This is a genomic window from Actinacidiphila alni (assembly GCF_900112845.1).
In the GTDB taxonomy this organism is placed as follows: domain Bacteria; phylum Actinomycetota; class Actinomycetes; order Streptomycetales; family Streptomycetaceae; genus Actinacidiphila; species Actinacidiphila alni.
In genome coordinates this window covers 114,682-172,352 of sequence record NZ_FONG01000018.1, presented here as the reverse complement: position 1 = coordinate 172,352, position 57,671 = coordinate 114,682, and the positions used below count along the sequence as shown (strand labels likewise).

Sequence of the window (57,671 nt, the reverse complement as noted above, 5' to 3'; positions counted from 1 at the left end):
CCAACTGACCGTCCGGATGGCGACGACCGCGGGCTCCGGCTCGCTGATCATCGGCGTCCTGCTGTTCGTGCTCGGCCTCACCATGTGGTTCCAGAGCGCGGTACGGATCTTCGCCGGTGTCGCGTCGATCCTGCTCGCGCTGGTCTCGCTGGTGGTGTCCAACTTCGGCGGCTTCCTGATCGGCTTCCTGCTGGCGCTGCTGGGCGGCGCCCTCGCGGTCTCCTGGGCGCCCGGCGTCCCGGCGACCGACGAACCGGGCGAGAAGGCGGAGCTGCCCGACGGCGCCCCTGAGGGCGGCGGCGACGAGAACGCTCCTCCTGCCCCGCCCACCCTGCCCGAGCAGTCCCAGGGGCCCCACGAGCCCGTGGAGGGCTACGGACAGCCCGAGCCGGTCCACGCGGGAGCGCGGCCCGACGAAGAGACCACCGAGGAGAACGGGAGGCACCGTGCTGGGTGACGACGCTCAGCCGGCCGAGAGCGACGGGTCCCGTAACAGGGCCACCTCGGGACCGCGGCACGCGGCCCCCCGGAAGCCCCTGTTGACCAAGCTGCACATTCCCGCGGGCAAGGCGGTGGCTCTCGCGGCCATGCCCACGGCGGTGCTGATGGGCATGGGCTTCACGCCGCACTTCGCGCAGGCCGACGAGATGCCCAAGGGCCCGTACAAGGCCGGCCCCTGTGTGACCCAGTCCGACACCCCGAGCCCGTCGGCGTCCAAGAGCGCCGCGGACAGCAAGGCCAAGGACGACAGCACGTCGACGTCGAAGACCGGCCAGGGCGACAAGAGCGGCCAGGAGTCGCCGAAGCCGTCGACCGGCCCGAGCCCGGACCCGACGACGAGCCCGCAGGCGCCCAAGCCCACCGAGTCCGCCAAGGCGCCCACGACCCAGGACAAGTCCGCGGGCAAGGCCACCCCGTCGAGCACGCCCAGTGCCACGCCGAGCCCGACCAAGTCGTTCAACCCGTGGGACCCGTTGGGTCTGGGCGACCTGGTGACCGGGCTGCTCGGCGGCGGCAAGACGCCGACGACCGCGCCCACCACCCAGGCCCCGACGCCCGCGCCGACCACCGCGAAGCCGACGCCCAGTTCCTCGCCGTCGGCGTCCGCGCCGGCCAAGGGCGACGACCCGGTGGGGACGGTCGGCAAGACCGTCAAGGACACCGTCGACGGTGCGACCAGCGGCGCCGACAAGGCGGCCAAGGACACCAAGGACGCGCTCGACGCCGCCAAGGACAAGGCGACGCCGTCCCCGACGGACACCGCCGGCACCAAGAGCGGCAGCGACGACGCGCAGGGCTACCCGTGCCCCACGTACGACGCGAAGGCGCTCGCCGACGCCGACGTCGAGCAGGGCATCCCGCTGCTGCCGGACGACCCGTGGGTGCTCAAGACCACCAAGCTGACCCTGCACGGCCTGTCGTACCACGGCATCGTCAAGGTCAAGACGCACAGCGGCGCGGTCAAGGACGTCCTGAAGTTCACCGTCTCCGGCATCGACATCGACAATCTGCACCAGATAGTCGACGGTCCCAAGGGCACCAAGACCAACGTCGAGGCGGCCAAGGGCTCCACGTCGAAGTTCACCGGCGGCACGGTGACCCTCTACACCGAGTCCCTCAGCGGCAATCTGCTGGGCCTGATCCCCATCACCTTCACCCCGAAGGCGCCCCCGCCGCTGACCCTCCCCGAGCTTTTCTTCACCAACGCCACGGTCATCCAGGCGGCCCAGTTCGGCGGCAATCTCCACGTCCCGGGCATGCACATCTACGGCACTCCCAACTAAGCCGTACACCGACCCCCACGCCGCGCGGCCCGCGCCCCCCTCGAAGGGGCGCGGGCCGCGCGGCGTGGGGGTCGGCTCGGCCTCAGTGGGCGGAGACGAGCCCACTGACGAGTCTGGACACCGCGGCTTTCGCCGTTGAGCCGTCCGTCGCCGCTACTGTCGTGACGCCGGTCCGTGTGCTGGTCGATCCGACAATGGCAAAGCGCTGACGGGGATTGGCGGCGGCTGCAGATTCTGTCGCAGCCAGTATGGACGGGCCCACGGTGATGATCACCTTGCATTTTTGCTGAACCGCCCCGTTGATGTACGGGAGTGCCACGTCGGGTTTGACGTCCGGGACGGAGAAGCGCTGTGCATTGACTTTGCTATGACTTGCAGCTTCCTGCAGGCCGTCCCAACTGCCCTGTACGAGAGGCGCGTCCTGGGCTCCCGTCGGGCCTGTCACCAAGCAAGCGCGCAGGTTCTGTGACACATTTTCGGCGGTGACCGTCGTCTTCGGCCGGCTCGTGCCCAGGAAAATCCATGTCGCGGAGACGGCAACGACGACTCCGGCGGCAGCGACCCCTTTGCGGTGGTGGACAAGCGCTTTCCTCATGGTCCGCCCCGATGTGGCCGCGCGACGGTTCATCGGGGCGGGTCCGTTCGCGGGCGGGCGGACCGGCGGCGTACGACGACGAACGTCGCCGCAGCAGCGGCAGCCGCGCCGCCGCCGACGACGCCTGCAATAGGGAAGGCGGACGAGGAGCTGCCGACCGCACGAGCCGTTCCGGAGGCTTTGGCCGGGGGAACCTTGAGAGGGTCGGAGGCGGCGGAGGGTGTCGGCGCCTCCAGGGCTTTGACCGGGTCGACGATGCCGAATCCGAAGCGGTCGTCGCGGCCGGCGCTGTGACGGGGACGGTCCGCGGAGCCCACCAACCTGGAAATGATCTGACTCGCTGTCTCTCGTGGGTACTTCGCTCGCAGCAAGGCAGCAGTTGCCGCGACATAGGGAGCGGCGTAGCTGGTCCCGTCAGCCGTCAGATAGCCGCCGCCGCTCTTGACGGACCAGATCCCTGTCGCCGGTGCACTGAGTGAGACGAAGGGACCGGATTCGCTGTGGACCCAGGGGGCGCCACTTCGGTCGCTGCCCGCGACGGCCACGACTCCGCGGAACGCAGCCGGATACTGAGGAACATTGCCGGTGGCGCCCGCATTGCCTGCCGCGGCGACAACGACGACGTCGTGGGATTCGGCGAAGTCGACGGCCTCGCGCACTTGCGGGTCGGCCGAGGCCATCCCCATCGACACGTTGATGACTGCCGCTCCGTGGCGCGCTGCCCACACGATGCCCTGAGCCAGCGGTAGGGCGTTTACGCCCTCGCCGTTGCTCACGCGGACGGGCAGTATCCGCGCTTCCGGAGCCAATCCGGACATCCCCCGACCCGACGGACCACCGTTTCCGGCGATCACACCGGCGACGGACGTCCCATGTGAGTCCGGCGAGACGTCCACCTGACCGTCCGCCGCCCCCAGCGTGAGGTCGACACCGGGAAGCACACGCCCTGTCAGATCAGGATGGTGGGAATTGACGCCGGTGTCGACCACGGCAACGACGATGCCGGCGCCCTTGCTGAGCTCCCATGCCTTGGTGGCATCGAAGTGTTGAGCGTCGAGCGGCCATTCACGCGGGTCGGGAGCCTGTTCCGCGGCTGACGCAGTACCTGTGAGGACGACGCTGATCGCCGCCGCGGCGCCCGCGAGCACCTTGTATCGCGATCCCACCTTGATGCCGCTCCCCCCGAGCTGTGAACCTTTGTCGCCGTGCGTGGAACGGAACGATCGTGCCCCAACGGGCGCGTCAGCATCGTCATAGGTTCCCCATGAATCCTTCAATATTGTGTACAAGGTGTGCGCGAAGTGTCCAAATTTGCGCGTGGGTGACCTCGTTCGGATGGATGTACGACGGCTTCTCATCGCTGTTATAAGACGACTGCCACGAATCCTGAGGGGGGTTCGTCATTCTGGGGGCGGGGACAGCGGTGTCATCAGCGCGCACATCGTGGGTAAGACTACGTTCAGCAGTTGTTTCCATTGTCGTCATCGCGCTCATGGCGGCGCAGGGCACGCAAGTCGCTGAAGCGTCTGTGCATACGAGTGCCAAAATTCCGGTTACGCCGCGGCAACAGGTGGGAACGGCCGCCGGACACGAGCATCAGGTTTCGGCCGCTGCCGACGGAAGTCGGGCCGCCTCCCGACTCGGCGCTTCCGCCGCGGGGCGTGCCAAAGGCAGCGTCGAACCGTACAGTCCGCACATCCGGCAGAACCGTCCTACCGACTCGGGAAGCCGTGTGCACAAGGCGCCGGCTCCCACGGCCGTACCCGGTCACACTCGAGGCTTCGACTCACGGACCAGCGTGGAGGTGCCGTCGCTCGACTCACCGGACTCCATCGTCTTCAAGAACGCCGATGGTACGTACACGGCCAGGATGTACACCCATCAGGTCAACCATCAGGTCGGCGGAGTGTGGCGAAGGATCAACCGGGCATCGTCGGCAGGGGTGGTGGCGGGGAGTCATCCGGGCACGTACGTCGCTGACGCCTCGTATCGGACGGTGCCCGCATCCAACCCGACAGGGCAGGGCAACAGTTCTGCGGCCACCTACGTGGAGTCCGGAGTCACCCAGAACTTCGACGGCAACGGGCAGTTGTACGTCGGTCAGTACCAGGGTCACAACTACAACAGCTTCCTGCAGTTCGGTGGTTTCGGCACTCAGTTCGCCAACGACTACGTCGTCAACGCGACGTTGTGGCTCGACACGGAGTTCTCAGGGTTGCAGGAGGGGCTGACCGACTGTTCCGTCCAGCCGGTCAACGTGGCTACCGTGAAATCCGCTTGGGACGCCTCGAAGATCAATAGTTTCCCGGGGCCGGCAGCGGCGACTCAGATCGGCACCGCCAGTTTCGCCGCCGGCACGGACTGTGCGAACGGCCGCCAGTGGGAAGGCATCAATCTGGGTAGTAAGACGGCGATGAACTGGGCCCATGGCTGGGCGCCAAATTACGGCCTCGTTCTGACTGCGCCGAACACGGCGCAGGGCGCCAAGGAGTTCTACGCCAACGATCCGTACATTGCCGTGGAGTTCACCCCGAACGGTGCCGGAGCCACGTACTCGGAGGTCAGCTACGCATCGCCGTGGAACAACAAGCCCGGTTGGGGGCAAGTTACCGTCCAGAACGAGGGTACCGCCACTTGGACGCCCACGAACGGATACAAGCTCTCGTACCAGCTGTACACGATTTCCGGTACCACGCGTACTTTGCTCACCAGCCCTGCCGCTACGCCGGCGGTCATGCCTTCAACGGTGGCGCCCAATCATCCGGTTACGGTTACCGCGGCCATCCCAGCTCTTGCGGTCGGCAAGACGTACCAGATTTGCTGGGACATGTCCTATAACGGGACGCTCTTTTCCACATACGGCGTCGCCCAGACCTGTTACAACCTTCCCGTTGTCAACAACCCCCCCCACTGTTGACAGCTTTAGTCCCGGCAACAACGGCGCGGTGTACAGCCTGGCGCCGACGCTCAGCATCACTGCGCACGATGCGGACAACTACCCTGGGACTGCTCTCAGCTATTCCTTCAACCTGTATGCCAACGGTTCGACAACGGCACTGGCCAGCTCCGGCGCTCTGGCCACCCCCAGTTGGACCGTTCCGGCTGGGAAAATCGCGTACGGCAAGACGTTCTACTGGACTGCCCAGGTCACCGATGGGCAGGCTGCCTCCCTCTGGTCGGCGCCCGACTACTTCAATGTGCCGGCCGCTCCTCAGCCGCTCGTGACCGCACACCTCGGTGTGTCGCCTTACGACAGTACGGTCAAGGGCGTTGACCCCCAGATGGGCGACTACTCGACCCAGGCCACCGACGCTTCACTGCCGGGTCCTGCAGACGGCGCCCAGTCTCAGATCGTGCGCACGTACAACAGCCTCGACCCCGGCGTGTTCAAGGCTTTCGGCGCCGGGTGGTCCTCACTGCTCGACATGCGTGCGACGCCGGACTCCGATGGAACAGGAAACGTTCTGATCACCCTTGCCGATGGCCGGCAGGAGCGTTTCGGTGCCAACGGAGACGGCACCTTCAGTCCTCCCCCGGGTGACTCGGCAATCCTTTCGAACCCGATTCCGGGCTATGGGGATTCGGGCTACACGCTTATCGACAAGTCCGGTATGCGTTACGTGTTCACGCGGCAGGCCACCGACCCGGTGACTGGGCAGTCGTATTTCGGCATCACCCAGTTCGGTGACCGCAACGGACATGGAATGGGCTTCTACTGGAGTGACATCGACCTCACTCTTCCCGACGGCAGCACTGTCCAGGCGTGGGAGCCGATCACCATCGGCTACGCCGTCGATCAGGACAACGGTTTCAATGACGGGGTGACCAATGGAAGCCCCGAGGCGGGTTACCTGGAACTCTCCTGGGGCGTCCAGGAAGTGACTGTCGGCGGCGTACAGAAGAACGTACCGCACGTCAAGACCGTTGAAGCGTTCTCGCCGTCCACACCTTCGAGGATTGCCCCGTGGACATATACCTATGACGGCACCGGCCATCTGAAGGCAGTGTGCCCGCCGGATTCGGAAACCACCTCGTCCACCGCGTGCACGAACTACAGTTACACGTCGGGAGCGCAGTCGGGTTCGCACTTCTCCTCGATGATTCAGGATTCCAATCCGACTGACTACTGGCGCTTGAACGACGCAGCCGGGGCCACTGCCGCAGCCGACAACGTGGTGATCAACGAGGGGCTGACCAACGCCACACCGACGAACCTCACCTTCGGGCAGTCGGGCGCACTTGCCGGCACCTCTGCCACCTCGGCCCATTTCAACGGCACGAGCTCATACTTGGCCCTTCCGGACAACCTGCTTGCCAGCAGCAGCAATCTCGCCGTGGGTCTGTGGTTCAACACCACCCAGGCCGGTGGAACCCTCTTCTCCCAGCAGAGCGGCAAACCGGGCACCACCATCACCACCCACTACACGCCGTCGATCTATATCGGCAGTGACGGCAAGGTCCACGCTGAGTTCTGGGACGGCCAGGTGACGCCCATGGCGTCACCGAACGCTGTGAACGACGGCAAATGGCACTTCGTCGTGTTGTCCGGGGCACGTACGTCCCAGACTCTCTTCCTCGATGGTCGACAAGTGGCGACTCGCAGCGGTAGCACCATCACGGTGCTGGGCAGCCAGCCCTATACGACGATCGGTGCCGGTCAACTCGGTGGTACGTGGCCGGCGCTGCCCACCGCCAATCCGCTGGGGTACTTCAGCGGGCAGATCGAGGACACCTTCTTTCTCCAGCACCCGCTCGGGTTGCCCGCTGTGCAGCAGGAGTACACGTCCGCTGTCCTCGCGGCCACGGAGCTCACGGGTTCCACCCTTCCCTCGGGCAAGACCGCTTTCGCAGTCGGCTACGACGCGGTCGCGGACCGAGCCACATCGGTCACAGATCAGGACGGGGGCACGTACCAGCTCGCCGCACCGGTCACCACGGGCAGCGACGTGGGCTACTACGGAGTCGTTCGCGGCACCCGCCCGTCATACGACTACCCGATGACCGAGCCTTCCGGCCTGACGTCCATCGACCAGTACGGCATCGATCAGCCCAACGACGGCTCGACCGACGGCATTTACAACGACGTCATGCTCGGCGAGCCCGGCATCTTCGGGCCGGGAGGTGACACTGCCGCCGGATTCAACGGCACTTCCTCATATCTTTCGCTGCCCTCCGCAGCGCTGGACGACACAACCGGAAGTGCCTCGGTCGCCCTGTGGTTCAACACCAAGCAGGCGGGCGGTGTGCTTCTGTCGTATCAGAACGGTCAGATCGGTACCGTACTCACCGGCAAATACACCCCGGCTCTTTACATCGGCGCAGATGGTCTGCTGCACGGTCAATTGTGGGACGGTCACGTCGCTCCGATGGCGTCCAAGGCGACGGTCAACGACGGCAATTGGCATCTCGTGGTCCTGACCGCTTCGGGAACCACGCAGACGCTGTGGCTCGATGGCCAGAAGCAGGCGACACGAACGGGCCTTTCCATCGCGGGCCAGGCCGAAACACTTGGCCAGACCACAGTCACGGTCGGCGCGGGGTACATCGCGGGTTCCTGGCCCAAGCCTCCGTCGAACGTCCAGGGCTACTTCGACGGTGAGATCGGTCAGGTGGGCATTTACCGGACTGACATCGACCAGACCGGAGTTGAGGCGGCCCTCGGCCTGTACAGGGCCAAAGGTTCGGCCACCGTGCGCACGCCCACCACGGTCGAGTCGGTCACCGATCCGAATCAGGCGACCGAGAGTTTCACCTACGACCCGACCAACGGCAACCGAACCATCGCCGTTACCGATGTGATGGGTCACCGGACGACGTTCGGCTACGACTCGATGGGATTCCAGGATGTCAGCACCGATCCCGACGGACACACGACAAGTCGTCAGCACGATAAGTTCGGCAACGTACTCCAGACCACGACCTGTCGTCAGGCGAATTCCTGCCAGACCTCTTACTTCTCTTACCATACAAACGCCGCCGATCCATTGGACCCGCTGAACGGAAAAGTACTCTTTGCGGCCGACGCGCGCTCCGGTGCCACCGGCACTGCGAATCCGGCCTATCGCACCGCGTACACGTACACAGCCTTCGGTGCTCTGGCCTCGGTGACCACGCCGCCGACTGCCGACTACCCAGCGGGCCGTACGACGCGGTACACCTATTACACGGGGAAGGAAACGTACACCGACGGCGGTGGTTCCAAGCACGATGAAACCTTCGGCATGGTAGCTACGGTCACGGACCCGCGCGGGCTTGTGACCCGTTATCACTATGCCGACGGTTACGGCGCGGGTGAAGTCTCGGAGCTGATCGGCCCGTCGGGTGAGACCACATACTCCGTGTACGACACGCTGGGCCGTCTTTCGACCCAGACAGTCGGTTCCGACAGCTTTCCTGTTTCGTTCGATTCCATCGGACAGATCCATGGAGGTGTCTCTACCACCTACGCGTACGATTACCTGAATCGCATCGTGACCAAGACCGGTCCGGCCACCACCGACGCTGTCACCGGGAAGAGCCACACTCCGCGGACGGAATTCGGTTACGACGTGGACGGCAGGCCTGTCAGTGAAGCGGTCTCGGACAGCACGGGTGGCGACGCGACTCGTACCACCATCACTGCGTACGACGACAGCGATCGGGTGGAGTCGGTCACGGATCCGGCGGGCCTGACCACCTCGTACACATACGACGAATTCGGCCGGAAGAGCACTGAGAGCGATCCGGACGGAGTCACGTACGCATACGGCTATTCACCGATCGGGCAGTTGACCACGACCACGCTGAAGCACTGGATCGGCGATCCGACGACGCCGTCGACAGCCACCGACCTGGTGACGGAATCCCGCTCCTACGACCCGGCGGGACGACTCGCCTCGGTCACGGATTCCATGGGCCGTACGACGAAGTACAACTACTTCGATGACGATCTGCTCCAGTCCGAGACGGTTGCGTCGGGAACGACCAGTGCGCAGACCGACAAAGCGTACGACTACGACGCAGCGGGGAATGTGATCTGGGAGTGCGATGTCTGGGAGGACGGCTCCTGCGCCCGCCCCACTCAGTACACGGTCGACCAGGCGGGCCGGACCACTCGCACAGTTGTTGACCCGTCGGGCGCCAACCGGACGACCGTCAATACCTTCGATCCGGACAACAACGTGTTGTCGCAGCTCCTCACCGGCAGCGGTGGTGATACCCGACAGATCGGCTTCGCGTACGACGCTCTCGGCAACACGACTTCCCAGTCGGTCCGTACGGATGCGAGCGGCCCCGCCGGCTACTGGCCGCTCAACGAAGGCGCGGTCACCGCGTCCGACTCTTCCGGCAACGGCTTCACCGGCACACCCAGCGCGGGAGTGAGCTGGTCCGCGCCGGGCGGTAACTATGCCCATTTCGACGGTGCTTCAGGTGCGGTTCTCACCAGCGGGACACCAGTCGTCGACACCACTAAGGACTTCAGCGTCTCGGCATGGGCTTACTTGGACAGTACAAGTACCACCAAGGACTTCACGGTGGTCAGCCAGCAGGGCAATCAGAACAGCGCATTCCAGATCCAGTACAACCACACCACGAAGACCTGGGGCTTCGTCCGGCCCAGCAGTGACACGGCGAGTCCGTCCGCCACCTACAACGCTACTGCCACCGCACCTGCCACGGCCGGCGTGTGGACCCATTTGGTCGCCGAGTACGACGCAGCCCTGGGCTGGATGAGCTTCTGGGTCAATGGAGTCCAGGTCAGCGGCGTCTGCCAGACATGCTCCGACACGCTGGTCATTGACCCCACTCCGATGGCAAGTACCTCAGGAGTAGCCATCGGTCGGGCCAAGGCCGCGGGTGCAGCGGTCAACTTCTTCCCCGGAAGAATCAGGGACGTTCAGCTGTACTCCCGGGATTTGTCGAACAACGAAGTGAGCGAACTCTACGTTTCGGGCCATACTCCCGAGCAGTCACCCGTCGCACTCGGTGCTGCCGGCTGGTGGAAGCTCGATGACGGCGAAAGCGCAGGTGCTGCGGACCTCTCCGGCGCTGGCAACCCGGGCAAGCTCAACTCGGCGACGAGTTGGTCGTCGGACAACGGCGGCGCGGCTGTTTTCGGCGGTGGAGGTGAAATCGCCACTGTGGGACCGGTGGCTGATACCAGCAAGAGCTTCTCGGTTTCCGCGTGGGCGAAGATCGCTGCGACACCTGCTGGTAGCTGGCAGACCGTGGTGTCCCAGCAGGGCAATACGGCAGCAGGCTTCTCACTCGATTACAACCCCACAGCGGGCCGCTGGGCCTTCGACCGGGCCACAACGGATGCGTCCGCACCTGCCACTGTCGGCGCCAACTCCACCGCCGCGCCGGCACTCAACACTTGGACACATCTCGTCGGCACTTACGATGCGCCGACCGGCAAGCTGACTCTCTATGTCAACGGTGTGGCTCAGGGCACCGCGAGCGACACCACACCGATCGCCTCCGCCGGACCGTTGGCCATCGGGCGCGGTTACGCCAACGGAGCGGCCGCCAACCGTTTCAACGGTTCGATCAGCAAGGTCCAGGTCTACAAACGAGTGTTGTCTGCCGCCGAGGTGGGCTCTCTGCATACCAACGGTGGTACTGCCGGCTCGGCGCCTCTGGTCACCACAACGACATACGACGAGCGTGGTTTGCCGACTTCGACCACTGACCCACGAGGCAACGCGGCTGGGGCGACGGCCGCCGACCACACCACGCGGTACACGTACGACGAAGCGGGACAACTCGTCACCACCTCCTATCCAGAAGTGGCCGCCGAGACCAACGGCTCCGACCCGCAGCAGATCGTTCCGGTGACCATGGCCGGCTACGACACCTTCGGCGAGCAGACAGAGTCGGACGACGCCGACGGCATGATCTCCACCAGCACTTTTGACCCGGACGGGCGGCTTCTGGCGGCATCGCAGCCGGCCTATACCCCGCCAGGCGCATCCACCGCGATCACTCCGACCACGTATTACACCTACGACGGGATGGGGCGCCCGCTGACCGCAGAGGATCCGCTCGGACACACAGCACATTACGTCTACGACCAACTCGGCAATCAAGTGCAGGAAACCCTGCCGGGCGGTTACGTCACACATGTCGGTTACGACACCGACGGCGAGGTACTCAACACCACCGACCCCGCCGGTGCGCAGACTCAGGCCACCTACAATCCGCTCGGCCAGCAGATCACGGCCACTCAGGTGGAGCGCGTTCCGCAACCCGCCGTCTACACCTCCACTTACGGCTATGACGCCCTCGGTAACCGCACCACGGTCACGGACCCGAGCCAGCACACCACGACCACCGGCTACAACACCCTCGGAGAGCCGATCACCGTCAAGGACCCGCTCGGCAACACCACCAAGTACACCTACGACGCGGCCGGTCAGGTGGTGAAGTCGATCGCCGCCGACGGCAGCGCGACCGTTTTCGCCTACGACCTGGCCGAGCGGCTGCTCAGCACGACGCAACTGGACGTGAACGGTGTCGCGACCAGCTCAACGTCCAACGGTTACGACGCGGACGGCAATGTCGTATCAGCGACAGACGCCCGACAGCACACCAGCACTGCCAGCTTCGACGCACTCAACCGCACCGTCAGCCAGACACAACCGGCGACGGCGACCACCTCGATCACCACCGGATTCGGATATGACGCGGCCGGCCTGGAAACCCGGTACAAGGATCCCAATGGCAACAGCACCATCAGCACCTACAACTCGCTCGGGTTGCTGGAGAGCACCGCGGATCCGAGTGTCACCGGACAGACCGCGGCGGCGGACCGCACCACCACCTACGCGTACGACGCGGACGGACGACCGACGACCATCACTCGCCCCGGTGGCGTGGTTCTGAACAACACCTATGACGTGAACGGCCTGCTCAAGACGCAGTCGGGGTCGGGCGCGGAGAGCGCCACAGTCACCCGCAGCTACACCTACGACGCCGCAGGCCGCCCCACATCGGTCTCGACTCCCGACGGGTCCGACGGCTTCGGATACGACGACCGGGGCCTGGTGGTGAGTATGACCGGGCCGTCGGGCAGCGCGAGCTACTCCTATGACGAGAACGGTCAGATCACTTCGAGGACCGACGCGACAGGAACCTCGTCCTTCAGCTACGACGACGATCAGCAACTCAACAGCGAAACCGATCCGCTGACCGGCACCACCATCGGCATCGAATACAACAGCGTCCACCAGCCCAAGAAGATCACCTACGGCACCGGGGGACCCACGCGCAGCTACGGCTACGACAGCGAGCATCGGCTCAAGACCGATGTGCTGACCAATCCGCAGAATGCCACGGAATCGTCCACGACCTATGGGTACAACACCAACGGGCAGATCACGTCCAAGGACGTTGTCGGCGGTGTCGGAGCGGGCTCGAGCACTTACGATTACGACTTCGCGGGGCGCCTGACATCGTCGACCAGTGGCGGCGCCTCCACCGGATACGGCTACGACGCAGATGGCAACCGCACCAGCGCGGGCACGGTCAGCGCCACCTACAACGCACGTGATCAGCTGATCTCCGTGACGAATGGGTCCACGAGCAGCAGTTATTCGTACACGCCGCGCGGATCCATGGCCAGCACGACGACCGACGGTTCCACCATCACAGTCTCCTCGGACGCCTACGACGAGGAGACGGCCACAAGCGACGGGTCCACGTACACATACGACGGCCTCGGACGGCTTGCCACCGTGCATTCCGGTGGCCAGAACGCCACCTTCACCTATGGCGACGCGTCCAACAATGCCGTCAGTGACGGCACCGACAAGTTCGGGCGGGACGCGGATGGCGGACTCATCTCGATGGCGGACGCCGACGGAGGCGACGCTCGGTTCGCGCTGAGAAACAGCCACGGGGATATCACCGGCTCGTTCACCGGTACCGGATCCACGCTCACCGGCTCCGTGGCGTACGACCCCTTCGGACGGGCGACGGCAGCCTCCGGCGATCGAACCAGCCTCGGTTATCAGGGCGGCTGGACGGACCCCGGCACCGGCAATGTCAACGCTGCCGCTCGCTGGTACAACCCGGTCAACGGCAACTTCACCAGCGCCGACACCGTCTCCAACAGCCCGACGCCGGCCGTTGCTGCCAACCCGTACGCCTACGCCGACGACGACCCGCTGGACGCCGGCGACACCAGTGGCCATGACGCGTGCACCAGCGATGACCTCAAAGCACAGGAGAGGGAGTGGGAGGCCCAGGCGGCACGGGCGGCCGCGGCAGCGAAGGCGTCACTTGAGGCATTCACCAAGAACTTCTTCGCGAGCGTCGCCCAGATGAAGCGGGACAACGCCGCAGCGCAGAGGCGCCGTGACGCGGAGAACAGGGCGTTCAACGAGCGGATCGCCCAGCAGTCGGCACAATTCGAAGCCGAGTTCAACGCGGCGATGAATGCACCGTTCGCCACACACAGTACGTATTCGCCCGACGGCTTGCCGCAGACGCACAACTCGTCGTCCTACTCGGGTTACTCGGCCTTCTCCGGCGGACACGTCCCGTCCTCCACATCTTCGGCGTCGTCCGGTGGCGGCTTCAACTGGGGCTTGGCCGGCGCCTGGTCCGCAGTGGCGACCACTGTGCCGATCGCCGGGAAAGTGACCTTCGACTGGTTGACGAGCAGCGCGGCCGAGGAAGTGTACGCAGGCCTGGGTGAGCTTTTCAGCCCGTTCTCCTACGCGACTCAGGATTGCGGGGCCAATGGCGTACCGACCCGGCCGGGGCAGCAGAACCTTGGTGGCTCCAACCCGGCGCCTGTGCTCGGCACCACTCCCAACGAGGACACGACCTCGGCGATCAGCCATGCTGCCTCCAGCGCAGTTGCTGCCACCGATACCAGCACGACAACGGCGGAGGACGAGGCCGAGGACAAGCAGCCGGATTACTGCAACACCGGCGCCAGCCGGAATGCCAAGGGGAACATCACCTATATGCCACGGCATCGACAGGGCGCGTTCTGTGTTGCTTCCGGTGCCTTCGGGGACCTCAGCCAGTCCGACTACACGGGAGCCGAGCGACCACGACTGCGGTTCCAGCTTCCCGGCTTCGGTGATCTGCCGGAGGACAACAAGGCACGTGGCCACCTGATCGGGTACGCGTTCGGCGGCTCCAACAAGGACACTCGCAATTTCGTCGCGCTGTACCAGCAGGCGAACCAGAGCATGTTCGACTATGCGGAGAGCCCTGTACTCCAAGCGATCAAGAACGGTGGTCACGAGTTCGTTCAGGTCACGCCGGTGTACGGAATTCCTGGTGACCCGATACCCACGACGGTCGTGTTCGTCGCTTTCGGGACGATAGACGAGACCTGTGTCGTCTACAACAAGCCGACCGGCGGCACCGTCTGCTGACGAGCCACCGCATGCCCGTCCTGCTCCTGCCCGGCGATCATGAATGAGTCCGACGAACGGAAAGCACCATGTCCGATATCGATGATCTGATCCCGCTCCTCGGCGCACCTCCCGGTGCGGACGCTGAGCCGGTCGAGGCGCTGCAACGCCAGTGGGGGGTGAACTTCCCCGCTGACTTCCTCTCATTCGTGAAGGCGTACGGCGACCTGGCCATCGACGAATATCTGTACGTCTGGGGAGCTCGCTACCTGGAGTCCTACGCCGGTTCCATGGGAAGCCGAATGGAGGGGCAGCCGTATATGCCCGCGCCCGTGCTGCCGAGCGAGGGCGGCATGTTGCTCTGGGGGAACACGGTCGAGGGCGATCAGCTCTTCCTCGTCGACCGAGGCCAAGGCCGCTGGACGGTTTCTGCCTTCCGGCGCGGGAACGGTGACTGGTACGAGTCCGATCTGGAATTTGTGCCGTGGCTGCGGGGCGTCCTCACCGAAGAGGTCGCTGCGGAGTGGTTTCCCGAGTGGGACGAGACCCTCGACGTTCGCAGGCTTTCAAGCTGATCAGAGCCCCCACGCCGCGCGGCCCGCGCCCCTCGAAGGGGGCGCGGGCCGCGCGGCGTTGACGTACGGGCCCGGGGCGGGTCAGTTGCCCAGGTGGTGGATGCGGACCAGGTTGGTGGTGCCGGGGACTCCGGGCGGGGAGCCGGCGGTGATGATGACGGTGTCGCCGTCGGTGTACTCGGAGAGCTTGAGCATCTCGCGGTCGACGAGCTCGACCATCTCGTCGGTGGTGTCGACGTGTTCCACCACGAAGCACTCGACACCCCAGGTGAGGGCGAGCTGATTGCGGGTGGCCGGGTCGGTGGTGAAGGCCAGCACCGGCTCGGGCACGCGGTAACGGGCCAGGCGGCGGGCGGTGTCGCCGGACTTGGTGAAGGCCACCAGGGTCTTGGCGTCCAGGAAGTCGGCCAGCTCGGCGGCGGCGCGGGCCACGGCGCCGCCCTGGGTGCGCGGCTTCTTGCCCGGGGCCAGCGGCGCCAGGCCGCGGCAGAGCAGCTCCTCCTCGGCCGCCTCGACGATGCGCGACATCGTCTTGACCGTCTCGATCGGATACTTGCCGACCGAGGACTCCGCGGACAGCATCACCGCGTCGGCGCCGTCCAGGATCGCGTTGGCGACGTCGGACGCCTCGGCGCGGGTCGGCCGGGAGTTGGTGATCATCGACTCCATCATCTGGGTCGCCACGATCACCGGCTTGGCGTTGCGCCGGCACATCTCGACCAGCCGCTTCTGCACGACCGGCACCTGCTCCAGCGGGTACTCCACGGCGAGGTCGCCGCGGGCCACCATCACCGCGTCGAAGGCCGCGACGACGCCCTCCATGTTCTCCACCGCCTGGGGCTTCTCCACCTTGGCGATGACCGGGACGCGGCGCCCCTCCTCGTCCATGACGCGGTGCACGTCGCGCACGTCCTTGGCGTCCCGCACGAAGGACAGCGCGACCATGTCGACGCCGATCCGCAGCGCGAAGCGCAGGTCGTCGATGTCCTTCTCGGACAGCGCGGGAACGTTCACCGCGGCGCCCGGCAGATTGATGCCCTTGTGGTCGGAGATCACGCCGCCCTCGACGACGAGGGTGCGCACCCGCGGTCCCTCGACCTCGATGACGCGCAGCGCCACATTGCCGTCGTTGATCAGGATCGGGTCGCCCGCGGACACGTCGCCGGGCAGGCCCTTGTACGTGGTGCCGCAGATGGTCTTGTCGCCGGGCACGTCCTCGGCGGTGATGGTGAACTCGTCGCCCGCGATCAGCTCGACCGGTCCGTCGGCGAACTTGGCGAGGCGGATCTTCGGACCCTGGAGGTCGGCGAGCACCCCGACCGCCCTGCCGGTCTCGGCGGCGATCTTGCGGACGCGCTGGTAGCGCTCCTCGTGCTCGGCGTGGCTGCCATGACTGAAGTTGAAACGGGCCACGTTCATGCCCGCCTCGACCAACGACTTGAGCTGGTCGTAGGAGTCGACGGCGGGACCCAGGGTGCAGACGATCTTGGCTCGGCGCATGGGCGCTATCCTATCGGTTTGTTCCGCTCCGGAATATTCCAGGGGGCGGGGTGGCTGTGGGACGGTCAGCCATGCTTATTCGGTCGCCAGTGCATAAGTATCGCGGGCGATCTCCAGCTCCTCGTCAGTGGGCACCACCGCCACGGCCACCCGCGACGACGACGCCGAGACCAGCCGGGCGCCGGTGCCGCGAACCGCGTTGCGTACAGGGTCCATAGTGACACCCAGATTGTCGAGACCCAACAAAGCCGCTTCGCGAACGGCGGCCGAATTCTCGCCGACGCCCGCCGTGAAGGTGATCGCGTCCACCCGCCCGAGCACCGCGCTGAACGCGCCGATGTAGCGCCGCAGCCGGTGCACGTAGACGTCGAAGGCGAGCTGGGCCGCCTTGTCGCCCTCCGCCATCCGGCGGCCGATCTCCCGCATGTCGTTGTCGCCGCACAGGCCCAGCAGACCGCTGCGCTTGTTCAGCAGCGTGTCGATCTCGTCGGTGCCGAGCCCGCCGACCCGCTCCAGGTGGAAAACCACCGCCGGGTCCACGTCGCCGGACCTGGTGCCCATGACCAGGCCCTCCAGCGGCGTCAGGCCCATCGAGGTGTCCACGCAGACCCCGCCGCGCACCGCGGACGCCGACGCGCCGTTGCCCAGGTGCAGCACGATCACATTGGTGTCGGCCGGCTCCCTGCCGAGCAGCGCGGCGGTGGCCCGCGAGACGAAGGCGTGCGAGGTGCCGTGGAAGCCGTAGCGGCGGATGCCGTACCGGTCGGCCGTCGCCAGGTCGATCGCGTACCGCGCCGCCGCCTCCGGGATGGTGGCGTGGAAGGCGGTGTCGAAGACCGCGACCTGCGGCAGCTCCGGGCGCAGCTCACGGGTCACCTTGATCCCGGTGATGTTGGCCGGATTGTGCAGAGGCGCCAACGGCACCAGCTCCTCGATCGCCGTCACCACCTCGTCGGTGATCAGCGTCGGCGCGGTGAAGCGCGTACCGCCGTGCACCACCCGGTGGCCGATCGCGGCCAGTCGCGGCGAGTCCAGGCCGAGGCCCTGGCCGTCCAGCTCGTCGGCCACCTGGCGCAGCGCCGCCGCGTGGTCCGCGGCCCCGCCCCGCTCGCCGATCCGCTCCACCAGACCGGTCGCGAGCCGCGCGTGGTCGGTCATGTCCAGCAGCTGGTACTTCACCGACGAGGAACCGGAGTTGATCACCAGCACCCGGGTCGGCGCACCGGCCTTCGTCCCGTTCGCGGCGTTCACGCGTCCTCCCCCTGCGCCTGGATCGCGGTGATCGCGACCGTGTTGACGATGTCCTGCACCAGCGCGCCGCGCGACAGGTCGTTGACCGGCTTGCGCAAGCCCTGGAGCACCGGACCCACCGCGATCGCGCCCGCCGAGCGCTGCACCGCCTTGTACGTGTTGTTGCCGGTGTTCAGGTCCGGGAAGACCAGCACCGTCGCCTGGCCGGCCACCGCCGAGCCCGGCATCTTGGTCGCCGCCACCGACGGCGCCACGGCCGCGTCGTACTGGATCGGCCCCTCCACCAGCAGGTCGGGCCGCCGCTGCCGGACCAGTTCGGTGGCCGCCCGCACCTTGTCGACGTCCGCGCCGGAGCCGGAGGTGCCGGTGGAGTACGAGAGCATCGCGATCCGCGGCAGTACGTCGAAGCGGGACGCGGTGCCCGCCGCCTGGATCGCGATGTCCGCGAGCTGCTCGGCGTCCGGGTCCGGATTGACCGCGCAGTCGCCGTAGACGAGCACCTTGTCCGACAGGCACATGAAGAACACCGAGGAGACGATCTCCGCGTCGGGGCGGGTCTTGATGATCTCGAACGCCGGCCGGATGGTGGCCGCCGTGGAGTGCACCGCGCCCGACACCATGCCGTCGGCCAGGCCCTCCTGGACCATCAGGGTGCCGAAGTAGGAGACGTCGGCGACCACGTCGAAGGCCAGCTCGTAACTGACGCCCTTGTGGGCGCGCAGCTTCGCGTACAGCGTGGCGAAGCGCTCGCGCAGCGGCGAGGTCTGCGGGTCGATCACGTCCACGCCCGGCTGGTCCAGCGAGATGCCCAGATCGGCGGCCTTCTTGCGGAGCGCGTCCTCCTCGCCGAGCAGTGTCAGGTCGCACACCCCGCGGCGCAGCAGCACCTCTGCGGCGCGCAGGATGCGCTCCTCGCCGCCCTCCGGCAGCACGATCCGCCGCCGTACCGCGCGGGCCCGCTCGATCAGCGCGTGCTCGAACATCATCGGCGTCACCCGGGCGGACCTGGCGACCGACAGCCGCTCGGTCAGCTCGGCGGTGTCCACATGGGTCTCGAAGACGCCGAGCGCCGTCTCGGCCTTGCGCGGGGTGCCGGCGCCCAGCTTGCCGTCCAGCGCGAACAGCCCGGCCGCGGTCGGGAAGGAACCGGCCGCGACCGCCAGTACGGGCGTGCCGGGCGCCAGCCGGTTCGCCAGCTCCAGGATGTGCTGCGGCGGCCTCTCGTCCAGCGTCAGCAGCACCCCGGCGATCGGCGGCGCGCCCGCCGAGTGCGCGGCCAGCGACCCGATCACCAGATCGGCCCGGTCGCCCGGGGTCACCACGACGCAGCCGGGGGTCAGCGCGGGCAGGAAGGTCGGCAGCATCGCGCCGCCGAAGACGAAGTCCAGCGCGTCCCTGGCCAGGCCCGCGTCGTCGCCGAGCAGCACCCGCGCGCCCAGCGCGTCCACGATCTGCGCGACCGTCGGCGCGGACAGCGCGGGCTCGTCCGGCAGCACGTACACCGGGACGTCCGGGGTCCGGCCGAGCCGCTCCGCCGCCTCGGCGACCTCCGCCGGGTCCACCCGGTTGGCGATCATCGCGATCACGTCGCAGCCCAGATTGGTGTACGCGTGGTACGCGTTGCGGACCTCGGCGACCACCGACTCCGCGGTCTGCTCCCGGCCGCCGATCACCGGCAGCACCGAGGCACCGCACTCGTTGGCCAGCCGCGCGTTGATGCCCAGCTCCGCAGGGAGATTGGTGCCCGCGAAGTCCGAGCCGAGGATCAGCACCGTCTCGTAGTCGGCGGCCACCCGCAGATAGCCGTCCACCAGCCGGGCGGTCAGCGCCTCCTGGCCCTGCTCGGCCTGGAGGGCGGCGGCCTCCTCGTACCCCATGCCGAAGACGCTCGCCGGGTCCTGGGCGAGGCGGTAGCGGCTGCGCAGCAGCTCGAAGATGCGGTCCGGGGTGTCGTGCACCAGCGGACGGTAGATGCCGACGCGGTCGACCTGCCGGGTGAGCAGTTCCATCACCCCCAGCTCGACCACCTGGCGGCCGTCGCCGCGGCCGATCCCCGTGACATAGACGCTGCGCGTCACGCCTGCTCCGTCCGTTCCCGCCGGGTGTGCTGCCGGGCGCCCTCGCGCGTACGGCCGTACGCACCCCCGACGCTAACGCCCCCGCCCGCCGCCCGCTCCCCGGGGCCCCGACCCGGTCTTCCCGCGCCCGGCCGCCGCGGCGGGCACGCCTCGCGCCGCGCGGGACCGGACGTGCACGTAGGGTGAGGGAAGGTTACCGAGGAGGCCCCGCGATGGAAGTTCTGGCGACCGGAGTGCAGCGCGACGAGCGTCCCCTGCTGGAGGCGGCGTTCGGGCCGCGGCATCAGGTGCGGTGCCTGGAGACCTTTCTGACCATGGACACCCTGCCGCTCGCGGCCGGCTACGAAGCGGTCTCCACCAGCGTGAACGCGGTGCTGGACGCCCCGGTGCTGGAGGGCCTGGTGCGCGGCGGCACCAAACTGATCGCCCAGCGCTCGACCGGCTACAACAACATCGACCTCGACCACGCCGAGCGGCTCGGCATGACCGTGGCCCGCGTCGCCAGCTACTCCCCGTATTCCGTCGCCGAGTTCGCCTGGGCGCTGGCGATGGCGCTCAACCGGCGGATCGTGCGCGCCGCGAGCCGCACCCGCGACTTCGACTTCCGGCTCGACGGACTGCTCGGGCGTGACTTCCACGGCCGCACCGTCGGCGTGGTCGGCACCGGCAGGATCGGCACCGCCTTCACCGCCATCGCCCGCGGCTACGGGATGCGGATCCTCGGCTGGGACATCGCCGTCAACCCCGCCTGCACAGAACTGGGCATGGAGTACGTCGAACTCGACCGGCTCTTCCGGGAGTCGGACCTGATCAGCCTGCACGTGCCGCTGATGCCGTCCACCCACCACCTGGTCGGCGAGCGGCGGCTCGGCCTGATGAAGGACGACGCGATCCTGATCAACTCCAGCCGCGGCGGCCTGATCGACTCCGCCGCCCTGGTCGAGACGCTCCGCGCCGGGCGGCTCGGCGGGGTGGGTCTCGACGTGTACGAGGAGGAGGCCGGGGTCTTCTTCTACGACAAGTCGCTGGAGGTGATGACGGACGACACCCTCGCCCGGCTGCTGACCTTCACGCACGTCCTGGTCACCTCGCACCAGGCGTACTTCACGGTCGACGCGATCGACGAGATCGTCTCGGCGACTGTCCGCAATGTGGACGACTATGTGGCGGGCCGGATCACCGAGTGCACGCTGGTCCCCAGGAACCCGTGACCCACGGGGACCGCGGCCGGCCGGGTCCGGTGACCGGCCCGGAGCGCCCCGTGATCCACTGGTGACCGAGCACCGCCCGCCCTGCCACTGTCCGCCCTGCCACAGTCCGCCCCGCCACCGTCCGCCTTCGCACCGTCCGCTGTCCCGCCCGTGCACCCGCAGCCGACGCCCCACCGACGACTTACTGGAGACACAGCACCATGCGCATCGGAGTCCTCACCGCCGGCGGCGACTGCCCCGGACTCAACGCCGTCATCCGGTCCGTCGTGCACCGCGCGATGGCCGGCCACGGCGACGAGATCATCGGCTTCGAGGACGGCTTCGTCGGCCTGCTGGAAGGCCGCTTCCGCCCCCTGGACCTCAACTCCGTCAGCGGCATCCTGGCCCGCGGCGGCACCATCCTCGGCTCGGCCCGGCTGGAACGCGCCCGGCTGCGCGAGGCCGCCGACAACGCCGACGAGCTGTGCGCCCAGTACGGCATCGACGTGCTGATCCCGATCGGCGGCGAGGGCACCCTGACCGCCGCCCGGATGCTCTCCGACGCCGGGATGCCGGTCGTCGGCGTGCCCAAGACCATCGACAACGACATCAACGGCACCGACCGCACCTTCGGCTTCGACACCGCCGTCACCGTCGCCACCGAGGCCATCGACCGACTGAAGACCACCGCCGAGTCGCACCAGCGCGTCATGGTGGTCGAGGTGATGGGCCGGCACGCCGGCTGGATCGCCCTGGAAGCGGGCATGGCCAGCGGCGCGCACGGCATCTGCGTGCCCGAACGCCCCTTCGAGCCGGCGCAGTTGGTGGCGATGGTCGAGGAACGCTTCGCGCGCGGCAAGAAATTCGCCGTCATCTGCGTCGCCGAGGGCGCCCACCCGGCCAAGGGCAGCATGGACTACGGCGTCGGCGAGATCGACAAGTACGGCCACGAGCGCTTCACCGGCATCGGCACCACGCTCGCCATGGAGTTGGAGGAACGCCTCGGCAAGGAGGCGCGTCCGGTCATCCTCGGCCACGTCCAGCGCGGCGGCGTGCCCACCGCGTACGACCGGGTCCTGGCCACCCGCTTCGGCTGGCACGCCGTCGAGGCCGCCCACAAGGGCGCCTTCGGCCACATGACCTCGCTCCAGGGCACCGAGATCGGCCTGGTCCCGCTGGCCGACGCCGTCACCCACCTCAAGACCGTCCCGGAGAACCGGATGGAAGAGGCCGAATCCGTCTTCTGACGGCGGCCCGTCCCGCGGGGACGGAGGGGGGCGCCGGGCGGACCCCGGCGCCCCCCTCCGCAGTCCGCTAGGCCGGGCGGAGCCAGAGGGTGGCCAGCGGGGGCAGCGTCAGACTGACGCTGTGGGCGCGGCCGTTCCAGGGCGTCGGGTCGGTCTTCAGCGGGTCAGCCGCGGCGGCGCCGCTGCCGCCGTAACGCGGCGCGTCGGTGTTGAGCACCGGCTTCCAGACCACGTCGGGGGAGCCGAGGCGGTAGTTCTCACGCACGACGGGGGAGAAGTTGCTGACGCACAACAGCGGGTCGCCCGCGGTGTCGTAGCGCAGGAAGGAGAAGGTGTTGTCCTCCGCCGCGCCGCCGTCGATCCAGGCGAAACCGTCCGGGTCGGTGTCCAGTTGCCACAGCGCGGGCGTGGCCGCGTAGACCGCGTTGAGGTCGCGGACCAGGTCGCGGACGCCGCGGTGGTCGTCGGCCGCCGGGTAATCCGGGTCCAGCAGCCACCAGTCGGGCCCCGTGTCGTGCGACCACTCCGCGCCCTGCGCGAACTCCTGCCCCATGAAGAGCAGTTGCTTGCCCGGGTGCGCCCACATGAAGCCCAGGTAGGCGCGGACGGTGGCGCGCTGCTGCCACCAGTCGCCGGGCATCTTGCTCACCAACGAGCCCTTGCCGTGCACCACTTCGTCGTGCGAGATCGGCAGCACGTAATTCTCGGAGTACGCGTACACCATCGAGAACGTCATCTCGTTGTGGTGGTACCTGCGGTGCACCGGCTCGTGCGCGACGTAGTCCAGCGAGTCGTGCATCCAGCCCATGTTCCACTTCAGGCCGAAGCCGAGACCGCCGAAGCCGGTCGGGCCGACCAGATGCGTCGGGCGGGTCACACCGTCCCAGGCGGTGGACTCCTCGGCGATGGTCACGGCCCCGGGACAGCGCCGGTAGACGGTCGCGTTCATCTCCTGGAGGAACGCCACCGCGTCCAGATTCTCCCGGCCGCCGTACGCGTTGGGCAGCCAGTCGCCGCCCTCGCGCGAGTAGTCGAGGTAGAGCATCGAGGCGACCGCGTCGACGCGCAGCCCGTCGATGTGGAACTCCTCGCACCAGTACACGGCGTTGGCGACCAGGAAATTGCGCACTTCGGTGCGGCCGAAGTCGAACTCCAGCGTGCCCCAGTCCGGGTGCTCCGCGCGCCGCGGGTCGGACGGTTCGTACAGCGGTGTGCCGTCGAAGCGCGCCAGCGCCCATTCGTCCTTCGGGAAGTGCGCCGGCACCCAGTCCATGATCACGCCGATCCCGGCCGCGTGCAGCGCGTCCACCAGGAAGCGGAAGTCGTCCGGTGAGCCGAGCCGCGAGGTCGGCGCGTAGTACGACGTCACCTGGTAACCCCAGGAACCGCCGAAGGGGTGCTCGGCGACCGGCATCAACTCCACGTGCGTGAAGCCGAGTTCCTTGACGTACGCGGGCAGCTGCTCGGCCAGCTCGCGGTAGGTCAGGCCGGGGCGCCAGGACGCCAGGTGCACCTCGTACACCGAGAACGGCGCGCGGTGCACCGGGACCGCGGCCCGGCGCTCCATCCACTCCTGGTCCCGCCACTCGTGCGCCGACTCCGTCACCAGCGACGCGGTGGCCGGCGGCACCTCCGTGGCCCGCGCCATCGGGTCCGCCTTCATCCCGCGCGAGCCGTCCGGCCGGGTGATCTCGTACTTGTACGCCGTCCCCGCGCCGACGCCGGGCACGAACAGCTCCCACACGCCGGAGCCGCCCAGCGAGCGCATCGGGAAGCCGGTGCCGTCCCAGAAGTTGAAGTCGCCCGCGACCCGCACGCCGCGCGCGTTCGGCGCCCACACCGCGAAGCGGGTGCCGGTCACGCCCTCGTGCGTCATCGGCTGCGAGCCGAGCGCCTTCCACAGCTCCTCGTGCCGGCCCTCACCGATCAGGTGCAGGTCCAGCTCCCCGAGGGAGGGCAGGAAGCGGTACGGGTCCTCCACGACGTGCTCGCCGTCGTCGTACGTCACGGCGAGCCGGTAGCCCTCGGCGGGCAGCGCGGTGCCCTTGGCGGGCAGCACGCCCGAGAAGAAGCCGTCGCCTTCTGCCGCCAGCTCGGTGCGGGTGCCGCCGTCCGTCACGGCCGCCACCGACCGGGCGAACGGGCGCAGCGCCCGGACCCTGACGCCGCCCCCGTCCACGGGGTGCGCTCCCAGCACTCCGTGCGGGTCGTGATGGGCTCCTTCGAGGAGCCGCCACCGGTCGTCCGACCCGAGCCCTGAAGGGGCGCTGGGGGCACCCCCAGCGGTAGCTGGGGGAGGAACTGCGCGCTCAGCCACCACGGGCCCGGTGGTCGCGGGAACAACAGCGTCTGCCCCACTGGGGCGGTCTGTGAGCCGCGCCTCGGTGTTGGGCTGCTCGCGCAGTTCCCCGCGCCCCTGCGGGGCACGTCCGGCGTCAGGCGCGGCCGTCGGCTGAGGGGCACCCTCGGAGTTCTGCGGGGCACCCTTCGATGCGGTACCGGATGCGGCCGGACGTGGCGTAGAGCCATCGTAGCCGCGCGCCTTGGCCTCGGGGAGGAAACGATCGTCGGGGGAGCGGGTCACGGAAGGTTCTCCTCGGTGGGGGCGGCGGCCAGGCGGGACAGGGCGGACAGCGGGATGGGGAGCCAGGCGGGCCGGTGGCGGGCCTCGTACCGCGCCTCGTACACCGCCTTGTCCGTCTCGAAAGCCCGTATCAGGACGGGCTGTTCGCGCGGGTCGAGACCGGAGACGGCCGCGTATCCCGTCAGGAAGGCGTCCCGGTGCCGGGCCGCCCAGGGGCCGTTGCCGCTGTGGTGGGCGGCGTAGTCGAAGGACCGCAGCATGCCGGCCACGTCCTGCACCGGCGGCGCCGCGCGGCGCCGTTCGGCCAGCGGGCGGGCGGGTTCGCCCTCGAAGTCGATCAGCACCCATCCGCCGTCCGGGCCGCGCAGCACCTGGCCGAGGTGCAGGTCGCCGTGGATCCGCTGGGCGGTCACCGCGTGCTCGCCGGCGCCGCCGAGCCTGGCCAGGTCGTCGAAGGCCGAGCGCAGCGCCGCCGCGTGCGGGCGCACCGCCGGGACCTCCTTGGCGGTCTCGTCGAGGCGCCGGGTCATCGCCGAGGCGATCCGCTCCAGGGCCGGCCCGTCCAGGGTCCGTACCGGGAGGGCGGCGGCCAGCGCGCCGTGCACCTCGGCGGTGGCGCGGCCGAGCGCGTCGGCCTCCGCGGTGAAGTCGCCGTCCTCGGCGACCGAGGCGATGGCCAGCGCCCAGCCGTCGGAGGAGCCCGGCAGGAAGCGCTGCAACAGCCCGAGCGTGGTCGGTTCCGTCACGGCCGGGGCGCCCTGCGGTCCCGGCACGCCCTCGGCGGGCAGCGCCTCGAACCAGGCGACGGGCTCGGCGATCCGCCGCGAGCCGGCCCGGGACAGCGCCAGCGACAGCTCCAGGTCCGGGTTGGTGCCGGGGGAGACCCGGCGGAACAGCTTGAGGATGTACGTGTCCCCGTACACCACCGAGGTGTTGGACTGCTCGGCGGTGGACACCCGCGGCGTGAGCCCCGGCGGGAACTGCGCGTCCGGCTCGACGCCGAAGCGCAGCCGCCCGGCCCGTCCGGGCACCCGCAGCCGTTCCAGCAGCAGCGCGGCCAGCCGCGGGTCGTGCGGCGCGTCGTAGAGCGTCAGCCCGTCGTAGGGGCCGCCGACCGCGGGGCCGAGCGCGGTCCGCACCAGGGCCGACGGCAGCAGCGGATGCGCGCCGAGCAGCAGTTGGTAGCAGTCGGCGGGCCGGCCGGGCTGTTCGACGTCCACCAGGACGTGCAGCAGCCCCAGCGGGCCGAGCCGGCCGCCGGGCGGCACCAGTTCGGTGGCGGCGGCCAGCCGGAAACCGCTGATGGGCAGGCCCTTGCCGGCGAACCAGCGCTGTTTGGGCAGCCAGGCGCGCAGCAGCGGTTCCAGTGACCGCAGCAGCCCGGGCGCGAGGTCGCGCCCGGCCGGCGGGGCGGTGTCCCGCACGGTCGGTGGGGTCGTGGGCGAATTCGGTACGGACGGTGACGCGGGCACGGAATGAGCACGGGTCCAGGAGCTGTCCGACATGACGTCCTTTCCCCGGGGGAGTCGCGCACCCGGCCGCTTCGACGAGCGGCAGGGGCGCCAGCCTCCCGGATGACGGGTTCGGGCTGTCCGGCGACACGGGGAGCCTGCCCCGGGCGGGTGACAGGAAACCGCCGTACGGGCCCTGCCGACGTGACGATCATGTGTCACGCCAGGTCCGTGAGCCACCGGGTACGGCGGAACGTGCCCCGCGGTGCTGCTGGGGTACTCCGGATACTGCCAGGGGTCGCAGGCGCCCGCTACTCGGGGAGGACGACCGGGCACGGTCGGTGACGCGCTGCCCGGTGTCGGCTGCGGGGGGCCGGTCGTTCCGGCCCCCCGCCGTCAGGCCTGTTCGCGGCGGAGCCGGAACCAGTAGAAGCCGTGGCCCGCCAGGGTGAGCAGGTACGGCAGCTGTCCGATCGCCGGGAAACGCACCCCGCCGATCAGCTCCACCGGGTGGCGCCCGGCGAAGCTCCGCAGGTCCAGCTCGGTGGGCTGGGCGAAGCGGGAGAAGTTGTTCACGCACAGCACGAGGTCGTCGCCGGACTCGCGCAGGAAGGCCAGGACGGCCGGGTTGCTGGAGGACAGCTCGGTGTACGAGCCGAGACCGAAGGCACGGTTCTGCTTGCGGATCTCGATCATCCGCCGCGTCCAGTGCAGCAGTGAGCTGGGTGAGCTCATCTGCGCCTCGACATTGGTGACCTGGTAGCCGTAGACCGGGTCCATGATCGTCGGCAGGTAGAGCCGGCCGGGGTCGCTGGAGGAGAAGCCGGCGTTGCGGTCCGGCGTCCACTGCATGGGGGTGCGCACACCGTCCCGGTCACCGAGCCAGATGTTGTCGCCCATGCCGATCTCGTCGCCGTAGTAGAGGATCGGCGAGCCCGGCAGCGACAGCAGCAGCGCGGTGAAGAGTTCGATCTGGTTGCGGTCGTTGTCCAGCAGCGGGGCCAGCCGCCTGCGGATGCCGATGTTGGCGCGCATCCGCGGGTCCTTGGCGTACTCCGCGTACATGTAGTCGCGTTCCTCGTCGGTGACCATTTCGAGGGTCAGCTCGTCGTGGTTCCGCAGGAAGATGCCCCACTGGCAGTTCGCCGGGATGGCCGGGGTCTTCGCGAGGATCTCCGACACCGGATAGCGGGATTCCCGCCGTACCGCCATGAAGATCCGCGGCATGACCGGGAAGTGGAACGCCATGTGGCATTCGTCGCCGCCCTTGCGGAAGTCGCCGAAGTAGTCGACGACGTCCTCCGGCCACTGATTGGCCTCGGCGAGCAGCACCGTGTCCGGGTAGGACGCGTCGATCTCCTCGCGCACCTTCTTCAGGAAGCCGTGGGTGCGCGGCAGGTTCTCGCAGTTGGTGCCCTCCTCCTGGAAGAGATAGGGCACCGCGTCCAGCCGGAAACCGTCGATGCCGAGGTCCAGCCAGAACCGCAGCGCGGCCAGGATCTCCTCCTGCACCCGCGGGTTCTCGTAGTTGAGATCCGGCTGGTGGGAGAAGAACCGGTGCCAGTAGTACTGCTTGCGCACCGGGTCGAACGTCCAGTTCGAGGTCTCGGTGTCGACGAAGATGATGCGGGCGCCGTCGTACTGCTTGTCGTCGTCCGCCCAGGTGTAGAAGTCCCCGTACGGTCCGTCGGGGTCGCTGCGCGACTGCTGGAACCACTCGTGCTGGTCGCTGGTGTGGTTCATGACGAAGTCGATGATCACGCGCATGCCGCGCTGGTGCGCGGCGTCCACGAATTCCACGAAATCCGCCAGGTCGCCGAATTCCGGCAGTACGGCCGTGTAGTCGGACACGTCGTACCCGCCGTCGCGCAGCGGTGACGCGAAGAAGGGCGGCAACCACAGGCAGTCGACGCCGAGCCATTGCAGATAGTCCAGCTTGGCGGTGATGCCTTTCAGGTCGCCTACTCCGTCGCCGTTGCTGTCCTGGAAGGACCGCACGAGGACTTCGTAGAACACCGCCCGTTTGAACCAGTCGGGATCACGGTCCTTGGCGGGTGTGTCCTCGAAGGTGTCAGGGACGGGTTCGTTGACGATCAACTGAGTGACCCTCCGATCGAAGGAGACGGTCGCAGTGACAGTACGTGCGCGGGCGCGCGGCCCGGCTCAAGGCGCACATAGTTGTCCCTGCCCCAGTGGTAGGTGTCCCCGGTGAGCTCGTCGCGCACCGGGTACGACTCGTGCCAGGAGAGCCCGAGTGCCGGCATGTTCAACGAGACGGTGGCCTCCTGGGTGTGGAACGGGTCCAGGTTGACGACCACCAGTACGACATCGTCGCCGGACCGCTTGGAATAGGCCAGCATCGAATCGTTGTCCACTGGGTGAAATGTGATGTCCCGCAGTTGGCGGAGCGCCGGGTGCCGGCGGCGCAGCCGGTTGAGCGTGGTGATCAGCGGTGCCAGGGAGCGGCCCTCGGCCTCGGCCGCCGCCCAGTCCCGTGGCCTCAGTTCGTACTTCTCCGAGTCCAGGTACTCCTCGCTGCCGGGCTTGGCGGGGGTGCCCTCGCACAGCTCGAAGCCCGCGTAGACCCCCCAGGTGGGCGAGAGGGTCGCGGCCAGCACGGCCCGCGCCTCGAAGGCGGGCCGGCCGCCGTGCTGGAGGTAGGCGTGCAGGATGTCCGGGGTGTTCACGAAGAAGTTGGGCCGCATGTACGCCGCCGCCTCCCCGCTCAACTCCGTCACGTAGTCGGTCAGTTCCTGCTTGTCGTTGCGCCAGGTGAAGTAGGTGTACGACTGCTGGAAGCCGATCCGTCCGAGGGTGGCCATCATGGCCGGCCGGGTGAACGCCTCGGCCAGGAAGATCACGTCCGGGTCGGTGCGGTTGATGTCCGCGATGACCTTCTCCCAGAACACCACCGGCTTGGTGTGCGGATTGTCCACCCGGAAGATCCGCACCCCGTGCGCCATCCAGTGCCGCAGCACCCGCAGGGTCTCCCGGACGATGCCGGCGAAGTCCTCGTCGAAGGCGATCGGGTAGATGTCCTGGTACTTCTTCGGCGGATTCTCCGCGTACGCGATCGTGCCGTCCGCGCGGTGCGCGAACCATTCCGGGTGCTTGGCCACCCACGGGTGGTCGGGCGAGCATTGGAGGGCGAAGTCCAGCGCCACCTCCATCCGCAGCTCACGGGCGCGCCGGACGAAGTGGTCGAAGTCCTCCAGGGTGCCCAGGTCCGGGTGGACCGCGTCGTGCCCGCCCTCGGGGGAGCCGATCGCCCACGGCGAGCCGACGTCGTCGGGACCGGGCGTGAGGGTGTTGTTGCGGCCCTTGCGGAAGGCTGTGCCGATCGGGTGAATCGGCGGCAGATAGACCACGTCGAAGCCCATCGCGGCCACCGCGGGCAGCCGTTCGGCGGCGGTGCGGAAGGTGCCCGAGCGCGGCGGCGCGCCCTCCTCCACCACCGCGCCCTCCGACCGCGGGAAGAGCTCGTACCAGGAGCCGAACAGCGCCCGCTCCCGCTCCACGTGCACCGGCAGCGGCTTGGACGCGCTGACCAGTTCGCGCAGCGGGTACCGGTCGAGCACCGCCACCACCTCGTCGGCCAGCGCCGCCGCGTGCCGGGCCGCCGGGGTGCGCGAGGTGTCCCGCAGCGCGTCCACCGCCGCCAGCACCCCGGCCCTGCCGTCGTTCTTCGGCACCCCGGCCGCCGCCCGCTCGTGCAGCAGCGCGCCCTCGGCCAGCACCAGTTCGGTGTCGATGTCCGCGGGGATCTTGATGCCGGCCGTGTGCCGCCAGGTCGCCACCGGGTCCGACCACGCCTCCACGGTGTACGTCCAGCGCCCCTCGGCCGTCGGGGTGACGAACGCCCCCCACCGGTCGGTGCCCGGTTCCAGTTCCCGCATCGGTGTCCACGGCCCGGACCGGCCGGCCGGGTCGCGGAGCACGACATTGGCGGCCACCGCGTCGTGCCCCTCGCGGAACACGGTCGCGGTCACCTCGAACGTCTCTCCCACGACCGCCTTCGCCGGGCGGCGGCCGCAGTCCACCAGCGGACGGACATCGACGACAGGAATACGACCGATCATTGCCTCACCTGACAGCGCTGTGGATGGGACGGCGGAGATAAGAGGGGGCCACCGGTGACGGCGCACGGAAGCTGCCGGGACCGCGGACAGCGTCACTTCGGGCAGCTTCGCGCGTGCCCCCGCTCTTTTTAACTGTTCCCGCCGGAGCGGGGCTGCCTGCATGGCCGCTCCGGTCCGCGTTCACCCGGGTGGAGCCTGTACGGACCGGCATGCGGGTGCGTGCCGGGGTGTGCCGATGTGCGCGGTGCGTGGTGTGTGCAGTCTCGTGCCCGGACCCGGCCCCCGCAATCTGAGCCGCCTTCGGGAGCCTTCCCAGGACCGCCGGGACAAAGCACCCCCGCGGAAGCGTTTCGGGAGCGCGTCACGAATGCTCGAACCACCGCCCGCGCCGGGCCCCTGACGCGTACGCGGGGCCGACCACGGGCGCACCGCACACGCGCCCCGCGAGTGCCCCCGCGCACGCCCCCACCGTACGCGAAGCAACCGACACGCCCGCGCGTGCGTGAACTCCCGTGTCACCCGCGCCCCACGGGACACCCGCTGTTACGGAGCCGGCCGCGCGACCGGGCCGGCCCCGTACGTCCGGCCCGGCGGACCGGCGCCGCCCCGACTGCGACCGGTCGCCTCCGTGAGCCGCCGCAGCCGCGTTTGAAGCACCGGATCCCGGAGAGCGCCCCACGGCCCCCGCCGACGGGTTTACGGTCGGGTGCGTGAAGGCAATCCGTCGATTCACCGTGCGCACCGTCCTGCCGGAACCTCTGCGTCCGCTCGGGGAGCTGGCCCAGAACCTACGCTGGTCCTGGCACCCGGAGACCCGGGAGCTGTTCCAGAGCGTCGATCCCGCGGGCTGGCGGGCCGCCCAAGGCGACCCCGTCCGGCTGCTCGGCGCCGTGTCCAAGGAACGGCTCGCCGCGCTCGCCGAGGACCGGCGCTTCCTGCGTCGCCTGACCGCGGCGGCGGAGGAACTGGCCGACTACACCACCAATCCCCGCTGGTACCAGGACCAGCCCGACCTGCCCGCCGCCATCGCCTACTTCTCACCCGAATTCGGCATCACCGCCGCGCTGCCGCAGTATTCGGGCGGCCTCGGCATCCTCGCCGGCGACCACCTGAAGGCCGCCAGCGACCTCGGCGCCCCGATCATCGGCGTCGGACTGCTCTACCGGCACGGCTACTTCCGCCAGACCCTGTCCCGCGAGGGCTGGCAGCAGGAGCACTATCCGGTCCTCGACCCCAACGAACTGCCCGTCACCCCGCTCCGTACCCCCGACGGCACCCCCGCCGAGGTGTCCCTGCTGCTGCCCGGCGGCCGGTCGCTGCACGCCCGGATCTGGAAGGCCCAGGTCGGGCGGGTCCCACTGCTGCTGCTCGACTCCGACGTCGAGGCCAACCAGCCCGCGGAACGCGACGTCACCGACCGGCTCTACGGCGGCGGCAGCGAGCACCGGCTGCTCCAGGAGATGCTGCTGGGCATCGGCGGCGTCCGGGCCGTCCGCACCTACTGCCGGATCACCGGCCACCCCGAACCCGAGGTGTTCCACACCAACGAGGGCCACGCCGGCTTCCTCGGCCTGGAACGCATCCGCGAACTGGCCCTGGAAGGGCTGGACTTCGACGCGGCGCTGGAGGCCGTACGGGCCGGCACGGTGTTCACCACCCACACCCCGGTGCCCGCCGGCATCGACCGCTTCGACCGCGAACTGGTCGCCCGCCACCTCGGCGACGACGGCGAACTGGCCGGTGTCGACACCGGCCGGATCCTCGAACTGGGCATGGAGACCTATCCCGGCGGCGACCCGAACCTGTTCAACATGGCCGTCATGGGCCTGCGCCTGGCCCAGCGCGCCAACGGCGTGTCCACCCTGCACGGCTCGGTCAGCCGGGAGATGTTCGCCGGCCTGTGGCCCGGCTTCGACCCCGAGGACGTGCCGATCACCTCCATCACCAACGGGGTGCACGCGCCCACCTGGGTGGCGCCCGAGGTGGTCAGGCTCGGCGCCCGGCAGATAGGGGCCCAGCGTGCCGAGGACGCCCTGACGGTCGGCGGCGCGGAGCGCTGGGAGGCCATCTCCGGCATCCCGGACGCGACCGTGTGGGAGCTGCGCAGGGAACTGCGCGAACAGCTCGTGACGGACGTACGCCACCGGGTCCGCGAGTCCTGGCGGCAGCGCGGCGCGGGCGAGGCCGAACTCGGCTGGACCGACACCGTCCTCGACCCCGACGTGCTGACCATCGGCTTCGCCCGCCGCGTCCCCTCGTACAAGCGGCTGACGCTGATGCTGCGGGACCAGGACCGGCTGATGGAGCTGCTGCTCCACCCGGAGCGGCCGATCCAGATCGTGGTGGCAGGCAAGGCCCACCCGGCCGACGACGGCGGCAAGCGGCTGGTCCAGGAACTGGTCCGCTTCACCGACGACCCCAGGGTCAGGCACCGCATCGTCTTCCTGCCCGACTACGACATGCGGATGGCGCGGCTGCTCTACCCCGGCTGCGACGTCTGGCTGAACAATCCGCTGCGCCCGCTGGAGGCGTGCGGCACCTCCGGGATGAAGGCCGCGCTCAACGGCTGCCTCAATCTGTCGGTGCTCGACGGCTGGTGGGACGAGTGGTTCGACGGCGACAACGGCTGGGCGATCCCCACCGCCGACGGCGTCGACGACGAGGACCGGCGCGACGAGCTGGAGGCCGCCGCGCTCTACGACCTGCTGGAGAACCAGGTCGCGCCGCGCTTCTACGACCACGGCGCGCAGGGCCTGCCGGGCCGCTGGATCGAAATGGTCCGGCACACCCTGACCACACTCGGCCCCAAGGTGCTGGCCGGCCGGATGGTCCAGGACTACGTCCGCACGCTGTACGCGCCGGCCGCGCGCTCGCACCGGTCCGTGCACGGCGAGCAGGCGCGGTCGCTGGCCGCCTGGAAGCGGCGGGTGCGGGAGCAGTGGCCGCAGGTGTCCGTCGACCATGTGGAGGCCGGTTCCGTCGGCGGCACCCCGGAGCTGGGCGCCACGCTCACCCTCCGGGTGGAGGTCGCGCTCGGCGGACTCGACCCCACGGACGTCGACGTGCAGCTGCTGTCCGGCCGGGTCGACGCCGCCGACCGGCTCGCCGACCCCACGGTCACCTCGCTCAAACCGACCGCCCGCGCCGACGTCTCCGGCCGCTACCACTACGAGGGCCCGCTCACCCTCGACCGCACCGGACCCTTCGGCTACACCATCCGCGTCCTGCCCACCCACCCCCTGCTCGCCACCCCGGCCGAACTCGGCCTGGTGGCGGTTCCGCCCGAAACGGAGGGGATGACGGCGGGCGTGCTGCGCTGACGGCTCGCCGCCGGGGCCTTGGCGGCGTCCACGCGCCGGGGCTCCGGACGGGCGGCATCCGTCCGCCGCCCGTCCGGCCGGGGCGTTCGCGGCCCGGCTTGTTCCATTCGCTCCACGAACGGCGGTGGCCCGGCCCGACAGATGTCGGGCCGGGCCACCGGCATTGTTCGGGTGCCGCGGGTGCCGTCAGGCGGCCTCGCCGCGGGCGCGGCGGCCGATCGCGCCGCCCCGCCCGGCCGCGGCGCCGGGGCCGGTACGACGGCCGCGGCCCGCGGCGCCCTCGCCCGCGGAGGCGCCGGTCCGGCGGCGGTTGCCGCCGCCGGAAGCAGCGGCGCGCTTGGCGGCGGACTGGGCGCGCTGCTGCCGCTCGCCGCGCGCGGGCGCCTGCCCCGTGCCCGAACCGGACGACGCGGCGGCCTGGCCCGTACCGGTGCCGGCGGCCGCACCGCCGCGGCCGCCGCGACGGCGGCGGGACGTGCCGGTGCCCGCCTTGGCGGCGCGCGGCGCGGGGACCTCGGCGGCCGGGAGGGTGACCGGGGTGCCGGAGGGCTGCCGGGCGCCGGTGATCCGGACGAGATCGGCGTCGCCGGGCCGTACCCGGGCGGTGTGCGGCCGGATCCCGGCCTGCGCCATCAGCCGCGCGTTCTCCCGCCGCTGCTCGGGCAGCACCAGGGTGACGACGGTGCCGGACTCACCGGCCCGCGCCGTACGCCCGCCGCGGTGCAGGTAGTCCTTGGCCTCGGTCGGCGGATCGACGTTCACCACCAGGTCGAGCCCGTCGATGTGGATGCCGCGGGCCGCCACATTGGTGGCCACCAGCGCGTCGGCCGTCCCCGTACGGAACTGGTCGAGCGCCCGGTTCCGCTGCGGCTGCGACTTGCCGCCGTGCAGCGCCACCGCGCGCACCCCGAGGCCCAGCAGGTGCTTGGTGAGCCGGTCGGCGCCCCGCTTGGTGCCGACGAACATGATCACGCCGCCCTGGCGCGCCGCGATCTCCGCGGTCACCGCCCGCTTGGTCGCGTCGTCCACGTGCAGGACGTGGTGCTCCATCGTGGTCACCGTCGCGGCCGACGGGTCCACCGAGTGCGTGACCGGGTTCTTCAGGAAGCGCTTGACCAGCTTGTCGACATTGCGGTCCAGGGTCGCGGAGAACAGCATCCGCTGCCCGCCCGGCTTCACCTGCTCCAGCAGCCGCGTGACCTGCGGCAGGAAGCCCATGTCGGCCATCTGGTCGGCCTCGTCCAGTACGGTCACGGCGACCTGGTCCAGCGCGCAGGCGTGCCGTTCGATCAGGTCGAAGAGCCGGCCGGGGGTCGCGACCAGGATCTCGGCGCCGGACCGCAGCGCGGCCATCTGCTTGGTGATGGAGGCGCCGCCGACCACCGCGGTGGTCCGCAGCCCCAGCACCTTCGCGTACGGCGCGAGCGCGTCGGTGACCTGGGTGGCCAGTTCACGGGTCGGCACCAGCACCAGCGCCAGCGGGCGCTTGGCGTCGGCGCGCCGGCCGAGCGCCTTGGTGCGGGTCAGCATCGGCAGGCCGAAGGCCAGCGTCTTGCCGGAGCCGGTACGGCCGCGGCCGAGCACGTCCCGGCCGGCCAGGGAGTCCGGCAGCGTCGCGGCCTGGATCGGAAACGGTTCGGTCACCCCGTCGGCGTCCAGGGCGGCGACCAGCGCCGGGTCGAGCGGCAGCTCGGAGAACAGCTTTACGGGGGACACGGGTGACAAAAGAGGGTTTCCTTCCTCGTGCCGCCACGGCGGACGCCGTGTGCGGCTGCACGCGAGAGGCCCGCACCGTGCGGTGCGGGCCTCTCGTCACCGAGCGTTGCTGCCCGGTTACTCTGAATCAGAGGGCGCGGATGTTCTCCGCCTGCGGGCCCTTCTGGCCCTGGGTGACGTCGAACTCCACCTTCTGGCCCTCGAGCAGCTCACGGAAGCCCTGGGACTGAATGTTCGAGTAGTGGGCGAACACGTCCGGGCCGCCACCCTCCTGCTCGATGAAGCCGAAGCCCTTTTCCGAGTTGAACCACTTCACGGTGCCGGTAGCCATAACAATCTCCTTAAAGGCGGGGCAGTTTCCGAAACCGCACTGTACGGATCCGGGTCGCTGTAGATGATCACCCCACACCGGAGAATCCCGGCAAAAACAAAAGTGCGCCCGGAATCGCAATCATCCAGGCGCACAAAAAGTTCTGGGTACCACAACTGCAACGCATTCAGCTTAGCAGAGTCCGGGCCTGCCGTCCTGGCAGACCCGGACTCGTGTCGCTCAGCGGGTGTGACTCAGCTGACGTTGACGGCGGTGTCGTCGATGAGGAAGGAGGTGGCGAGGCTGGAGTCCTCGGTGCCGGTGAACTTCAGGGTGACGGTCTGGCCCTTGTAGGAGGAGAGGTTGACCGAGCGCTGGACGTAGCCGCTGCCCTTGTTGAGGTTGGAGTAGGTGGCCAGGGTGGTGCTGCCGGCTGCGACGGTGAGCTTGTCGTAGGCGGTGCTGGTGGTGGTCTCCTGGCTGCTGACGTAGAGGTAGAAGGTGAAGGTGGCGTTGGTGCAGGTGGAGGGGATGGTCACCGACTGGGAGAGCGTGTCGGTGTGGGTGGTGCCGTAGCCGTCCAGCCATGCCTTGTAGGAGCCGGAGTGCGCGGGGGCGCTGGTGCTGTTGTCGATGACGCCCGCGGACTGGGTCCAGCCGGTGGCGCCGCTCTCGAAGCCCGGGTTGGTGACGAGCTGCGAGGCGGTGCAGGTGCCGCCGCCGGACGAGGTGATCGTCCAGGTGAAGGACGCGGTGCCGGTGGCGTTGGTGGAGTCCTTGGCGGTGACCGTCACGTTGTACGTGCCGGTGGCGGTCGGGGTGCCGGAGATCAGACCGCTGGAGGCGTTGATCGACAGGCCGGTGGGCAGGCCCGTCGCGCTGTAGGTCAGCGCGCCGCCGTTGGTGGTGCTGGCCTGGATCTGCAGGCTGGCGGCGGTGTTCACCACGGTGGACTTGGCACCCGGGTTGGTGACGGTGACGCCGCTGGGCTGGGTGACCCGGCTGCCGACGTTGATCGCCGCCCAGGTGTTGGCGACCGTGTTGTACGTGGCGCTGTTGGCGCCCCACAGGTCGGCCGCGGCCTGCAGCGACTGCGTACGGGCCGCCGCGTAGTTCGTGGTCGAGGTGAAGCGCTCGGTCAGCGACTTGTACCAGAGCTTGAGGGCGTTGTCCCGGCCGATGCCCGGCACGGACAGACCGTCGGAGGTCGGGCTGTTGTAGCTCACCCCGCCGATGACCTTGGCGCCGCTGCCCTCGGAGAGCAGGTAGAAGAAGTGGTTGGCCGGGCCCGAGGAGTAGTGCACGTCCAGGCCGCCGAGGCTGGAGGACCAGTAGTCCTTCGAGCCGCCGTCCTTGCTCGGCTTGTCCATGTAGCGCAGCGGGCTGCCGTCACCGTTGATGTCGATCTTCTCGCCGATGAGGTAGTCGCCCGGGTCCGAGGAGTTGTTCGCGTAGAACTCCACGCCGGTGCCCATGATGTCCGAGGTCGCCTCGTTGAGGCCGCCGGACTCGCCCGAGTAGTTCAGGCCGGCCGAGTTGGCGGTGACGCCGTGGCTCATCTCGTGGCCGGCGACGTCGAGGGCGGTCAGCGGGTGTGCGTTGCCGCTGCCGTCGCCGTACGTCATGCAGAAGCAGGAGTCGTCCCAGAAGGCGTTGACGTAGCTGTTGCCGTAGTGGGTGCGGGAGTACGCGGCGCGGCCGTCGTCGGCTATGCCGTTACGGCCGAAGGTGTTCTTGTAGTAGTCCCAGGTCTCCTGGGCGCCGTAGGCCGCGTCCACACCGGCCGTCTGGGCGGTGGAGCCGTTGCCGTCTCCCCAGGTGTCGTCGGCGTCGGTGAACAGCGTGCCGGTGCCCGACGTGCTGTGGTTGAGGTTGTACGTCTTGTGGCCGCCGCGGGTGTTGTCCAGCAGCTGGTAGGTGCTGCCGGACAGCGTGGTGGTGATGTTCACCTGGCCGCTGTACTCACTGTTGCCGACACCGGTCTCGATGCCCTGGTACTCGTACAGCCGGGCGCCGGTGTTCGCGTCGGTGATGACGTGCAGCTGGTTCGGCGTGCCGTCGTCCTGGACGCCGCCGATCACCGACTCCCACGCCAGGGTGGGCGTGCCGGACGCGGCCCAGACGACCTTGTGCGGGGCGCCGACGGCGGCCGGGGAAGCCGCGCCGTCCGCCTTGGCACGGGCCAGCGCGGTGGTCTTCGCCGAGTCCGCGCTCTTGGCGGCGGTCGTACTGGCCACCGCGATCGAGGCGTCGGTCGCCTTGGTGACGCCCGTGGTCGCGCCGGCGCCGTCCTGATGCACGATCAGGTCGCCGCCGAGGACCGGCAGGCCCTGGTAGGTCCGCTCGTAGCGGGTGTGGAGGCTGCCGTCCGCGTCCTTGGACACCGACTTGACGACCAGCTTCTCACCGGCTCCCAGGTGCAGTGAGGATGCGGTGGCCGCCGTCCTGGACTGCGCCTGCGCGACCAGGGTGGCCTGCTGGCCGGCGGAGAGCGCGGCGGGCAGCGCTCCCGCTCGCGGCTGAACATGTGTACTGGCCTGGGCCGTTGCCTGGTCCGGCACGCCTGCGGAGGCGGTACCTGCGGGCAACGTGACCGCCAGCATCGCTGCACCGGCAATCAGCACTCCTGCGGCTGCTGCCGTGCGGGGGGATCTGCGCACTCGTCACTCCTTCTGCGGCGGTCGCGTGGTGCGCGACCGGTGACAGTCCGGGCAGGTGGGGTTGGTGATCTGCCCGGGTAGAGCTGGTAGAGCTGTGGCGTTGCTGTGGAACGGGGCACAGAGTGGCATCCTTTACCGGTACATGTCATTGTCGTGGGACGAACTTGGCTGAAAATCGTCCGTTGTTCGGTGAGCGGTGTTCGTATAACGGGCGTTTGTCATCGCCGTGTTGCACGCGGAAGAAGATTTTCTCCGGGCAATACGGGACAGGTACGGGCGGAACGTCATCCCCCGGAACCGCCACGCGCCGACGGGAACCGTCCGGCGCCGTGCGGCGTGCCCGCGGACAGGATGACCCGAACGCCCCTCTTGCGGAGGCCGGGGTGTGTCGACCCTGCCGGGCGCCCTCTTCCGCGAGGCGCGGGCTAGGCGCAGGCGTGCCCCGGGGTCACCGAAGGCCAGGCTTCCACCGCGCCGGCCGTACCGATGTATGCGAAGGAGTCGTCGGCGGCGAGCCAGAGGTGCTGGTCTCCCCGGTGGAAACCGGTGTCCCGGGCATCCGGGGGGAGGGCGACCCGGGCCGCGTACGAACGGGAGAGCATGCCGGGCGGCAGGACGTGGGAGGGGTCGCGGGCGTAGAGGGTGGCGCCGACCTCCAGGAAGCGGGCGGCCTGCCAGCCGCAATGAGCGGGCCCCACCGAGCTGTTGACCCGGGACAGCGGCTGCCGCCGCCCCGCCGCGTCGGCCCAGATCTCGTACGGCTGCCGGTCGGTGTAGGAGGCGGGAAACTCCGACGGATCACAGGAAGCAGTGGTCTCCGGCCCCCAACCGGGCCGCCCCGGCTGGTCCTTGGCGACGACGACGGCGACCTTCGTCCGCCCGCCGACGTCGTAGGAGAAGAGCACCCGGTCCGCCTCGGCGCGCTCCACCCGGTAGCCGTCGCGCGGCACATCCGGCTGGTCCATGGCGAACCAGGCGGCCAGCCCCTTCGCGGGGGTGGAGCCGCCGTCGCCCGCGCTCCAGCGGTCGGGGCCGCCGCCTGAATACGGCGGCCCGTCGCATTCGAGGGCGCGGGCCGCCGCCCCGGCGCGGGCCGCGACATCGTCTCCCCGGTGCGCCGCGACGAGCAGCGGCCCGGCGTACGGCGTCGTGGGCGCCTGCCCGCTGACCACCAGGGGGTGCCCGCCGCCACCGCACCCGGCGGCGGCCACCACCAGCAGCCCCGCCCCGACGACCCGTGCCCCGCGTGCCCGCATCCCGTACCCCCGTCCGGCCCGTCGCCGCTTTCGCCGACGGTCGGACGGAGCCGGACCCGTACCGGTTCCCCGGACAGGGCGGGGTCAGACCAGGCTGTCCCGCCACGCCTGGTGCAGACCCGCGAAGTGGCCGTCGTCCGCGATGAGTTCGGCCGGGGTGCCGTCCTCGACGATCCGGCCGTCGCGCATGACCAGCACCCGGTCGGCGATCTCCACGGTGGACAGCCGGTGCGCGATGATCACGGCGGTGCGGCCGCTCAGCACGGTGTGCATCGCGTGCTGCACGGCCTTCTCGCCGGGCACGTCCAGCGAGGACGTCGCCTCGTCGAGGATGAGCACCCCCGGGTCGGCGAGCAACGCCCGCGCGAACGCGACCAGTTGGCGCTGCCCGGCGGAGATCCGGCCGCCGCGCTTGCGGACGTCGGTGTCGTAGCCGTCCGGCAGCGACGCGATGAAGTCGTGGGCGCCGATCGCCTTGGCCGCCGCCTCGATCTCCTCCCGCGTGGCGTCCGGCCGCCCGATCGCGATGTTCTCGGCGACGGTCCCGGAGAACAGGAACGCCTCCTGCGTGACCATCACGACACCGCGCCGCAGATCGCCGCGCGTGAGATCGCTCAGCTCCACCCCGTCGAGCAGCACCCGCCCGCCGGTGGGGTCGTAGAAGCGGGCCAGCAGCTTGGCGAGCGTGGACTTGCCCGCGCCGGTGGCACCGACGACCGCGACGGTCTGCCCGGCCGGCAGCCGCAGCGAGAACTCCGGCAGCACCTCACCGCCGGTGCGGTACGCGAACCGGGCGCCGTCGAAGACGACTTCGCGGCCCGGCAGGTCGCCCGGCCGCTCCGGCAGCGGCACCGCCCGCTCGGGCGCGGGCTCGGGCACGGTCGGCTCCTGGGCCAGCAGCCCGGCGATCTTCTCCAGCGAGGCCGCCGCCGACTGGTAGGAGTTGAGGAACATGCCGAGCCGGTCGATCGGGTCGTAAAGACGCCGCAGATACAGCACGAAGGCGGCGAGCACACCGAGCGCCATCCCGCCGTCCGCGACCCGGTAGGCGCCCCACATCACGATCGCGGCGATGGTGATGTTGGCGATCAGCCGGGAGCCGACGACATAGCGTGCCATCTCCAGGATCGCGTCGCCGTTGGCCCGCTCGTGCCGGTGGTTCAGCTCGAAGAACGCCTCGTCGTTGGGCTCCTCGCGGCGGAACGCCTTGACCGGGCGGATGCCGTTCATCGTCTCGGTGAACTTCACGATGACCGCCGCGATCGCCGTGGACCGCTTGCGGTAGGCGACCATCGAACGGCGCTGGTAGACCCGGATCGCCCAGTACAGCGGCACGTACGACAGCACGGCCGCCAGGCCCAGCTCCCAGTCGAGGAAGACCAGCAGCGCGGTGATGTAGACCGCCGACAGCACGACCTCGATCAGCTCGTCCAGGCCGTCGTTGAGCAGTTCGCGGATCGACTCCACGTCGGAGGTGGAGCGGGAGATCAGCCGGCCCGAGGTGTACCGCTCGTGGAAGTCCAGGCTCAGCGTCTGGGCGTGCCGGAAGATCCGGCCGCGCAGATCGACCAGGACGTCCTGGCTGACCCGGGCGGCGGTCCTGATGAAGGTGCGCTGGAGGATGCCGGAGGCGATGCCGCAGCCCATGTAGCCGCAGGCCACGGCGATCAGCGCGCCGTGCCTCCCGTCGCGCACCGCCGGGATCGCGTGGTCGATCGCGTACGCCACCAGCAGCGGCCCCGCCTGCACCGCCGCCTGCTGGACCAGCAGCAGGACCGCGGCCAGCCAGACGCGGGCGCGGTGCGGGCCCAGCAGCGAACGCAACAGCGTGAACTGGGCGTTCTTCGGCGCGGGCAGGACGTCCTTGGCGAAGGGGTCGTCCGGCGGCAGCGCCGGGGCGACGGCCTCGGCCTCCTCCGGCTGCCGGGGTTCCTCGGCGTCCGCCACGCCCTGTTCGGTCACGGACGTCATCGGGCGTCGCTCCTCTCCAGCGGGGTGTGCGGTGCGCGCGGGGTGTCCGTGGGCCGGGTGTCGCCCGGTTCGTCGGCGCCCGACATCAGATGGCGGTACGCGGCGCTGTCGTGCAGCAGCTCGGCGTGTGTGCCGACGGCCGTGATCCGGCCGTCCTCCAGCAGTGCGACCCGGTCCGCGAGCAGCACCGTGGACGGGCGGTGCGCGACCACCAGCGCGGTGGTCTCCGCCAGCACCTCGCGCAGCGCGGCCTCCACCAGCGCCTCGGTGTGCACGTCGAGCGCCGACAGCGGGTCGTCGAGCACCAGGAACTGCGGGCGGCCGACCACCGCCCGGGCCAGCGCGAGGCGTTGCCGCTGCCCGCCGGACAGGCTCAGCCCCTGCTCGCCGACCTGGGTGTCCAGGCCGTCCGGCAGCCGCTCCACGAAGTCGCACTGGGCGACGGCCAGCGCCCGTACGATGTCCGCCTCGTCGGCGCCGTCCGGGCCCGCGCCCATCGCCACGTTCTCCCGTACGGTCGCGGAGAACAGCGTCGGCTCCTCGAAGGCGACGGCGAGCAGTTCGCGCAGCCGCTTCACCGGGAGTTCCGCGATGTCCGCGCCGTCCAGGGTGATCCGGCCGCCGGTCGCCCGATGCAGCCGGGGGAGCAGCGCCGTCAGCGTCGTCTTGCCGCTGCCGGTGGCGCCGACCAGCGCCATCGTCTCGCCCGGCCGGATGTGCAGGTCGACGCCCCGGAGCAGCTCGGCGCCGGTCTCCGGCGCGTCGGGGTAACGGAAGCGCACCCCGGTCATCCGCAGGCCGTCCTGATACGTCGCGCCGGCGCCGTCCGGAGCGCCCGCGACCTCCGGCTCCGGTGTGTCCATCGCCTCGAAGTACCGGTCGGCGGCGGTCGCGGACTCATTGCTCATCGCCAGCAGGAAGCCGATCGACTCCACCGGCCAGCGCAGCGCGAGGGCCGTCGACAAGAACGCCACCAAGGTGCCGGCCGACAGCTTGCCGTCCGACACCTGGAGCACCCCGCACATGAGGGCGGCACCGATCGCCACCTCCGGCAGCGTCATGATCACCGCCCAGATGTCCGAGAGCAGCTTCGCCTTGCGGATCTCGGTGCGCCACAGTCCCCGTGTCTGCTCGCGGAAGGCGCGCGCCTGGCTGCGGTGCCGCCCGAACGCCTTGATGATCCGGATGCCGAGCACCGACTCCTCGACCAGCGTCGCCAGGTCGCCCGCCTGGTCCTGCGCGCGGCGGGCGGCCAGCGCGTACCGCGTCTCGAAGACCGAGCACATGATCATCAGCGGTACGGCGGGTGCCAGCAGCACCAGACCGAGCAGCCAGGACTGCGCGAACAGGATCGCGAAGCCGATCACCACGGTGACGGTGTTGACCACCAGGAACACCAGTGGGAAGGCGAGGAACATCCGCAGGATCTGAAGGTCCATCGTGGCCCGCGACAGCAACTGCCCCGACGCCCACCGGTCGTGGAACTCCACCGGCAGCCGTTGCAGATGCCGGTACAGATCCGCCCGCATCGCCGCCTCGACCCCGGCCAGCGGCCGGGCCACCAGCCACCGCCGCACCCCGAACAGCCCGGCCTCCAGCAGCCCCAGCAGCAGGATCAGCCCGCCGCCCAGCCACACCCCGGCCGGATCGTGGTCGGACACCGGCCCGTCCACCATCCACTTCAGCACCAGCGGAATCAGCAGCGCCATGCACGAGGCCACGGCTCCCACCACCGCCGACCAGCCCAGCCGCCCCCGCACCGGCCGCACATACGGCCACAACCGCAGCAGCGACCGGATCGCCGATCTCGAACGGACAGCGGGCGCGGGGTCAGGGGTCGTGGCAGACATCACCCCTGACACTAAGCGCGACCACTGACACCGCTCACCCGATTTTCCGCCGTCCCGCCGGCGGGCGACGGGACGGCCGTCGGCTCCTGGTGCCTCGGCGCCGGTGGAGACGTCAAAGAAGCGTTCTCTTTGCCGCTCCAAGGGTGACGAATCATGAACTCTTGACCATCACATGACTCCACCGTGGTGCGCGTCCAGCGAGGATCACCGTCTGGACAACTCATGTCCACTTGAGTAACACCTGGGGTGGGGACGCAGTATGGGGTTTGTGGGGGGCAGGCGGCAGCATGCGCGAAAAGCGTGGCTGGCCGTAGTGGCATTGTGCGTTCAGCCGTTGGTGGCCGTGGCGGGACACGTGGCCGTGGCGGGCAGCATGCCAACTGCGGCGGACGTTTCGGCACGGGACCTGTCTCCCGAGGCAGCGGCGTCCAAGCAGGCAGCGGAGTCGGGCGACCCGGTCGAGGTCGCGTCCGAAACGACGCCGACCGAGCGCATCACCGCCCAGCCCGACGGTACGTTCAAGCTCGACGCGAGCACGACGCCCGTACGCGCTCGGCAGGGCAATGCGTGGGTGCCCATCGACACTACCCTTCAGTCACAGCCCGACCATACGATCCGCCCGAGGGCCGCAGCCGTCGACATGACCTTCTCCGGCGGCGGGTCGGATCCCTTGGCAACGGTCACGTCGGACGGCAAGACGTATTCCATAACGGCGCCGTGGACGTTGCCGGCTCCTACTGTGTCGGGTGCTACAGCCACGTACCCATCGGTGCTGCCCGATGTGGATCTGGTGGTTTCGGCCGGCGCCGATGGTTTTGCCGAGAACGTGGTCGTCAAGACGCGGGAGGCGGCGCAGAACCCGCAACTGGCGGCGCTTCGCTTCCCTGTGGCGTTGAGCGGCCTCACAGTGAAGCAGCTCTCCTCGGGCGGTGCGGCGCTGATGGACAGCACTGGGCGCTCGCTTTTCACGACGGGAACGGCGCTGCAATGGGACAGTGCCCCAGCAGAGCAGGCATCCGGTCTCCAGAAGACGAACCGGGATGCGGCATCTGTGGCAACCGATGACGACGCCACCAACGACCCCACGCCGGGATCGAGGACCACCGCCATGGGCGTCTCGATCGACAACACGGCAATGACTGTCACTCCGGACCAGGCATTTCTGGCCGATGCCGACACGGTCTACCCAGTGGTGCTTGACCCGCAGACGACCGGCAATCACCTGGCCGGCTGGACCGCTCTGTGGTCGAACGGCACCATGGCGTCGACATCGTTCTGGGATACGAAGCACTCGCTGGGCGTGGGCTACGACGCCTATGTGGACAACAAAAAAGTCAGATCGCTCTACCAGTTCGACACCCACGGCGTATCCGGCAAGCAGGTGCTTGAGGCCACCTTCACCGCCGAAGAGGTGTGGTCGGCAAACTGCACCCCCAAGAACGTCGATCTCTGGCGGACGAGCTCGATCTCACAATCGACAACATGGAACAAGCCGCCAAAGTGGTACACCAAAGTCGATAACCAATCCGCGGCGAAGGGCTATTCGTCCGCATGCCCCGGCGGCAACCTCTCTTTCAATGCGAAAGGGGCGGTGGCGGCCAGCGCGGGGCAATCTTCGGGCACCACGACACTCGGGCTGCGTGTAAGCGATGCCGATGACGACGACCCCATCGCCTGGAAACAGTTCGCATCCCCCAATGACGCCATCCCCACCCTCTCGGTCACTTTCGTGTCTGCTCCTGAGGAGCCCACGAACCTGCGCATGTCCGATCCGAACGTGGGCTGTGGGACGGAATCACACCCCTCCGTGATCCATGACGTAACGCCGACTCTGGCAGCGGCACCGAAGTCGTCGGACGGGTCCCAGGCGACCCTGCGACCGAATTTTCGTGTGCGGACTCCGGGCGGGGTCGAGATCGCCAATGGGCATCCCTCGGCCTGGACTGCGTCGGGCACATCGGGTACTTGGACCGTGAGTGGGCTGACCGATGGCGCCACTTACCACTTCCAGGCGCGATCGGAGTACCAGTACAACTGGAGTGGCCACAGCGGATCGATGTATTCCGAGTGGTCGAAGTACTGCTATTTCACGATCGATACGACCGCACCACCCAAGCCAGTTATTTCCCCCGCTGCCGTAAAAGGTATCTACCTCGGATGCGCCACTCCACTTGATGAGGACGATTGCACAGCTTACGGCGGCGTAGGGGTGGCCGGAGACTTTCTGATCTCCGCTGGCGCGTCCGACGTGTTGACGTACATCTACCAACTCAATGGCGGGCGACTGGTGCAGAAGACCTTCAAGAGCCCAACGCCCAGTCTGACCATAGAGATGACCCCGGATGTACGCGGAGTCAATGAACTGCAAGTCGAGACTCTCGACGCGGCGGGGAACCGTTCGAGCAGCGGATTCTTCGATTTCAAGGTTGCGGCAGGCGCACCTGCGGTGGACACATGGTCCTTCGACGAGGGCACCGGTACTTCAGCCGCGGACTCGGTGGGAGGACACACCGCGACGCTGGGCGGCGGGGCGACCTGGTCGAGCCGTGCTCGTCTCGGCAAGTCGCTTATCACCAACGGTTCGACTGCGTACGCTACAGCGCCTGCAACAGGCCTGGACTCGTCGCATTCGTTCACGGTCGGTGGTTGGGCCGATCTGGTGGGCAGCACGCAGAACTCGGTGATCGTCTCCCAGACGGGGACGAATGGTACCTCATTCGCCCTTTACTACTCCGCCTCGTACAAGGCATGGGTCTTCAACCGGTACACCAGCGACTCGGCGACACCCACGATCGTCCGGTCGGTCTCCACCGCGACGCCGGTTCCAGGCGTGTGGACCCATCTACTGGGTGTGTACGACGAACAGGCGCAGACGATTCAGCTCTACGTCAACGGTGTGCCGCAGGGGGATCCCGTTTCCTTCACCACGCCGTGGAAGGCCAGTGGGTCCCTGCAGATCGGCCGCAGCAAGATCGGTGGCGAATACTCGGACTATGCGAACAGCCGTATCGACGAGGTCAACTTCTGGAATCGCATCCTCGCCGACGATGAAGTAGCCGATCTTCAATCCATGGCGGTGGGGCCGAATACTCAGGCGCGGCCGGCCCTGGTGGCGGACTGGGAACTCAACGAAACATCGGGCAGCACAGCGGCCGACGGCACACCATATGCCAACACAGGAACAGTTGGCGCGGACGCGACATGGGTGAACGACGACACCATGGGCAATGTGCTGCAACTCGGCGGCAGCGTGAATTCCTATGTGAATTCCCCCGGTGCGACAGTGGACTCGCAGGGCGACTTCACGGTATCCGCATGGGTGCGGCTCAACCCGGATTCTCTGGCGGACACGTCGACATCACACACGGTGCGTGTCACGGGGCAGTCCGGATCAGTACGTGATTCGTGGGGCCTCTGGTACTCCCAGGCGGCCGGCCAGTCCCAGGGCGTGTGGGTCTTCGGCCGCACATCTGCCGACACGACGACGGCGACGACAACGACGGCTCCGGATGACGTAGTAGCCGGAAAGCTCGTAGACCCGGGGGAGTGGACGATGGTCACCGGTGTCTACGACGGCGCCCATGCCCAGATGTACCTCTTCGTCAATGGGGTGCCGCAGAATGTGTCCGGCAGCGACGGCAACACGGAATCCATCGGCAAAGGAACGACGTTCGCGAATCCGTGGCAGGCCAAGGGCGATCTCTCCATCGGTCGTGGACGTACCAGTAACGGCTCGTACGGCGATGCGACAACCGGCCTTGTCTCCAAGGTCAAGGTGTGGACGGGCGTAATGTCTCCGGCCGCCATCAACCAGATGTATACGGACGATTACCACATCACGTGGCCCGACGAGTAAGCAGATTCAATCGCGCTCACGCGCGGGACGGCCAGGCTCGATCCAAGAGGGAAGCGGAGTTCGGTGATGCGCGGCTTTGGGGTGGGGACCGTTAAGCAGAGGCAGCGGCGATTGCGACGGCTGTGGGTCGCGGGGGCCGTCATCGGAGCGGTAACGGCCACCGGACTCGGTACGGCACCTGCGGCGTGGGCGTCCGAGCCTCACGGACACCACACGGTGTCGCTGGAAAAGACGAAGCCGGGAACGGCCGTCCCGTTCCGCGCCTCGACCGTCAAGGCCAAGGATCCGGCGGTGGTTGCCGCGCGGAACGCGGCTCTTCGCAGCGCGAAGCCGGTTCAGTGGCCGACCGACGCCGATACCGCGGTCCGGTTCGTGCCGAAGGCGAAGAATTCCGTGAGCGCCGCCTCGGACACGGCCACAGTGAAGGTTGCCGCACACTCGGCCGCGACAGCCGCGGGTGTCGACGGCGCTTTGCTGTCCTTCACACGTCCTGCCGGCACGGGAGCGGCTCAGATCTCGCTGGACTACTCGGGGTTCGCCGACGCGTACGGCGGTGACTTCGCCTCCCGGCTGACTCTGGTCGAGATGCCTGCGTGTGCGCTGACCTCGCCCGAGAAGGCGGAGTGCCGCACGCGGACACCGCTCGCGGCGCACAATGACCTCACCGGGCGCACACTCTCCGTGTCGGTGCCCGCCGTCGCACCGGCGACGAAAGGTGATGCGTCCTCCACGCGGCTGACCGTGCTGGGCGTGACGTCGACGGCGAAGTCCGGCGCAGGTTCGTATCAAGCCACGGCCCTGGCCCCCTCCGGCTCATGGAATGCCGGTGGATCCAGCGGTGACTTTAGCTGGTCATATCCGATGCAGGTGCCTCCGGCAGCCGCCGGTCCGGCGCCCAACTTGGCGCTCGGTTACGACTCCCAGAGCGTGGACGGGCGTCTGCCGTCGACGAACAATCAGCCTTCCTGGGTTGGTGAAGGCTGGGACCTGCCAACGTCGTACATCGAGCGGTCCTACGACTCGTGCGACGACGACGGCCAGGACAAGAAATACGACGAGTGCTGGGCCAATGACAATGCCACGCTTGTACTCAATGGCAAATCGACCCCCCTCATCAAGGACAAGAACACCGGGGAGTGGCATCCGAAGGAGGACGACGGCGAACGCGTCATCCATTGGACAGGAGCTGTCAATGGTGACAACGACGGTGAGTACTGGACGGTCACCACACCGGACGGAAGCCAGTACACCTTTGGCCTGAACAGGCTTCCCGGCTGGTCCACGGGCAAGGCGGAGACCAATTCCACTTGGACCGTCCCGGTGTACGGAGACGACAGTAGCGAGCCGGGATACACCGGCGGCACGTCCTTCTCCGGCCGGTCGCTCACCCAGGCATGGCGCTGGAACCTGGACTACGTGGTGGACACCCACCAGAACGCGATGTCGTACTGGTACAGCAAGGAGAACAACGCCTACGGCCAGAACGGCACGACCACGGCGACCGGCACCACCTATGTGCGCGGCGGTTATCTGTCGCGGATCGACTACGGCATCACCGCTTCCACGGTGTTCGGTACGGCCCCCGACCAGGTGGTGTTCTCCACGCGGGAGCGCTGCCTGCCCACCGACACCGAACCCTGTGGGACGCTGAGCCCGACCACGGCAAAGGACTGGCCCGACGTTCCCTTCGACCAGATCTGCAACCTCGGCACGGTATGCAAGAACACACCCTCGCCGACGTTCTTCTCCCGTCGGCGTCTCGTCGGAGTCACCGCAAAAGTGTGGGACGCGAGCCTGACGACGCCCGCATACCGTGATGTCGACGCATGGACGCTCGACCAGAATTTCGTCGATCCCGGTGACGGCACGTCGGCGAGCCTGTGGCTGAAGTCGATCACCCGGACCGGCAAAGACGGTGCCGACCTGGCCATGAAACCCATCACCTTCGCCGGAATCCAGCTCGCCAACCGGGTCGACACCACGCACGACGACATCGCCGCTCTGATCAAGTGGCGCGTACGGACCATCACCACGGAGACCGGCTCGGTCATCACGGTCAACTATTCCGACCCGCAGTGCATCGTGGGAACCAATATGCCGTCCGCCCCGGACAGCAACACAAAGCTCTGCTATCCGGTCTGGTGGACACCGCCTCTGACGGCGAAGCCACAACTGGACTGGTTCCACAAGTACGTGGTCAAGCAGGTGAACGAATCCGACCCGAGCGGCGGGGCGCCTCTCAAGGAGACGGACTACACCTACAACGGGAACCCGGCCTGGCACTACGACAGCGATGACGTGATCAGCCCCGCCAGTCGCAAGACCTGGTCGGTATGGCGCGGCTACGGGAGCGTCACCACCACGACCGGAGACGCTCAGTCCGCCCGTACCAAGACCGTCGCGACATTCTTCCGGGGCATGGACGGTGACAAACAGTCCGACGGCACGACCCGTAGCGTCAAGGTGACCGATTCCAACGGCACACAGGTCACCGACTCCGACGAACTCGCCGGAGACGTACGCGAATCCGTCACCTACAACGGCGCTGCCGAAGTGTCCGGCACCATCACCGACGAGTGGATCCACCAGACCGCGACCGACGGAACCCGTATCGCGACCTTCGTTCGACCCGCTGCTGTCCACAACCGCACCGACATTGTCGGCGGCAGCCCGCGCACGACCACGTCGATCACGACGTACGACGCGGCCACAGGTGAACCCACCGAGGTCAATGACCTCGGCGACGACGCGGTGAGCGGCGACGAGCAATGCACACGTACGACTTACGTCAATAACGTCGACGCCTGGATCATGGCCGCACCGATCCGCGTCGAGACCGTAGACGTGAGCTGCGGTACGACGCCCAGCAGGCCCGACAACGTGGTCTCCGACGCACGTACCCTGTACGACTATGCGTCGTACGGCACGGCTCCCACGCATGGCGAAGAGACCTCGACCCAGCGCCTGACGTCGTACAACGGATCCACACCCGTCTATCAGACTGTCTCGAACAGCACGTATGACACCCAGGGCAGGGTGCTGACCGTCAAGGACGCGGCCGGCCACACCAGTAGTACCGCGTACACCCCCTCCTCCGGTGGGCCGCTGACTCAGACCGTCACAAAGGACGCCAAGGACTACGCGACCACGACGACTTATGATCCGGCCCGCGGAGTGGCCACGTCGGTTGTGGATCCCAACAGCAAGCGCACTGACTACGCGTACGACCCGCTGGGTCGGGTGACCGGGATCTGGCTCGCCAACAGGAACAAGTCCGCTGGACAGCAGCCGAATCTCACGTACACGTATGCGCTGTCGAATTCCGCGGCTTCGTATGTCCGCACGGGCAAGGTGCGCAACGACGGTACGTCGTACGACTACACCTACGCCATCTATGACTCCATGCTGCGCCCGCGCCAGTCGCAGACGCCCGCGCCCGGGGGCGGCCGCGTCATCTCCGAAACGAAGTACGATTCGCGCGGCCTGGCCGTGGAGACCGACGCCGACTACACCGACGGCAGCACCGCGTCGGGGACGTTGGCGAACATCACCTCGGTCGAACCCGCTCAGACACTCACCACCTACGACGGGGCGAGCCGTCCGACCGCGGCGGACTTCTACGCCAAGGGCACCAAGAAGTGGACGACCAGCACGAGCTACGGCGGTGACCGCACCACGGTCATTCCGCCGAACGGAGGGGTCGCCACCACCACGTTGACCGACACCCTCGGCCGCACCACGGAGACACGGCAGTACGACAACGGAACAGCCAGCGGGCCCTACACCTCGATCACCTATGGCTATGACGCGAAAAGCCGCCTGACCAAGGTCACGGACGCGGGGAACAATGTCTGGACCTACGGCTACGACGTGATGGGGCGCCAGGTCACCGCGACCGACCCCGACGCAGGCGCGACCAGGACGGCGTACAACGACCTGGACCAGATGGTCGCCACGACGGACAGTCGCGGCAAGACGATCAGCTACACGTATGACGAACTCGGCCGCAAGACGGGGATGTTCGACTCCGCAGTAGCCGATCAGAGCTCTGACAATCAGCTCGCGAAGTGGACGTACGACTCAGTCAGCAAGGGGCAGCCGACTTCGTCGATTCGCTATGTCAAGGATTCCACCACTGGTGCCACCTTGTCGTACACCTCCCAAGTCGGCGCCTACGACGAGCTGTACCGACCTACTGCCACCCGTGTGGTGATTCCCTCCGCGACGGGTGAGGGGGCACTGGCGGGTTCGTACGTCTCAAACGCCACATACAACCTGGACGGCACGCTCTACAGCACCTCCGACCCGGCGGCGGGCGGACTGCCGTCGGAATCGCTTGTCTACGGCTACAACGAACTGGGCATGCCGAAGAACCTCAACGGTGCCTCGGGCTATGTGCAGAACACCCAGTACACCAAGCTCAGCCAGGTCCAGCAGATCACCCTCGGCGAGTCCTCCAACAGCGCGACCAAGTGGGTCCAGGAGACCAACACCTATGAGGACGGCACAGGTCGTCTCAACCGTCAGCTGATCACCGACGACACTCACACGGCGCCCGTCGACGACACCCACTACTCGTACGACGACGCGGGCAACCCGACAGTTGTCGACGCGACGGACGACACCGGTGACGACACCCAGTGCTATCGCTACGACGGCCATGACCGGCTCACCCAGGCATGGACGGCCACCAATGGATGCGCCTCCGACCCCACGACCGGCATCCTGGGAGGTCCGGCGCCGTACTGGCAGACGTACAGCTACGACAAGTTGGGCAACCGTACGCAGCTCGTCCAGCACGGCACGAATACCGGCGCGCCCGACGCCACGACGACGTACACCTACGGCGCCGAGGACGGGTCGCAGCCACACACGCTGACCAGTTCGAAGACCGTCGAGGCCGGCAAGCCCGACAAGCAGAACGCCTACGGCTACGACAAGTCGGGCAACACCACCAACCGGACCCTGGACGGGACCTCGGAATCACTGCAATGGGACGATGAAGGGGATCTGGCCCAGGCCGACGACTCAGACGGTACCTCGGCGTCCTACCTGTACGATGCCGACGGCGAGCGGCTGCTGTCCCGGGACGCCTCGGGCACCACGCTGTACCTCGGCGACACCGAGCTGAAACTGCTCAAGGGCACGACCAGCACGAACGGGACGCGCTATTACTCCTGGGGAGACCAGACCGTAGCGACCCGCAGCGGTGACGGATCCCTTGAGTGGGTCCTGACCGACGCGCACAACACCGCCACGACCCAGATCGACGCCGACACCCAGACCGCTGTCCACCGGCGTACCGATCCCTTCGGTAACAGCCGGGGGTCGGACCCGGATTCCTGGACCGGTGACCAGGGCTTCGTCGGCGGCGTCGAGGACGACACCACTGGTCTCACCCACCTCGGTGCCAGGGACTACGACCCCACGATCGGCCGTTTCATCTCACTCGACCCTGTCCTGGAACTCACGGACCCGCAACAGATCAACGGCTACAGCTACGCGTCGAGCAACCCGGTCACCGGTAGCGACCCGTCAGGCCTGATGAATGCCGCTGTTGGTGGCGGTGGATACTGCGACGACTCCTGCCAGAAGGACATCGCCGCTCTCGACAAGCAGCACTCGGAGCAGGGCGCGGGCACGCCCAAGAAGAAGCACTGCAGTTTCTGGAACGTGAAATGCGGCGCCAAGGCGGTTGTTCACAAGGTCAAGCACGTCGTCGAGCAGCACCCGGTCATTGCCGCGGTTGTCGCGACGGCCGTCGTCGTGAGTGCTGTCGCGTGCGTCGTCGGTACGGGTGGCGCTTGCGCGGCTGTCCTCGTGGCCGCTGCGGAAGGCGTCACCGCAGGGGCGGAATTCGGCGCCACAGCGGCCGTGGTCAGTGGAGCGACAAGCGCGGTCGTGGCAGGTGGTGCGACGGTTGCGGCGGAGGTGGCGACAGCCAGCGTGGCCGCCGCCACGGTCACTAAAGCCGTCGAGACCGCCGCGAAGGAGGACGCTGCGGCGTCCGCGGGGGCGGACACGGCGGCGGCCGGCGCGAAGGCGAAGGCGGATTCCGGCTCGGCGTCAGGCGGAGAGCGGGCAGCGGACGCGGCACCGCAAACCGGCGCGGCGTGCAGCTTCGTACCAAGCACACCTGTCCTGATGGCCAACGGTAAGTCGAAGCCGATCGGGGACATCGCCGTCGGCGACAAGGTGAAGACCGCCGACCCGGACACCGGTAAGAACGACGGTTCACATGCGGTTACCGCAACGTGGGTCAATCACGACGACGACCTGGTCGACCTCACGATAAAGGTGCCCGGCGCGAAGCCGGCCACCGTACACACCACGTCCAAGCACCCCTTCTGGGACGACACCACCCACACCTGGGTCCCTGCCGGCACCTTGAAGCCGGGCCACGCTCTCAATACGGACCACGACCAGCACGTCACGGTCATCGCGGTGCGCATCACCGCAGGCGCGGCCAACCGTGACAACCTGACGGTCTCGGATGTCCACACTTACTATGTGCTGGCGGGAACCACGCCGGTACTGGTTCATAATTGCAACGGGGAAGTCGCTCAACAGCTTGCGAGTCGCTCATCGGATATTCATTCTCAAGCTGGTAGCCCGATAGCAATGTCAAAGTCGACTGTCAGTGTGATCCGGGCGCGGACACCGCACGGTACGGTTGATGTTGTTGCCGGAAGTGGCCGTGGACTTACGAAGGCGCAGAGGGAAATGATAGGAAAGGGAGAGATATTGGCGGATAATATTGCCGGAATGCATGCCGAACAGAATGCGCTTCTCTATATTAACAAAATGGGCTGGGAGCCAATTGCTGGAGGTGCGTCACGGAGTGTGTGCAACACCTACTGTGCGCCTCTCATTAGGGCGACCGGCGGGCGTATGACCGGTCAGACTTATCAGAGCGAATCGGGGACCATGGTTCGGACTTTCGTATGGTGAGTGAAGGTCGATCGAAAGTGCTGCAGTTCCTCGAGGTGGGAACCGCAGCGCAGGTAAAAGTCTTCGCAGCGTCTTGCGCTGAAAGAATGGCGCAACTTTTCACCGGAGTAGTCGGCCGAGATGCCGAGCGCCTGTCAGATGTCGAGTTGGCGATTAGGTGCATGGAGCGTCTCTGGGAGTTTGAGGCGGATGGGCAGTGGGATGAACTTTCCCAGTCATTCGAGAGCCTGCCGGAACTTTCTGGCGAGGACGAGCCGATGGGCGCTCTTGCGTACGCGTATGATTCGGCCGCGTGTCTCTATTATGCCAGTGTATACAGGGGCACGCTCGATTCCGTGAACGTGCAATACTGCTCAAATCACGCGCTTAATGGCGCAGGCTTCATGTCCGGCGAATTGAGTGATGGGGTCGATCGGGAGGAGATTGAGCTGGAATGCCAGCTGAGGGATATCGGTGACCTTTCTCTGGAGGTGATGCCTAATATCCCTCAAGGCTTGGTGGCTTCTATTCGTGCAAGATCGCGAGAGCTGTCTCGTATTCGCCTAATGGAACTTCTGAATGCGATGAGTTAGGGGATTTCCACCCTTTTGTGGCGAAGAGTCGGTGAGTGCAAATTTCTATGGTAAGTGGTGCCCGGTGAAAGGAGTTCGTGGTGATCGCCGATGTGCGGCGGGCGGCGGGGACGCGGACGCTGGTGGATTTGGTGTTGCAGTGGACGTGGGTGCGACGACGGAGCGCTGAGGGGGATCGGGCTGACCTCGATGACGGGGTGACGCTGAAGGTCTCCGGGTTCACCAAGAGCATTGGCGGAACGGCCATGGCGGGGAAGGCGACGCGGCTGCGGCCGGGATGGCTACTGGTTGCGGCCGGGCAGCCGCCCATATGGGAGGATCGCTCCGGGAAGCACCGGACCGAGCTTTCCGGACCTCTCGGGCTGATCGGGGATGGTGACCGCGTGCCCGCCGGACCGAAGTTCCGCCGGTACACGTTGAAGTCAGCGGGCCGTTCGTACGATCTGGCCGTACCCCTGGCTGACGTCGAGACCGTTCGGTACGCGCTGTCAACAGTACCGAACGGCGAGATTGTGGCGTGACGCAAGCGGCCCTGCGCCGGCACGCGGCAAGTCGCGCGGGCCGGGAATCCATTGAACGGGGTGTGGCCCGACGGAACTGCTGGCAAGGGCGCTGGCTGTGGCGGTTGATGTCGATCGCTCTCGCGGCATCCGGTGCCTGGCCGTGCTGCATGACTCCTGTCAGGAGTTCGCGATCCAGGCCCGGTCGGCCAGTTTCGGTCGCTCGCTGAGCGTGCTGGTCGTGACGTCCAATCGGACTCGTGATCACCGCCCCTGCCCGCCTGTCCGCAGGTCAGACCGTGAAACCGCCGCCCGCGTGGAGGGCGGCGCTGGTGATGTACGAGGCTGCGGGGGAGGCCAGGAAGGCCACGGCCGAGGCGATCTCGTCGGGATCCGCGTAACGGTCCAGCGCCGTGACCGCGCGGATGGCCGGGGCGTACGGGCCGTCGGACGGATTGGCGGCGGTGTCGGTCGGGCCCGGGTGGACCAGATTCACCGTGATGCCGCGCGGCCCAAGGTCACGGGCCAGGCCTTTCGTCATGCCCGTCAGCGCCGACTTTGTCAGGGCGTAGAGCGTCAGCCCGGAAAAAAGGGGTGCGTTCTGCCACGTTGCTGACGACGCGGCCGCTGCCGTCCGGGAGATGAGCGAGTGCGGCTCGCGCCGCGAGGTATGGGGCGCGGATGTTCGCCGCGACCGCCGCGTCGAATTCCTCGGCGCCGCCCGTCACGTACGCCGCCGCGTTGTTGTCCAGGATGTCCAGGCCGCTCAGCTCCCGGGCCGCCTGCTCCACAGCTGCCACCGCCGCTGCCGCTTCCTCGTTCTCGCGGTACGTGAACGCCACGTCCGCGCCTTCCGCCGCCAGGCGGAGTGCCACTGCCGCACCGATTCCCCGGCCGGCGCCGGTCACGAGGGCTTTCTTTCCCACGAAGGCGGGTGCCTTTGAGGTCATGACCTCCACCCTGGCGCCCGGCGCCTCGACCTTCCGGCGGGATCCGGACCTCGCTCTGTCTCCTGCGGAGGGCGTTCAGTCGGGGGCACCCACTTCCGCCAGCGCCGCGCCGCGTCCCCGCGCCCCTGGAGGGGCACCCTCTTTCGGAGAGGGCGGGTCAGGTGTGGGGGGCGCGGCGGAGGTTGCGGATGGCCGGGACGGAGAGGAGGAGAAGGCAGACCAGGAGAGCCGCGGCGGCACCGAATTGGAGGACGTGGCGGGCACCGAAAGCGGTGGAGGCGGGGCCGGCGAGGGACTGGCCGACGGGCGTCATGGCGATGGACCCGGCGACTTCGTAGGCGTGGATACGGTTGAGGATGTCGTTCGGGACCTGCGTCTGGACGCTGGTCGCCCAGTTGACGCCCCAGTAGGCCCACCCCATGCCGGCGCAGAAGACGCACGCGGCGATGGCCGGCACGGGCAGGCCGAAGCCGACGGACGCGGGCATCAGCGCGGTGGCGAACAGCGCGATCGAGCCCGCCCGCAGCGGGCGGTCCGCCCGCACCCGCATCGCGATGAGCGCGCCGACCGCGGTGCCGCCGCCGAGCGCGGAGTTGACCAGTCCGTAGGCGCCGGCGCCGTGCTCGGGGATGATCTGGCCCGCGGCGAGCGGGAGATAGGGCCCGAAGACGAAGATCATGTAGGCCATCCAGATCACGATCACCCCCCACATCCAGTCGCGCGCCCGGAACTCCCGCCACCCCTCGGCGAGATCGGCCTTGAAGGTGCTCGCGCCCTTGAGGACGGCGGCGCGCGGCGGCAGCGGGGCCAGCCGCAGTGAGATCAGGCACAGGGCACTGACCAGATACGTGGAGGAGTGGACGGCGAAGACGACCCCGGGCGAGGTGAAGCCGACCAGGACGCCGGCGAGGGCGGGCCCGGCCAGGCTCGCGACGGACTCCGCGGTGCGCGTCACACCGTTGGCGCCCTGCACATCGGTCGCGACGCGGACGACCGTACTGGCCACGCCCGGCTGGAACATGGCGGCGGCCGTGCCGTTGACGACGGCGATCAGCGCCATCTCCCACAGCGT

General features: G+C 68.3%; 30 protein-coding genes (2 of these 30 only partly in view). 12 read left to right on the top strand and 18 right to left on the bottom strand.

What is annotated here, in order from left to right:
* Both BM076_RS26380 and BM076_RS26375 read left to right on the top strand, forming a co-directional pair.
* Window positions 1-457, top strand: partial view of a DUF6114 domain-containing protein gene (locus BM076_RS26380; protein ID WP_093716187.1) — the 3' portion only. Its footprint begins 155 nt before the window's first position; 457 of the gene's 612 nt are visible here — the last part of the coding sequence; the start codon falls outside the window, past its left edge; the stop codon is at window positions 455-457.
* 82 nt (window positions 458-539) lie between these two features.
* On the top strand, window positions 540-1,784 hold the full coding sequence (locus BM076_RS26375; protein WP_322936251.1) for a superantigen-like protein SSL4: 1,245 nt from the start codon (window positions 540-542) through the stop codon (window positions 1,782-1,784).
* Between the two features lie 82 nt (window positions 1,785-1,866).
* Here BM076_RS26375 and BM076_RS36225 read toward each other — a convergent pair whose 3' ends face one another.
* On the bottom strand, window positions 1,867-2,412 hold the full coding sequence (locus tag BM076_RS36225; protein WP_143120650.1) for a type 1 periplasmic-binding domain-containing protein: 546 nt from the start codon (window positions 2,410-2,412) through the stop codon (window positions 1,867-1,869).
* Entirely contained in the window at window positions 2,409-3,545 is a 1,137-nt protein-coding gene (gene mycP, locus BM076_RS26370; protein WP_177246619.1) for a type VII secretion-associated serine protease mycosin, read from the bottom strand. The genes BM076_RS36225 and mycP overlap by 4 nt, the downstream gene beginning before the upstream one ends.
* 638 nt (window positions 3,546-4,183) lie before the next feature.
* Here mycP and BM076_RS26365 point away from each other — a divergent pair.
* The 3 genes from BM076_RS26365 to BM076_RS26355 all read left to right on the top strand — a co-directional run bounded on the left by BM076_RS26365 (window position 4,184) and on the right by BM076_RS26355 (window position 15,307).
* Complete coding sequence (locus BM076_RS26365; protein ID WP_177246618.1) at window positions 4,184-5,296, top strand: DNRLRE domain-containing protein; 1,113 nt, start codon at window positions 4,184-4,186, stop codon at window positions 5,294-5,296.
* Between the two features lie 28 nt (window positions 5,297-5,324).
* Window positions 5,325-14,753: a LamG-like jellyroll fold domain-containing protein gene (locus BM076_RS26360; protein WP_143120648.1), complete on the top strand. Its 9,429-nt coding sequence runs from the start codon at window positions 5,325-5,327 to the stop codon at window positions 14,751-14,753.
* A 68-nt stretch (window positions 14,754-14,821) separates the two neighbouring features.
* Window positions 14,822-15,307: a hypothetical protein gene (locus tag BM076_RS26355; protein ID WP_093716182.1), complete on the top strand. Its 486-nt coding sequence runs from the start codon at window positions 14,822-14,824 to the stop codon at window positions 15,305-15,307.
* Window positions 15,308-15,388: 81 nt separating this feature from the next.
* Here the strand turns inward: BM076_RS26355 and pyk are convergent, their stop codons facing one another.
* From pyk to pta, 3 genes are all read right to left on the bottom strand, one after another.
* A complete protein-coding gene (pyk, locus tag BM076_RS26350) occupies window positions 15,389-16,807 on the bottom strand; it encodes a pyruvate kinase (RefSeq protein WP_093716181.1) in 1,419 nt (472 codons plus the stop codon).
* A gap of 75 nt (window positions 16,808-16,882) precedes the next feature.
* Window positions 16,883-18,058 carry an acetate/propionate family kinase gene (locus BM076_RS26345; RefSeq protein ID WP_093716180.1) on the bottom strand — a complete coding sequence of 392 codons (1,176 nt, stop codon included), beginning with the start codon at window positions 18,056-18,058 and terminating at the stop codon, window positions 16,883-16,885.
* Window positions 18,055-20,136, bottom strand: a complete 2,082-nt coding sequence (gene pta, locus BM076_RS26340; RefSeq protein WP_093716179.1) for a phosphate acetyltransferase — start codon at window positions 20,134-20,136, stop codon at window positions 18,055-18,057. The genes BM076_RS26345 and pta overlap by 4 nt, the downstream gene beginning before the upstream one ends.
* A 212-nt stretch (window positions 20,137-20,348) precedes the next feature.
* Here pta and BM076_RS26335 point away from each other — a divergent pair, with 212 nt between their 5' ends.
* Window positions 20,349-21,347 carry a 2-hydroxyacid dehydrogenase gene (locus tag BM076_RS26335; protein WP_093716178.1) on the top strand — a complete coding sequence of 333 codons (999 nt, stop codon included), beginning with the start codon at window positions 20,349-20,351 and terminating at the stop codon, window positions 21,345-21,347.
* A 200-nt stretch (window positions 21,348-21,547) separates the two neighbouring features.
* Window positions 21,548-22,573 (top strand): ATP-dependent 6-phosphofructokinase, encoded by a 1,026-nt coding sequence (locus BM076_RS26330; RefSeq protein ID WP_093716177.1) that lies wholly within the window; start codon window positions 21,548-21,550, stop codon window positions 22,571-22,573.
* Window positions 22,574-22,640: 67 nt separating this feature from the next.
* Here BM076_RS26330 and glgB read toward each other — a convergent pair whose 3' ends face one another.
* From glgB to BM076_RS26315, 4 genes are all read right to left on the bottom strand, one after another.
* A complete protein-coding gene (gene glgB, locus BM076_RS26325; protein ID WP_322936249.1) occupies window positions 22,641-24,752 on the bottom strand; it encodes a 1,4-alpha-glucan branching enzyme in 2,112 nt (703 codons plus the stop codon).
* 401 nt (window positions 24,753-25,153) lie between these two features.
* The gene (locus tag BM076_RS37690; protein WP_245796379.1) at window positions 25,154-26,662 is read right to left on the bottom strand and encodes a maltokinase N-terminal cap-like domain-containing protein; all 1,509 of its coding nucleotides are present in this window, start codon (window positions 26,660-26,662) and stop codon (window positions 25,154-25,156) included.
* 342 nt (window positions 26,663-27,004) lie between these two features.
* Window positions 27,005-28,705, bottom strand: a complete 1,701-nt coding sequence (gene treS, locus BM076_RS26320) for a maltose alpha-D-glucosyltransferase (RefSeq protein WP_093716175.1) — start codon at window positions 28,703-28,705, stop codon at window positions 27,005-27,007.
* Window positions 28,702-30,687 (bottom strand): alpha-1,4-glucan--maltose-1-phosphate maltosyltransferase, encoded by a 1,986-nt coding sequence (locus BM076_RS26315; RefSeq protein WP_093716174.1) that lies wholly within the window; start codon window positions 30,685-30,687, stop codon window positions 28,702-28,704. The genes treS and BM076_RS26315 overlap by 4 nt, the downstream gene beginning before the upstream one ends.
* 710 nt (window positions 30,688-31,397) lie before the next feature.
* Between BM076_RS26315 and BM076_RS26310 the strand changes: the two genes are divergently transcribed.
* On the top strand, window positions 31,398-34,007 hold the full coding sequence (locus BM076_RS26310) for a glycosyltransferase family 1 protein (protein ID WP_093716173.1): 2,610 nt from the start codon (window positions 31,398-31,400) through the stop codon (window positions 34,005-34,007).
* Window positions 34,008-34,193: 186 nt separating this feature from the next.
* Here the strand turns inward: BM076_RS26310 and BM076_RS26305 are convergent, their stop codons facing one another.
* The 6 genes from BM076_RS26305 to BM076_RS26280 form a co-directional block, all read right to left on the bottom strand.
* Entirely contained in the window at window positions 34,194-35,723 is a 1,530-nt protein-coding gene (locus BM076_RS26305) for a DEAD/DEAH box helicase (protein WP_407640713.1), read from the bottom strand.
* Window positions 35,724-35,850: 127 nt separating this feature from the next.
* The gene (locus BM076_RS26300; protein ID WP_093716171.1) at window positions 35,851-36,054 is read right to left on the bottom strand and encodes a cold-shock protein; all 204 of its coding nucleotides are present in this window, start codon (window positions 36,052-36,054) and stop codon (window positions 35,851-35,853) included.
* A 233-nt stretch (window positions 36,055-36,287) separates the two neighbouring features.
* The gene (locus BM076_RS26295) at window positions 36,288-38,636 is read right to left on the bottom strand and encodes a M4 family metallopeptidase (RefSeq protein ID WP_093716170.1); all 2,349 of its coding nucleotides are present in this window, start codon (window positions 38,634-38,636) and stop codon (window positions 36,288-36,290) included.
* A gap of 482 nt (window positions 38,637-39,118) precedes the next feature.
* Complete coding sequence (locus BM076_RS26290) at window positions 39,119-39,949, bottom strand: hypothetical protein (protein WP_093716169.1); 831 nt, start codon at window positions 39,947-39,949, stop codon at window positions 39,119-39,121.
* 84 nt (window positions 39,950-40,033) lie between these two features.
* Entirely contained in the window at window positions 40,034-41,920 is a 1,887-nt protein-coding gene (locus tag BM076_RS26285; protein WP_093716168.1) for an ABC transporter ATP-binding protein, read from the bottom strand.
* Window positions 41,917-43,770: an ABC transporter ATP-binding protein gene (locus tag BM076_RS26280; protein WP_093716167.1), complete on the bottom strand. Its 1,854-nt coding sequence runs from the start codon at window positions 43,768-43,770 to the stop codon at window positions 41,917-41,919. The genes BM076_RS26285 and BM076_RS26280 overlap by 4 nt, the downstream gene beginning before the upstream one ends.
* A gap of 361 nt (window positions 43,771-44,131) precedes the next feature.
* On the opposite strand from BM076_RS26280, the gene BM076_RS26275 reads away from it, so the two are divergent.
* The 4 genes from BM076_RS26275 to BM076_RS26260 all read left to right on the top strand — a co-directional run bounded on the left by BM076_RS26275 (window position 44,132) and on the right by BM076_RS26260 (window position 55,670).
* On the top strand, window positions 44,132-47,626 hold the full coding sequence (locus BM076_RS26275) for a LamG domain-containing protein (protein WP_143120647.1): 3,495 nt from the start codon (window positions 44,132-44,134) through the stop codon (window positions 47,624-47,626).
* A gap of 216 nt (window positions 47,627-47,842) precedes the next feature.
* Window positions 47,843-54,577, top strand: a complete 6,735-nt coding sequence (locus tag BM076_RS26270; RefSeq protein WP_177246617.1) for an RHS repeat-associated core domain-containing protein — start codon at window positions 47,843-47,845, stop codon at window positions 54,575-54,577.
* Between the two features lie 17 nt (window positions 54,578-54,594).
* The gene (locus BM076_RS26265) at window positions 54,595-55,149 is read left to right on the top strand and encodes a hypothetical protein (protein WP_245796377.1); all 555 of its coding nucleotides are present in this window, start codon (window positions 54,595-54,597) and stop codon (window positions 55,147-55,149) included.
* Window positions 55,150-55,229: 80 nt separating this feature from the next.
* Window positions 55,230-55,670, top strand: a complete 441-nt coding sequence (locus tag BM076_RS26260) for a hypothetical protein (protein ID WP_093716163.1) — start codon at window positions 55,230-55,232, stop codon at window positions 55,668-55,670.
* A gap of 271 nt (window positions 55,671-55,941) precedes the next feature.
* Here the strand turns inward: BM076_RS26260 and BM076_RS38215 are convergent, their stop codons facing one another.
* From BM076_RS38215 to BM076_RS26250, 3 genes are all read right to left on the bottom strand, one after another.
* Entirely contained in the window at window positions 55,942-56,190 is a 249-nt protein-coding gene (locus tag BM076_RS38215) for an SDR family oxidoreductase (RefSeq protein WP_322936248.1), read from the bottom strand.
* A complete protein-coding gene (locus BM076_RS26255) occupies window positions 56,168-56,599 on the bottom strand; it encodes an SDR family NAD(P)-dependent oxidoreductase (RefSeq protein ID WP_322936247.1) in 432 nt (143 codons plus the stop codon). Before BM076_RS26255 ends, BM076_RS38215 begins: the two co-directional genes overlap by 23 nt.
* 157 nt (window positions 56,600-56,756) lie before the next feature.
* Window positions 56,757-57,671, bottom strand: the 3' portion of a protein-coding gene (locus BM076_RS26250; RefSeq protein ID WP_407640712.1) for an MFS transporter. Its footprint extends 420 nt past the window's final position; only the last 915 of its 1,335 coding nucleotides appear in the window; its start codon lies off the right edge, out of view; the stop codon is at window positions 56,757-56,759.

Bases quoted from the DNA above. Each gene is read 5' to 3' on its own strand.
- BM076_RS36225 (WP_143120650.1), bottom strand. From the start codon at position 2,412: ATGAACCGTCGCGCGGCCACATCGGGGCGGACCATGAGGAAAGCGCTT.
- BM076_RS26355 (WP_093716182.1), top strand. From the start codon at position 14,822: ATGTCCGATATCGATGATCTGATCCCGCTCCTCGGCGCACCTCCCGGT.
- pyk (WP_093716181.1), bottom strand. From the start codon at position 16,807: ATGCGCCGAGCCAAGATCGTCTGCACCCTGGGTCCCGCCGTCGACTCC.
- BM076_RS26335 (WP_093716178.1), top strand. From the start codon at position 20,349: ATGGAAGTTCTGGCGACCGGAGTGCAGCGCGACGAGCGTCCCCTGCTG.
- BM076_RS26330 (WP_093716177.1), top strand. From the start codon at position 21,548: ATGCGCATCGGAGTCCTCACCGCCGGCGGCGACTGCCCCGGACTCAAC.
- BM076_RS37690 (WP_245796379.1), bottom strand. From the start codon at position 26,662: ATGTCGGACAGCTCCTGGACCCGTGCTCATTCCGTGCCCGCGTCACCG.
- BM076_RS26315 (WP_093716174.1), bottom strand. From the start codon at position 30,687: ATGATCGGTCGTATTCCTGTCGTCGATGTCCGTCCGCTGGTGGACTGC.
- BM076_RS26300 (WP_093716171.1), bottom strand. From the start codon at position 36,054: ATGGCTACCGGCACCGTGAAGTGGTTCAACTCGGAAAAGGGCTTCGGC.
- BM076_RS26295 (WP_093716170.1), bottom strand. From the start codon at position 38,636: ATGCTGGCGGTCACGTTGCCCGCAGGTACCGCCTCCGCAGGCGTGCCG.
- BM076_RS26290 (WP_093716169.1), bottom strand. From the start codon at position 39,949: ATGCGGGCACGCGGGGCACGGGTCGTCGGGGCGGGGCTGCTGGTGGTG.
- BM076_RS26285 (WP_093716168.1), bottom strand. From the start codon at position 41,920: ATGACGTCCGTGACCGAACAGGGCGTGGCGGACGCCGAGGAACCCCGG.
- BM076_RS26280 (WP_093716167.1), bottom strand. From the start codon at position 43,770: ATGTCTGCCACGACCCCTGACCCCGCGCCCGCTGTCCGTTCGAGATCG.
- BM076_RS38215 (WP_322936248.1), bottom strand. From the start codon at position 56,190: ATGACGAAAGGCCTGGCCCGTGACCTTGGGCCGCGCGGCATCACGGTG.
- BM076_RS26255 (WP_322936247.1), bottom strand. From the start codon at position 56,599: ATGACCTCAAAGGCACCCGCCTTCGTGGGAAAGAAAGCCCTCGTGACC.